Annotated in this window: 57 protein-coding genes and 1 pseudogene (2 of these 58 cut by a window edge); 34 read left to right on the top strand and 24 right to left on the bottom strand. The window is 65.1% G+C overall.

Going from position 1 to position 55662, the window contains the following annotated elements:
- Positions 1-1124, bottom strand: partial view of an amidase family protein gene (locus tag ACFO5X_RS03680; RefSeq protein WP_380715876.1) — the 5' portion only. It extends 310 nt beyond the left edge of the window; the window shows 1124 of its 1434 coding nt (coding positions 1-1124); it begins with the start codon at positions 1122-1124; the stop codon falls past the left edge of the window.
- 134 nt (positions 1125-1258) lie between these two features.
- On the opposite strand from ACFO5X_RS03680, the gene ACFO5X_RS03675 reads away from it, so the two are divergent.
- A complete protein-coding gene (locus ACFO5X_RS03675) occupies positions 1259-2068 on the top strand; it encodes a class I SAM-dependent methyltransferase (protein ID WP_380715875.1) in 810 nt (269 codons plus the stop codon).
- A gap of 66 nt (positions 2069-2134) precedes the next feature.
- Here ACFO5X_RS03675 and ACFO5X_RS03670 read toward each other — a convergent pair whose 3' ends face one another.
- The 5 genes from ACFO5X_RS03670 to ACFO5X_RS03650 form a co-directional block, all read right to left on the bottom strand.
- A complete protein-coding gene (locus tag ACFO5X_RS03670) occupies positions 2135-2695 on the bottom strand; it encodes a F0F1 ATP synthase subunit B (RefSeq protein WP_380715874.1) in 561 nt (186 codons plus the stop codon).
- A gap of 5 nt (positions 2696-2700) precedes the next feature.
- On the bottom strand, positions 2701-3237 hold the full coding sequence (locus ACFO5X_RS03665; protein ID WP_380715873.1) for a F0F1 ATP synthase subunit B': 537 nt from the start codon (positions 3235-3237) through the stop codon (positions 2701-2703).
- A gap of 80 nt (positions 3238-3317) precedes the next feature.
- Complete coding sequence (locus ACFO5X_RS03660; protein WP_189681053.1) at positions 3318-3557, bottom strand: F0F1 ATP synthase subunit C; 240 nt, start codon at positions 3555-3557, stop codon at positions 3318-3320.
- 49 nt (positions 3558-3606) lie between these two features.
- Entirely contained in the window at positions 3607-4365 is a 759-nt protein-coding gene (locus ACFO5X_RS03655; RefSeq protein WP_380715872.1) for a F0F1 ATP synthase subunit A, read from the bottom strand.
- A 4-nt stretch (positions 4366-4369) separates the two neighbouring features.
- On the bottom strand, positions 4370-4702 hold the full coding sequence (locus ACFO5X_RS03650) for an AtpZ/AtpI family protein (protein ID WP_380715871.1): 333 nt from the start codon (positions 4700-4702) through the stop codon (positions 4370-4372).
- Between the two features lie 229 nt (positions 4703-4931).
- Here ACFO5X_RS03650 and ACFO5X_RS03645 point away from each other — a divergent pair, with 229 nt between their 5' ends.
- Positions 4932-5267 (top strand): ArsR/SmtB family transcription factor, encoded by a 336-nt coding sequence (locus ACFO5X_RS03645; protein ID WP_380715870.1) that lies wholly within the window; start codon positions 4932-4934, stop codon positions 5265-5267.
- 87 nt (positions 5268-5354) lie between these two features.
- Here the strand turns inward: ACFO5X_RS03645 and ACFO5X_RS03640 are convergent, their stop codons facing one another.
- The gene (locus ACFO5X_RS03640) at positions 5355-6245 is read right to left on the bottom strand and encodes a DMT family transporter (RefSeq protein ID WP_380715869.1); all 891 of its coding nucleotides are present in this window, start codon (positions 6243-6245) and stop codon (positions 5355-5357) included.
- Positions 6236-7111: a LysR family transcriptional regulator gene (locus tag ACFO5X_RS03635; protein ID WP_380715868.1), complete on the bottom strand. Its 876-nt coding sequence runs from the start codon at positions 7109-7111 to the stop codon at positions 6236-6238. Before ACFO5X_RS03635 ends, ACFO5X_RS03640 begins: the two co-directional genes overlap by 10 nt.
- Positions 7112-7297: 186 nt before the next feature.
- On the opposite strand from ACFO5X_RS03635, the gene ACFO5X_RS03630 reads away from it, so the two are divergent.
- The 13 genes from ACFO5X_RS03630 (at position 7298) to trmD (ending at position 15219) form a co-directional block, all read left to right on the top strand.
- Positions 7298-7789 (top strand): hypothetical protein, encoded by a 492-nt coding sequence (locus ACFO5X_RS03630; protein ID WP_380715867.1) that lies wholly within the window; start codon positions 7298-7300, stop codon positions 7787-7789.
- Positions 7790-7840: 51 nt separating this feature from the next.
- A complete protein-coding gene (locus ACFO5X_RS03625; protein ID WP_380715866.1) occupies positions 7841-8353 on the top strand; it encodes a hypothetical protein in 513 nt (170 codons plus the stop codon).
- A 193-nt stretch (positions 8354-8546) separates the two neighbouring features.
- Positions 8547-10040: a signal recognition particle protein gene (gene ffh, locus ACFO5X_RS03620; RefSeq protein WP_380715865.1), complete on the top strand. Its 1494-nt coding sequence runs from the start codon at positions 8547-8549 to the stop codon at positions 10038-10040.
- A gap of 2 nt (positions 10041-10042) precedes the next feature.
- Positions 10043-10597 (top strand): GNAT family N-acetyltransferase, encoded by a 555-nt coding sequence (locus tag ACFO5X_RS03615; protein ID WP_380715863.1) that lies wholly within the window; start codon positions 10043-10045, stop codon positions 10595-10597.
- A complete protein-coding gene (locus tag ACFO5X_RS03610) occupies positions 10594-11124 on the top strand; it encodes a GNAT family N-acetyltransferase (RefSeq protein WP_380715862.1) in 531 nt (176 codons plus the stop codon). The genes ACFO5X_RS03615 and ACFO5X_RS03610 overlap by 4 nt, the downstream gene beginning before the upstream one ends.
- Complete coding sequence (locus ACFO5X_RS03605; protein WP_380715861.1) at positions 11121-11645, top strand: GNAT family N-acetyltransferase; 525 nt, start codon at positions 11121-11123, stop codon at positions 11643-11645. Before ACFO5X_RS03610 ends, ACFO5X_RS03605 begins: the two co-directional genes overlap by 4 nt.
- Positions 11642-12154 carry a GNAT family N-acetyltransferase gene (locus tag ACFO5X_RS03600; protein WP_380715860.1) on the top strand — a complete coding sequence of 171 codons (513 nt, stop codon included), beginning with the start codon at positions 11642-11644 and terminating at the stop codon, positions 12152-12154. Before ACFO5X_RS03605 ends, ACFO5X_RS03600 begins: the two co-directional genes overlap by 4 nt.
- On the top strand, positions 12154-12759 hold the full coding sequence (locus ACFO5X_RS03595) for a GNAT family N-acetyltransferase (protein WP_380715859.1): 606 nt from the start codon (positions 12154-12156) through the stop codon (positions 12757-12759). Before ACFO5X_RS03600 ends, ACFO5X_RS03595 begins: the two co-directional genes overlap by 1 nt.
- 93 nt (positions 12760-12852) lie before the next feature.
- Positions 12853-13152 carry a chorismate mutase gene (locus tag ACFO5X_RS03590; protein ID WP_380715858.1) on the top strand — a complete coding sequence of 100 codons (300 nt, stop codon included), beginning with the start codon at positions 12853-12855 and terminating at the stop codon, positions 13150-13152.
- Positions 13153-13202: 50 nt separating this feature from the next.
- Positions 13203-13556 (top strand): 30S ribosomal protein S16, encoded by a 354-nt coding sequence (gene rpsP / locus ACFO5X_RS03585; protein WP_380715856.1) that lies wholly within the window; start codon positions 13203-13205, stop codon positions 13554-13556.
- An 81-nt stretch (positions 13557-13637) separates the two neighbouring features.
- Complete coding sequence (gene rimM, locus ACFO5X_RS03580) at positions 13638-14150, top strand: ribosome maturation factor RimM (RefSeq protein WP_380715855.1); 513 nt, start codon at positions 13638-13640, stop codon at positions 14148-14150.
- A gap of 75 nt (positions 14151-14225) precedes the next feature.
- A complete protein-coding gene (locus ACFO5X_RS03575) occupies positions 14226-14387 on the top strand; it encodes a DUF1328 family protein (protein WP_380715854.1) in 162 nt (53 codons plus the stop codon).
- 37 nt (positions 14388-14424) lie between these two features.
- Positions 14425-15219: a tRNA (guanosine(37)-N1)-methyltransferase TrmD gene (gene trmD, locus ACFO5X_RS03570; protein WP_380715853.1), complete on the top strand. Its 795-nt coding sequence runs from the start codon at positions 14425-14427 to the stop codon at positions 15217-15219.
- Positions 15220-15241: 22 nt separating this feature from the next.
- Here trmD and ACFO5X_RS03565 read toward each other — a convergent pair whose 3' ends face one another.
- From ACFO5X_RS03565 to ACFO5X_RS03520, 10 genes are all read right to left on the bottom strand, one after another.
- The gene (locus ACFO5X_RS03565; protein ID WP_380715852.1) at positions 15242-16168 is read right to left on the bottom strand and encodes a 3-hydroxyacyl-CoA dehydrogenase NAD-binding domain-containing protein; all 927 of its coding nucleotides are present in this window, start codon (positions 16166-16168) and stop codon (positions 15242-15244) included.
- Complete coding sequence (locus ACFO5X_RS03560; RefSeq protein WP_380715851.1) at positions 16165-17736, bottom strand: class I adenylate-forming enzyme family protein; 1572 nt, start codon at positions 17734-17736, stop codon at positions 16165-16167. Before ACFO5X_RS03560 ends, ACFO5X_RS03565 begins: the two co-directional genes overlap by 4 nt.
- 115 nt (positions 17737-17851) lie before the next feature.
- Positions 17852-18472, bottom strand: coding sequence for a glutathione S-transferase family protein (locus tag ACFO5X_RS03555; RefSeq protein ID WP_380715849.1), 621 nt, complete (start codon positions 18470-18472; stop codon positions 17852-17854).
- A gap of 179 nt (positions 18473-18651) precedes the next feature.
- Complete coding sequence (locus tag ACFO5X_RS03550; RefSeq protein WP_380715848.1) at positions 18652-19797, bottom strand: iron-containing alcohol dehydrogenase; 1146 nt, start codon at positions 19795-19797, stop codon at positions 18652-18654.
- Positions 19794-21176 (bottom strand): aldehyde dehydrogenase family protein, encoded by a 1383-nt coding sequence (locus tag ACFO5X_RS03545; RefSeq protein ID WP_380715847.1) that lies wholly within the window; start codon positions 21174-21176, stop codon positions 19794-19796. The genes ACFO5X_RS03550 and ACFO5X_RS03545 overlap by 4 nt, the downstream gene beginning before the upstream one ends.
- Positions 21177-21285: 109 nt before the next feature.
- Positions 21286-22650, bottom strand: coding sequence for a glutamine synthetase family protein (locus tag ACFO5X_RS03540; RefSeq protein ID WP_380715846.1), 1365 nt, complete (start codon positions 22648-22650; stop codon positions 21286-21288).
- A 69-nt stretch (positions 22651-22719) separates the two neighbouring features.
- Positions 22720-23748: a TRAP transporter substrate-binding protein gene (locus tag ACFO5X_RS03535; RefSeq protein WP_380715845.1), complete on the bottom strand. Its 1029-nt coding sequence runs from the start codon at positions 23746-23748 to the stop codon at positions 22720-22722.
- Between the two features lie 51 nt (positions 23749-23799).
- On the bottom strand, positions 23800-25125 hold the full coding sequence (locus tag ACFO5X_RS03530; RefSeq protein WP_380715844.1) for a TRAP transporter large permease: 1326 nt from the start codon (positions 25123-25125) through the stop codon (positions 23800-23802).
- Entirely contained in the window at positions 25125-25736 is a 612-nt protein-coding gene (locus ACFO5X_RS03525; RefSeq protein WP_380715843.1) for a TRAP transporter small permease subunit, read from the bottom strand. The genes ACFO5X_RS03530 and ACFO5X_RS03525 overlap by 1 nt, the downstream gene beginning before the upstream one ends.
- Complete coding sequence (locus ACFO5X_RS03520) at positions 25736-26494, bottom strand: N-formylglutamate amidohydrolase (RefSeq protein WP_380715842.1); 759 nt, start codon at positions 26492-26494, stop codon at positions 25736-25738. The genes ACFO5X_RS03525 and ACFO5X_RS03520 overlap by 1 nt, the downstream gene beginning before the upstream one ends.
- Before the next feature lie 128 nt (positions 26495-26622).
- Between ACFO5X_RS03520 and ACFO5X_RS03515 the strand changes: the two genes are divergently transcribed.
- The 13 genes from ACFO5X_RS03515 (at position 26623) to ACFO5X_RS03455 (ending at position 36539) form a co-directional block, all read left to right on the top strand.
- On the top strand, positions 26623-27486 hold the full coding sequence (locus ACFO5X_RS03515; RefSeq protein WP_380715841.1) for a MurR/RpiR family transcriptional regulator: 864 nt from the start codon (positions 26623-26625) through the stop codon (positions 27484-27486).
- Positions 27487-27610: 124 nt separating this feature from the next.
- On the top strand, positions 27611-28093 hold the full coding sequence (locus ACFO5X_RS03510; RefSeq protein ID WP_380715840.1) for a Na+/H+ antiporter subunit E: 483 nt from the start codon (positions 27611-27613) through the stop codon (positions 28091-28093).
- Positions 28093-28386: an MrpF/PhaF family protein gene (locus tag ACFO5X_RS03505; RefSeq protein WP_380715838.1), complete on the top strand. Its 294-nt coding sequence runs from the start codon at positions 28093-28095 to the stop codon at positions 28384-28386. The genes ACFO5X_RS03510 and ACFO5X_RS03505 overlap by 1 nt, the downstream gene beginning before the upstream one ends.
- Positions 28386-28733: a monovalent cation/H(+) antiporter subunit G gene (gene mnhG / locus ACFO5X_RS03500; RefSeq protein WP_380715837.1), complete on the top strand. Its 348-nt coding sequence runs from the start codon at positions 28386-28388 to the stop codon at positions 28731-28733. The genes ACFO5X_RS03505 and mnhG overlap by 1 nt, the downstream gene beginning before the upstream one ends.
- Positions 28734-28743: 10 nt before the next feature.
- Entirely contained in the window at positions 28744-29295 is a 552-nt protein-coding gene (locus ACFO5X_RS03495; RefSeq protein ID WP_380715836.1) for a DUF4040 domain-containing protein, read from the top strand.
- On the top strand, positions 29292-29735 hold the full coding sequence (locus ACFO5X_RS03490) for a Na(+)/H(+) antiporter subunit B (RefSeq protein ID WP_380715834.1): 444 nt from the start codon (positions 29292-29294) through the stop codon (positions 29733-29735). Before ACFO5X_RS03495 ends, ACFO5X_RS03490 begins: the two co-directional genes overlap by 4 nt.
- Complete coding sequence (locus ACFO5X_RS03485; RefSeq protein WP_380715833.1) at positions 29735-30172, top strand: cation:proton antiporter subunit C; 438 nt, start codon at positions 29735-29737, stop codon at positions 30170-30172. Before ACFO5X_RS03490 ends, ACFO5X_RS03485 begins: the two co-directional genes overlap by 1 nt.
- Positions 30172-31692, top strand: a complete 1521-nt coding sequence (locus ACFO5X_RS03480; RefSeq protein WP_380715832.1) for a monovalent cation/H+ antiporter subunit D family protein — start codon at positions 30172-30174, stop codon at positions 31690-31692. Before ACFO5X_RS03485 ends, ACFO5X_RS03480 begins: the two co-directional genes overlap by 1 nt.
- Positions 31693-31701: 9 nt before the next feature.
- Positions 31702-33162 carry a proton-conducting transporter transmembrane domain-containing protein gene (locus tag ACFO5X_RS03475; RefSeq protein WP_380715831.1) on the top strand — a complete coding sequence of 487 codons (1461 nt, stop codon included), beginning with the start codon at positions 31702-31704 and terminating at the stop codon, positions 33160-33162.
- Positions 33163-33172: 10 nt separating this feature from the next.
- Positions 33173-33484, top strand: a complete 312-nt coding sequence (locus ACFO5X_RS03470) for a hypothetical protein (RefSeq protein WP_380715830.1) — start codon at positions 33173-33175, stop codon at positions 33482-33484.
- Positions 33477-35174: a Na(+)/H(+) antiporter subunit D gene (locus ACFO5X_RS03465; protein ID WP_380715829.1), complete on the top strand. Its 1698-nt coding sequence runs from the start codon at positions 33477-33479 to the stop codon at positions 35172-35174. Before ACFO5X_RS03470 ends, ACFO5X_RS03465 begins: the two co-directional genes overlap by 8 nt.
- An 85-nt stretch (positions 35175-35259) precedes the next feature.
- Positions 35260-35721, top strand: coding sequence for a rhodanese-like domain-containing protein (locus tag ACFO5X_RS03460; protein ID WP_380715828.1), 462 nt, complete (start codon positions 35260-35262; stop codon positions 35719-35721).
- Positions 35718-36539 carry a CE1 family esterase gene (locus ACFO5X_RS03455; RefSeq protein ID WP_380715827.1) on the top strand — a complete coding sequence of 274 codons (822 nt, stop codon included), beginning with the start codon at positions 35718-35720 and terminating at the stop codon, positions 36537-36539. Before ACFO5X_RS03460 ends, ACFO5X_RS03455 begins: the two co-directional genes overlap by 4 nt.
- Before the next feature lie 79 nt (positions 36540-36618).
- On the opposite strand, the gene mdoH is transcribed toward ACFO5X_RS03455, so the two are convergent.
- The 5 genes from mdoH to ACFO5X_RS03430 all read right to left on the bottom strand — a co-directional run bounded on the left by mdoH (position 36619) and on the right by ACFO5X_RS03430 (position 46063).
- On the bottom strand, positions 36619-38475 hold the full coding sequence (mdoH, locus tag ACFO5X_RS03450; RefSeq protein ID WP_380715826.1) for a glucans biosynthesis glucosyltransferase MdoH: 1857 nt from the start codon (positions 38473-38475) through the stop codon (positions 36619-36621).
- The gene (locus tag ACFO5X_RS03445) at positions 38472-39977 is read right to left on the bottom strand and encodes an OpgD/OpgG family glucan biosynthesis protein (RefSeq protein WP_380715825.1); all 1506 of its coding nucleotides are present in this window, start codon (positions 39975-39977) and stop codon (positions 38472-38474) included. Before ACFO5X_RS03445 ends, mdoH begins: the two co-directional genes overlap by 4 nt.
- Positions 39974-41224: an OpgC family protein gene (locus ACFO5X_RS03440; RefSeq protein ID WP_380715824.1), complete on the bottom strand. Its 1251-nt coding sequence runs from the start codon at positions 41222-41224 to the stop codon at positions 39974-39976. The genes ACFO5X_RS03445 and ACFO5X_RS03440 overlap by 4 nt, the downstream gene beginning before the upstream one ends.
- A 25-nt stretch (positions 41225-41249) precedes the next feature.
- Positions 41250-42620, bottom strand: a complete 1371-nt coding sequence (locus ACFO5X_RS03435; protein ID WP_380715822.1) for a tetratricopeptide repeat protein — start codon at positions 42618-42620, stop codon at positions 41250-41252.
- Between the two features lie 218 nt (positions 42621-42838).
- A complete protein-coding gene (locus tag ACFO5X_RS03430; protein ID WP_380715821.1) occupies positions 42839-46063 on the bottom strand; it encodes a carboxyl transferase domain-containing protein in 3225 nt (1074 codons plus the stop codon).
- Between the two features lie 145 nt (positions 46064-46208).
- Between ACFO5X_RS03430 and selD the strand changes: the two genes are divergently transcribed.
- Positions 46209-48371 carry a selenide, water dikinase SelD gene (gene selD / locus ACFO5X_RS03425; protein ID WP_380715820.1) on the top strand — a complete coding sequence of 721 codons (2163 nt, stop codon included), beginning with the start codon at positions 46209-46211 and terminating at the stop codon, positions 48369-48371.
- Between the two features lie 99 nt (positions 48372-48470).
- Here the strand turns inward: selD and ACFO5X_RS03420 are convergent, their stop codons facing one another.
- Positions 48471-49508: a LacI family DNA-binding transcriptional regulator gene (locus ACFO5X_RS03420; protein WP_380715819.1), complete on the bottom strand. Its 1038-nt coding sequence runs from the start codon at positions 49506-49508 to the stop codon at positions 48471-48473.
- Positions 49509-49678: 170 nt separating this feature from the next.
- On the opposite strand from ACFO5X_RS03420, the gene sauS reads away from it, so the two are divergent.
- From sauS to ACFO5X_RS03395, 5 genes and pseudogenes are all read left to right on the top strand, one after another.
- Entirely contained in the window at positions 49679-51082 is a 1404-nt protein-coding gene (gene sauS, locus ACFO5X_RS03415; protein ID WP_380715818.1) for an acylating sulfoacetaldehyde dehydrogenase, read from the top strand.
- Positions 51079-52623 (top strand): AMP-binding protein, encoded by a 1545-nt coding sequence (locus tag ACFO5X_RS03410; RefSeq protein WP_380715817.1) that lies wholly within the window; start codon positions 51079-51081, stop codon positions 52621-52623. The genes sauS and ACFO5X_RS03410 overlap by 4 nt, the downstream gene beginning before the upstream one ends.
- Positions 52624-52704: 81 nt before the next feature.
- Positions 52705-53658, top strand: a complete 954-nt coding sequence (locus ACFO5X_RS03405; RefSeq protein WP_380715816.1) for a Bug family tripartite tricarboxylate transporter substrate binding protein — start codon at positions 52705-52707, stop codon at positions 53656-53658.
- Complete coding sequence (locus ACFO5X_RS03400) at positions 53655-54254, top strand: tripartite tricarboxylate transporter TctB family protein (protein ID WP_380715815.1); 600 nt, start codon at positions 53655-53657, stop codon at positions 54252-54254. The genes ACFO5X_RS03405 and ACFO5X_RS03400 overlap by 4 nt, the downstream gene beginning before the upstream one ends.
- A gap of 13 nt (positions 54255-54267) precedes the next feature.
- Positions 54268-55662, top strand: a pseudogene (locus ACFO5X_RS03395) (tripartite tricarboxylate transporter permease); it runs 105 nt beyond the window's last position.

Here is a 55662-nt window from a genome sequence, read left to right as displayed (position 1 = left end):
GTGAACAGCGACCACTGCCGCGCGTAATAGGTCCGCTTGGCCATCATCTTCAGCAGCTCGGTCCCCTCGAAGACCGGGAACTGGCGGAAATATTCCTCGAAGATCGCCTGCACCGTCTCGGACCCATGCGCCGCGATATCCGGCCCCAGCAGCGCCGAGGTCTCGCCCAGCAGCGCCCGATACCCGTCCAGCGCGCATTCCTTCAGCAGCGGCGGTTCGATCTCTTCCACCTGATAGCCCGCGTCGTTCAGCGCATCCCGCGCGGTGTCCAGCGCCGCGCTCACCTCGGGGTGCAGATCGAACCCATAGGTCGCCTTGGTGAAGGCCACCGGAATCGGCCCCACCAGCGGCGCGCCGCGCCAGGGCAGGGGCACGTGGAACGGGTCGCGCGGATCAGGCGCGATCATCGTCGGCATCCCCGCGTGAAGGTCCGCCGCCTCGCGCACGATCAGCCCCTGCACCGACATCGCCTGCGACAGCATCCCGCGTTCGGCCTTCTGGCTCGGGTTCCAGGCCGGCACCCGGCCCAGGCCCGGCTTCACCGTCACCGCCCCGTTGGCCGCCGCCGGAAACCGCAGCGACCCGCCTATGTCATTGCCATGCGCCAGCGCGCCGATCCCGGCCATCACCGCCGCACCGGCCCCGCCCGAAGACCCCCCGGCCGAGATATGCGCGCCCCACGGGTTGTGGGTGCGCCCGAAGATCGGGTTGTCGGTATCCGCCCGGAACGAGAATTCCGGCGTATTGGTCCGCCCGATCACCACCGCGCCCGCCTTCTGCAGGTTCTCCACCAGCGGCGCATCCGCCGGGGCGAGGTAATCCTTCAGCGCCAGCACCCCGTTCGAGGTGGCGTGCCCGGCCTGATCGACGTTGATCTTGATCGTCACCGGCACCCCGAACAGCGGCCCCGGCGCGGCGCCTTCGGCCCGCGCCTTGTCCAGCGCCCGGGCGCGCTCCATCGCCTCGGCCGACAGATCCTCGACCACGGCATTCAGGGCGGGATTGACGGCGTTCATCCGCGCGATGGCGGCGCCGATGGCGGCCTCGGCGGTGATCTCGCCCGACGCGGCGCGCTGGGCGGTTTCGGCGGCGCCAAGGCGCCAGAGGGTATCTTGCTGTGTCATATATTCATTCTCCTGCGCGCAACCTTGGCGCGCGGCGCACCCCTTGCCAAGAGGCGAAGAGACGCGGGCCGATACAGGCGCCATGTTTCGTGCTAGACTGGACTCAGGCCTGGCGCTTCTGGGGAGGGCAGACCATGCTTGCGACCGACAAGGTGTTCGCCGGGTCGATCCCGGAAATCTACGACAACGTTCTGGTGCCGCTGATCTTCGAGGTCTACGCCGCCGACATGGCGGGGCGCGTCACCGAAAAACCGGTCCACGACGTGCTCGAAACCGCCGCCGGCAGCGGCGTCGTCACCCGCGCGCTGGCGCCCCTGCTGGCAGCGGACGCGCGCTATGTCGTCACCGACCTCAACCCGCCCATGCTCGAGCGCGCCCGTGCCCGCCAGGGCGACGACCCGCGCCTCACCTGGCAGCCCGCCGACGCGCTCGACCTGCCGTTCCCGGACGCCAGCTTCGACGCCATCTGCTGCCAGTTCGGCGTCATGTTCTTCCCCGACCGGATCAAGGGCTATGCCGAGGCGCGCCGTGTCCTGCGCCCCGGCGGCCGCTTCATCTTCAACGTCTGGGACGACATCGGACAGAACGCCTTCGCCGATGTCGTGACCCGCGTCGCCGCCACCCTGCTGCCCGCCGCGCCGCCCCGCTTCCTCGCCCGCACCCCCCACGGGCATGGCAACCCCCGGCTGATCCGCACCGAACTGGCTCAGGCCGGCTATGCCCATGTGTCGGTCGAACAGATCACGGCCACCAGCACCGCCGCCGATCCGGCCATCCCGGCGATGGCCTATTGCCGGGGCACGCCGATGTACGGTGAACTCGCCCCCCATGGCGAGGCGATGGTGCAGCGCGTCGTCGACGCCGCCACCGAGGAAATCCGCGCCCTCTACGGCGATGGTCCGGTTTCGGCGCCCATCTCGGGCTTTGTCGTCACCGCCTGGTGACCCCCCGAAAACGACAAGACCCGGCCAATTGGCCGGGCCTTGCCCTGTCCCTCGGGTCCTTGCCGCTTAGTGCAGCTTTGTCTCGACCTGAGCAATCGACTCCTCCACCAGCTTGGCGCGGGCGGCGGCGGTCAGTTGTTTCGACATCACGTCCTTTGCAGCGGCCACCGCGATGGTGATCGCCCGGTCGCGCACGTCCTTGATGGCCGCGGACTGGGCCGAGGCGATCTGATCCTGCGCGGCAGCCAGCCGGCGCGCGATCGACTTCTCCAGATCGGCCTTCGCCTGATCGGCGGCCAGCGCCGCCTCTTCCTTGGCGGTGGCGACGATCCGGTCGGCCTGGGCCTGAACTTCCTTCTGCTTGCGCTCGAACGAGGCCAGCACGGTCTGTGCCTCCTCGCGCAGCGCCCGCGCCTCGTTCAGCTCCTCGCGGATGCCCTCGGCCCGCTTGTCCAGCATCTTGGCGATGGTGCCCGGCACCTTGAAATAGACCAGGATGCCAAGAAACAGGATGAAGGCGATGGTCACAACGAAGTTGGTGTTGTGCAGCGAGATAAAGGGCCCGGTGGCCGCCAGCGCCGGTGTGGCAGCGGTCGCGGCGATCAGGGCGGCAAGTGCTCTGCGCATGCGGGTCATCCCTTGATCCGGGCCGAAACGGCGGTGTCGATCTTGGCGGCGTCGTCCTTGCCCCCCAGCGCTGCGACCAGCGCGGCGGCGGTGTCCTTGGCGACCTCTTCCACCGCGGCGGCGGCACCGGCGCGGATCTCGGCGATGGCCTTCTCCGACTCGGCGGTCTTGGCCGCGATGTCTTCATCCGCCTGCGCGATGGCCTTGGCGACCTCGGCCTGAATCTCGGCCTTGGCGGCGGCGCCGATGCGGTTCGCCTCGGTGCGGGCATCGGCCAGCGCCTTGTTATAGGCCTCTTCGGCGGCGACCGCCTTGGCCTTCAGGTCCTCGGCGGCGGCGATATCGTTCGTGATGGTCCCGGCGCGCTCGGCCAGGATGCCGCCGATACGTGGCAGCGCCACGCGCGACAGCACGAAATAGATCACAACCAGCGTCACCGCGAGCCAGAAGATCTGGTTCGGGAAATGCTCGATGTTCAGCTGCGGCATGCCAGGCGCCGAAGTGGCGGCGGCTTGGCCCGCGTCATGCGTCGGTGTTGCCATGTCGGTACTCCCTGGGAACTGCCGTTACGACGGACGGGCGCAGGCGCGCGCCGTCCGCCGGTAAGGAAGAGCCCGTCGGATCAGACGGCGAACATCAGCAGCAGGGCGACGAGGAACGCGAAGATGCCCAGGGCTTCGGCGAATGCGATGCCGATGAACAGGGTCGCGGTCTGGCCGGCGGCGGCCGACGGATTGCGCAGGGCGCCTGCCAGGAAGTTGCCGGCGACGTGGCCCACACCGATGGCGGCTGCGCCCGAACCGATGGCGGCCAGACCGGCGCCGATGAATTTGCCCAGAGCTGCTGCTGCGACGAGTTCCATGTGATCTCTCCTTACGATGGAATGGGGTATGTTGATTGAAAGACGGGCGTCAGTGACCCGGATGCAGCGCATCCTTGAGGTAGACGCAGGTCAGGATGGTGAAGACATAGGCCTGGATGAAGGCCACGAGCAGTTCCAGACCGTAGATCGCGGTGACGCCAAGGATGGCGATGGGCGCGATGGCGGCGACCTGGGCGAAGCCGGCAAAGACCTTCAGCACCGCGTGACCGGCCATCATGTTGCCGGCAAGACGGATCGAATGGCTCACCGGCCGCACGAAGTAGGAAATCAGTTCGATGATCGCGAGGATCGGCCGCAGCGCCAGCGGCGCGCTCGACACCCAGAACAGGCCCAGGAAGTGGGTGCCGTTCTTCACGAAACCAAGGATCGTCACGCAGATGAACACGCCAAAGCCCAGGATGGCGGTGACGGCGATATGCGAGGTGGTGGTGAAGGATCCGGGGATCAGGCCCAGGAAGTTGGCGCAGACGATGAACATGAACAGCGTCATGATGTACGGGAAATACTTGATCCCGTCCTTGCCGGTCACATCCTCGACCATCTTGTAGACGAAGCCATAGGCCATCTCGGCGATCGACTGGCCGCGGCCGGGGACGATGGCACGCTTCGAGGTGGACAGCACCAGCAGCAGGATCACCGCGACGATGGCCAGCGCCATCCACAGCGTCACGTTGGTCGGCGTGTACCAGGCCACCGGCCCGTCGCCGAACAGCGGCTTGACGATGAACTGGTCCATCGGGTGGAAGGTCAGGGTGCTGCCCTCGGCTGCGTGCTCTTCTGTCGCCATCGCGTCAGTTTCCCTTGTCGTCCTCTGCGGCCGCATCGGCCTGCGTGGTCTTCCGGATCTCCTCGGCACTTCTGAGCATCACCTTGACGCCCGCCGCGAGACCCAACAACGTGAACAGCACGAGAAAGATCGGCAACGTGCCGAACAGGCGATCCAGCCCGTATCCCATGCCAAAGCCGATCCCAAGACCGGCCACCAGCTCGATCACCATCCGCCAGGCAAGCTGCGCCTGCGAGTAGTGCTCTTCCTTGTGGGATTTCGGCGTGACGGCCTCTCTGGCCGCTGCGATCTTCGCCTCAAGCTGCGCCAGACGCTGCTTCTGGTCGTCGTCGCTCACACCGTTAACCCCGTGCAACAGTTGGCATGGTGCTAGTGCGGGACGGGCAGGGAGTCAATTGCCCGATTTGACGGGGTGGAATGGAATTAAGTAATTGAATATAATGTAAATTCTGAAAGGCGGTCCGCGTCGCTCCAGCCCGGCCGCGCCCGCAAGGCCCGGATTCCGCCCGAAACGCATATTCAACCTTCCGGTTGACGATTTCCCCCCGCTGCGGCAAGCCATTGCCATGTCCCACCCGCTCGACATCGTCTTTGCCGCGCTCGCCGACCCGACCCGGCGCGCGATCCTGTCGATGCTGCTCGAGGACGACATGGCCGTGACCGACGTGGCCGAACCCTTCGACATGTCGCTGGCCGCGATCTCCAAACACCTCACCGTCCTCGCCCGCGCCGGGCTGATCAGCCAGGATCAGCGCGGCCGCGTGAAATGGTGCAAGCTCGAACCCGACGCCCTGCGCGCCGCCAGCGTCTGGATGCAGGGCTTCGGCCAGTTCGAACCGGTCAACCTCGACGCCTTCGAACGGTTCCTGGCGGCGGAGCTGGACACCGGCGCCGGCGACTGAACGCGCAGGAGGCAGGGGGCTCTGCCCCCGCCGCCCTTCGGGCGGCCCCCCGAGGTATTTGGAAACCAGAGAAGCCAGGCGCGCGGTCTACCCGTCATCCCGCAACAGCAGCAACAGCGCCACCACCGTCAGGGCGATCCCGCCCAGCACCAGCCCCTGCGGCGGGGTGCCGCCAAGGGCGACCTCCCAGGCGATCACCCAGCTGGGGGTGAGATAGGTATAGGCCATCACCTTGGCGCTCGGCAGGTTCAGCGAGGCATATTGCAGCAGCACGAAGGTCATCGCCGAGGCGAAGATCGCGATATAGCCCAGCGTGATCCAGACGATCATCGGCAGCGCGGCCCAATTGGTGGCGCGGATGTCGGACCAGCCGTAGAGTGTCAGCAGCAGCCCGCCCGCCACCAGCATCCCGAAGGTGAAGACCACCGCCGGCTCGCCCCGGTTCAACTTTCGCACCATCGGCGTATAGACCGCATGGGCGACGCAGCCCCAGAAATAGACGATCTCGCCGCCGCCGACGTGAAAGGCGCGCAGCGCCGCCCAGTCGGCCCGGAAGATCACCCAGAGCGCGCCCGCCCCGCCGATCGCCAGCGCCAGCGCCATCCGCGACGTGGTCACCTGCCGCAGCAGCAGCCAGCCGAAGACCGCGGCCATCGGCGGCACCAGGGTAAAGACCGCCGCCGCACTCACCGGGTCGGCGGTCTTCAGCCCCTCGAACATCAGCACGAAATAGGTCGCGAACAGCCCGCCCAGCAGCAGATAGCGCCAGGGTGCCCGCGCCGCGCTGCGCGGCAGGCCCGTGGTGGCCAGCGCCGCGATCCCGATCACCACCGCCGCGATCCCGAAGCGCGCCGCGTTCAGCGCCGCCGGCGCGATCTCGTTCGCCGCCCGGGTGCCCAGCGAGAAGGATCCGGCGACCAGCGCCGAAAAGGCCAGCATCGCCAGATGGCCCCGCAGGGCCGAGCCTTTCAGGGCCATGCGCGCGCCCGGTCCTTGAGGAAGGTCAGGAAGTTCTGCACCTTCGAGGTGCGGTGCAGGTCGACATGGGTCACCAGCCACAGCGGCGCGGTCCATTCCTCGCGCGAGGGCAGCACCCGCACCAGCCCCGGCAGCCGCATCGCCTCGCATTCGGTCAGAAACCCGAGACCCGCCCCCGCCAGCACCGCCTCGCGCACGCTGTTGTCCGAGGTGGCGCGGAAGGTCACCTGATCGGCCGGCACCTTGTCGCGCAGCCAGCGGTAGAACGGCGCCCGGCTCTCGCGGTCGTCCGGCCCGACAAAGCGGTGCCCGGCGAATTCGCTCTCGTCCTTCGGCACGCCATGTTCCGCCACATAGGCCTCGCTGGCGAACAGCGACACCTTCTGGCGCACGAAGGGCTGCACCACGTTGTCCGGCTGGTCCGGCGGCGACCCGGCGCGGATCGCCACATGCGCCTCGCCATATTCCAGCCGGAACAGCCGCCCGCTGGTCAGGAAGCGCACCTTCAGCTCGGGGTGCAGCCGCTGGAACTCGGTCAGCACCGGCACCAGCACCGGCGCCATCGCGGTCAGCGAGGTCACCACCAGCTCGCCGCCCACCTCCTGGCCCTGGCCGCGCAGCCGCGCCACCAGCTGGCTGAACTGGTCGTCCGTCGCCTGCGCCACCTGCAGCAGATCGTTGCCCGCCTCGGTCGGCGTATAGCCCCGCGCGTGGCGCTGGAACAGCTTCACCCCGATCCGCGCCTCCAGCGCGTCGATATGGCGGATCACCGTCGCATGATGCACGCCCAGCTCTTCGGCCGCGCCGCTCACCGTGCCTTTCCGCGCCACCTGATAGGCGGTGCGGACCTCGTCCCAATTGTCCAATTGCCGGGTCCTTCCGTCGAGCGTCAGCTCACACAAGTCGCCGCATTACAGCACTTGTGTGCACCCGTGCAAAGGCCCTTTCCGCCCGCGCGCGGAACTGTGGCGGGCGGCGCCCGTTGTGGTCATGCCGATGTCATTTTGATCCGCTAGGTGGGCGGCAACCGGCAGATCCCGGAGGGACATCGCATGAAGATCATCCGCCAGACCCCCGACCGCCTGATCATCGGCCAGACGCCCTGGCGGCTCGGCGCGGCGCTCTGCGCGCTGGTGCTGGTCTCGCTTGCACTCGGCGCGATGCTGCGCTGGATGGGACGCTCCGAGGGCACGCTGATCGCGGTGATCGGCGGCGGCGGCGGGCTGATCGCGCTGGCGATCTGCGCCGAACGCCTGCGGATGGAACTCGACGCCCGCGCCAATGCCTTCATCCTGCACCGCCGGCGCGGCCTGCGCCGGTCCGAGATGCGCCACGCGCTCTCCGACCTCTCCTGCGCCGTGCTGGAAGAAGACAGGGGCGACCCGGCCCGCCCGCGCTATTCCACCACCGTAGTCTTCAGCCGCGGCATCGGCGCCGGCCGCTACCCGCTGACCGACCGCGCCCGCCCCGAGATCGCCGCCGAGGTGATCGAGACAGTCAACCTCTGGCTGCATCAGGCCCGCCGCCTGCCGCCCGGCAACTGACACCCGCGCGAAAGCTTTGACAACCGGCGCTGCCGTGGCCTTTGATGCGCCATGTCCATGAAGGTCACCCGCAACACGCCCCAGCAGCTGGTCGTCGAGGATACGCCCTGGCTCCTCGGCCTGTTTCTCGCCGCCTTCATCCTGCTCTTCGTCGGCGTCGGGTTCGCCATCACCCTTTCGGGCGAGATCTTTGGCCTGATCTTCGTCCTGGCCGGCGGCGGCATCGGCGGCCTCTGCCTCGCCGTCATGGTGGAGCGCGTGCAGGTCATCCTCGACCGCGCGGCCGATACGCTGGTGATCCGCCGCCGCTCGGTCTTCGGCTATGCCGAGGTGCGCCACGCCCTCGCCGATCTCGACCGGGCGATACTCGAGGAAACCACCGGTTCCAAGGGCGGCCGCCTCTACCGCCCCGCCCTGGTGCTCGACCGCGGGATGAGCGCGGGCACCCACCCGGTCGTCACCACCTATACCAACACCCGCGGCCCCCGCCGCCTGACCGAGGCGATCAACGCCTGGCTGGCCGAACACCGGCCGGCGCGCGAGGTTCAGGACGACCGGGCCTGAACCGTCTGGCCGCCCGGCGCCGGCTTGACTCTCTGGCCGCACGGGCCTAAATCGACCGCATCCCGGAAGTCCACAGCTTCCGGTCCCCCGGCCATCGGGGGATCGACCTCCACCAGCGCGATGCGCCCGTGGGGGCGTTTGTGCATTCACCGCCTCTCGGGGCATCGGTCAAAAAGGGCGAAGGAGCCGGCGCATGTTTGAAAATCTCTCAGAACGCCTCTCCGGTGTTTTCGACCGGCTGACCCGGCAGGGCGCCCTGTCGGAAGAGGACGTGAAAACCGCCCTGCGCGAGGTCCGCGTGGCCCTGCTCGAGGCCGACGTCTCGCTGCCCGTGGCCCGCGATTTCGTCAAGGCGGTGCAGGACAAGGCGACCGGCCAGTCGGTCACCAAGTCGGTCACGCCCGGCCAGCAGGTCGTCAAGATCGTGCATGACGCGCTGGTCGACGTGCTCAGGGGCGAAGGCGACCCCGGCGCGCTCAAGATCGACAACCCGCCCGCGCCGATCCTGATGGTCGGCCTGCAGGGCGGCGGCAAGACCACCACCACCGCCAAGCTCGCCAAGCGCCTGAAAGAGCGCGAGGGCAAGCGCGTGCTGATGGCCTCGCTCGACGTCAACCGCCCGGCGGCGATGGAACAGCTGGCGATCCTCGGCGTCCAGATCGGCGTCGACACGCTCCCCATCGTCAAGGGCGAGAATCCGGTCCAGATCGCCAAACGCGCCAAGACCCAGGCCAGCCTCGGCGGCTATGACGTCTACATGCTCGACACCGCCGGCCGCCTCTCCATCGACGAAGAGCTGATGGAACAGGTCAAGGCCGTCCGCGACGTCGCCAACCCGCGCGAGACGCTGCTTGTGGTCGACGGCCTCACCGGTCAGGACGCGGTGCACACGGCCGAGAACTTCGACGCCCGCATCGGCATCACCGGCGTGGTCCTCACCCGGATGGACGGCGACGGCCGCGGCGGCGCCGCGCTCTCGATGCGCGCCGTCACCGGCAAGCCGATCCGCTTCGTCGGCCTCGGCGAAAAGATGGACGCGCTCGAAACCTTCGAGCCGGACCGCATCGCCGGCCGCATCCTCGGCATGGGCGATATCGTCGCCCTGGTCGAAAAGGCGCAGGAAACCATCGAGGCCGAACAGGCCGAGAAGATGATGAAGCGCATGATCAAGGGTCAGTTCTCGATGAACGACCTGCGCATGCAGCTGGAACAGATGCTCAAGATGGGCGGCATGCAGTCCATGATGGGCATGATGCCTGGCATGGGCAAGATGGCCAAACAGGTCGAGGACGCGGGTCTCGACGACACCGTCCTCAAGCGCCAGATCGCCCTGATCCAGTCGATGACCAAGAAGGAACGCGCCAACCCCGCGCTGCTCCAGGCCAGCCGCAAGAAGCGCATCGCCGCCGGCGCGGGTCTCGATGTCTCCGAGCTGAACAAGCTGCTCAAGATGCACCGCCAGATGGGCGACATGATGAAGAAGCTCGGCAAGATGGGCAAAGGCGGGATGCTGAAACAGGCGATGAAGGGCATGTTCGGCAAGGGCGGGATGCCCGACCCCGCCAGCATGGACCCCGCCGCGCTTGAATCCGCCGCCCGCAAGCTCGGCGGCCGTCTCCCCGGCCTCGGCGGCGGCGGCGGCATGCAGCTGCCCCCGGGCCTCTCGGGCTTTGGCAAGAAGAAGTAACCTTGGCCACCGCTCCGTCCACATACGAGACACCCGCAGCAGGCGCGACTCTGGAGATTCCAACCCTCCACACCGCGCGCCTGACCTTGCGCGCCCCGCGTCTGGCGGATTTCGAACATTGGGCCGCCTTCTTCGCCTCCGACCGCTCGGTCCACGAACGGGGCCGCAAGTCGCGCGAGGACGCCTACGCCACCTGGGCCGCCGACGTCGCGCTCTGGCAGCTGCGCGGCTACGGCCCCTTCGGCGTGGATGACCGCGAAACGGGCGCATATCTTGGCGAGGTCGGCATCTACCAGTCCGAAGGCTTCCCCGGCCCCGAACTCGGCTGGTTCACCACCCCCGCGGCCGAAGGCATGGGCATCGCGCACGAGGCCGCGCAGGCAGTCATCGCCTGGCTCAAGGCCACGCAGGACTGGCCCTTCGTCACCTCGATCATCGACCCGGCCAACGACCGCTCCATCGCGCTGGGCCTGCGCCTCGGCGGCACCATCGACGCCACGCTGCCCGGCATCGACCCCGGCGACGTGGTGATCCGCCACGACCTGGTGCGCGCATGATCCCCACGCTGCACACCGAACGGCTGATCCTGCGCGCCCTCCGGCCCGCGGATTTCGACGCCTTCGCCGCCTTCTACGCCGGCCCCCGCTCGCATCTCGTCGGCGGCCCGCTGACCCGCGAACTCGCCTGGCGGATGCTGGCGATGGAGGCCGGGCACTGGCACCTCAAGGGCTTCGGCCGCTGGATCGTCGAGCACCGCGCCACCGGCACCCCGGTCGGCCTCGTCGGCCTGTTCGAACCCGAAGGCTGGCCCGAACCCGAACTCGGCTGGGATCTCTTCGACGGCCACGAAGGCCACGGCTACGCCACCGAGGCCGCCGAGGCCGCCCGCGCGCACGCCTACGACAGCCTTGGCTGGTCCACCGTCGTCAGCCTGATCAAACCCGCCAACGCCAGCTCCGCCCGCGTCGCCGCCCGCCTCGGCTGCACCCGCGACGGCGACTTCACCCACGAACGCCACGGCCCGATGCAGATCTGGCGCCACCCCGCGCCCGACGCCGATGGCGGGATCGAGGCCTACGCATGACCGCCACGCTGTCCATCCCGGTGATCGAGACCGAACGCCTGATCCTGCGCGGGCCCCGCGAAAGCGATTTCGAGGCTTTCGCGACCTTCTCCGCGTCGGACCGCGCGGCCTTCGTCGGCGGCCCCTACACGCGCCAGCGCAGCTGGGTCAGCTTCCTCGCCCAATACGGCCACTGGGCGCTGCGCGGCTATGGCATGTGGATGCTGGAAGACCGCGCCACCGGCGGCATCGCCGGGCGCGTCGGCATCATCCGGAACGACGGCTGGGACGAACCCGAACTCGGCTGGCACATCTACGACGGTTTCGAAGGCAAGGGCCTCGCCTACGAGGCCGCCCATGCCGCCCGCGCCCATGCCGCCAACCACCTCGGTCTCGACCGGGTGATCTCCTACATCGTGCCCGACAACACCCGCTCCGCCGCGCTGGCCCAACGCCTCGGCGCAACGATCGAACGCGACGGCGAAGTGTCGGGCCACCCCTGCCACGTCTGGCGCCATCCCTCTGCGAAGGGGGCGGCATGATCCCGACGCTCACCACCGAACGCCTGACGCTGCGCGGCCCCCGCGCATCGGACTTCGACACCGTCGCCGCTTTCTTCGCCGATGGCGGCCGCTCCGACTTCTTCGGCGGCCCGCTGACGCGCGGCAACGCCTGGCGCTGGTTCGCCATGTCGATGGGCCACTGGCAGATCCGGGGCTTCGGCTTCTGGATGGTCGACCTCACCGCCACGGGCCGGCTTTGCGGCATGACCGGCCTCTGGCAGCCCGAAGGCTGGCCCGAACCGGAACTCGGCTGGGTCGTCTTCGAAGGATTCGAAGGGCAGGGCATCGCGCAGGAGGCTGCGCTGGCCGCGCGCGCCCATGCCTATGGCCCGCTCGGCTGGACCACGCTCACCTCGAACATCATGCCCGGCAACACCCGTTCCATCGCGCTGGCCGAACGGATGGGCGCCTGGTTCGAACGCACCATCGACAACCCGCTGGTGGGCGAGGAACTGGTCTACCGCCACCCCGCGCCGGAGGCCGTCTGATGGGCCACCGCGACATTCCCGTGATCGAGACCCGCCGCCTGATCCTGCGCGGTCCCCGTCCCGAGGACTATCCCGACTTCAAGGCGACCTTCGCCTCGTACCGCTCGCGCTTCATGGGCGGGCCGCTGAACGCCTACGAGGCCTGGATGCTCTACGCCGCCGAGATCGGCCATTGGGAGATTCGCGGCTTCGGCATGTGGATGATCCATGACCGCGCGACCGAGGCGACCGTCGGCATGGCCGGCGGCTGGCAGCCGGCGAAATGGCCCGAGCGCGAGATCGCCTGGATCATCTGGCCCGACAAGGCCGGCAAGGGCTATGCGCTCGAAGCCACCCATGCGGTGCGCGCCTATCTCTACCGGAAGGCGGGCTGGACCACGGCGGTCAGCTACATCGACCCCAAGAACCTCGACTCGATCCGCCTGGCCGAACGGCTGGGCGCGGTGAAGGACCACGAGGCCGCCACCATCGACGGCTCGGACGCGGTCTATCGCCACCCGTCGCCGGCCCGGCTCGACAACAGCCAGATCGCCCACGGGATCGAGATGGAGATCGCCCATTACGCCGATCCGATGTTCAAACCGAAAGGCTGGGCCATTGACTGATGTCGCCCCGATCTTGCTGCGCTGCGGCGGTGCACGGGTTGTGCACGGGTTGTGCACGGCTATCACCCCCCGGATTCCAGCGTGGAGAAACGCATGACCCAGGACACCACCCAACGCGCGGCCGCGCTGCTGAAAGAGCATCGCGAAAGCATCGACCGGCTTGACGCCATCCTCGTCTATACCCTCGGCGAGCGGTTCAAGCACACCCAGGCCGTGGGCAAGCTCAAGGCCGAACACGACCTTCCCCCGTCCGATCCGGCGCGCGAAGCGACCCAGATCGCACGGCTCGAAGACCTGGCCGTCAAGGCCGACCTCGACCCGGAATTTGCCAAGGCGTTCCTCGCCTTCATCATCCGGGAAGTGATCCACCACCACGAGAAGTTCAAGACTTAACATGGGTTTATACCCATCCTGACCCAAGCCATTCAAAGGAGAAAACACAAATGGCCATGAAGATCAGACTCGCCCGCGGCGGCTCCAAGAAACGCCCGTCCTACCGCATCGTCGCCGCCGATTCGCGCATGCCCCGCGACGGCCGCTTCATCGAGAAGCTGGGCACCTACGACCCGATGCTGCCCAAGGACAACGAGAACCGCGTCAAGATGGACGTGGAGCGCGTGCAGCACTGGCTGAACCTCGGCGCCCAGCCGACCGACCGGATCGCCCGCATGCTCGAAGCCGCCGGCCTGCGCCCGAAGACCGAACGCAACAACCCCAAAGCCGGCGAACCCGGCAAGAAAGCCAAGGCCCGCGCCGAGGAAAAGGCCGCGAAGGCCGCCGCGACCGCCGAGGAATAAGTCATTGCAAAAGCGCCCCTTTTCCTTCTGGATCAGGGGCGCTTCATCCATCCGGGCCACCCATTTGCTAGAGGTCTCGCCATGCCTGATCTGATCTGTGTCGGTGCCATCGCCGGCGGTTTCGGCGTCCAGGGCGAGGTCCGACTCAAGAGCTTCTGCACCACCCCCGAGGACATCGCCGCCTATGCCCCCCTCACCACCGAGGACGGCACGCGCAGCTTCACGGTGACCCTCACCCGTCCCATTCCCACCGGATTCGCCGCCCGTCTCGGCGGCATTCTCACCAAGGAACAGGCCGACGCCCTCAAGGGCCTGCGCCTCTACGCCCCGCGCGACCGGCTCCCCTCGCTGCCCGACGACGAATTCTACCACGCCGACCTGATCGGCCTTCAGGTCTTCGACACCGGCGGCGCGCCGCTGGGCGAAGTCATCGCCGTGCAGAACCACGGCGCCGGCGACCTGCTGGAAATCCGCCGCGGCAAGGGCCAGGAATCCGTCCTGCTGCCGTTCACGCAAGCCATTGTTCCTACAGTGGATATTGCCGCCGGCCGCATCATCGCCGACCCGCCCGAAGGGCTGCTGTCCACAACCTGAGTGGAACCGGCTCCCGCCCTGCGGCGTTGCCCTTGCAACGGATCCAATTCGGACCGCCGCAAGGAGAAAAACCACATGCTTTCCTGGATTCTGATCCTCCTCGTCATCGCAGCCATCGCTGCCCTGCTTGGTTTCAGCTCTATTTCCGGTGCCGCCCTGACCGGTGCCCGCATTCTCATTCTCATCGTTCTGGTCCTGTTCCTGCTCGCGCTTTTCGGCGTCTTTGCCATCGTCTGACGCTGGATTTCGCCGCGTATTCCGTTAGACAGGCGGCATGACTTCGCCTGACAGATCCCACGGCCGCAAGGCGATCCGCCTGTCGGTGAAACCGCGCGAATTGCTGACCCCGGTGCCCGATCTCGCGGGCGCTTGGGAGGCGCGGGTCATCACCCTGTTTCCCAACGCTTTTCCGGGAGTTCTGGGCGAAAGCCTGACCGGAAAGGCGTTGCAGGACGGCCGTTGGCGGCTGGAAACTTTCGACCTGCGCGAATTCGGGATCGGCAAACATCGCAACGTCGACGACACCCCCGCAGGTGGCGGCGCAGGCATGGTCCTGCGCCCCGACGTGGTTGGCCCCGCCATCGAATCCGCGATGACCGGCGCGACGCGCAACTGGCCGCTGCTCTGCCTCAGCCCCCGCGGCGCGCCAATGACGCAGGCTCTGATGCAGCGTCTCGCCCGCGCCGACGGCGTCACCCTGATCTGCGGCCGTTTCGAGGGCTTCGACGAAAGGGTGCTGGAGCATTACGGCGTCGAGGAAATTTCGCTGGGTGACTTCGTCATGACCGGCGGTGAGATCGCCGCGCAGGCCCTGATTGACGCTACCGTCCGCCTGCTGCCCGGTGTCCTCGGCAATGCCGCTTCGACCGAGGAAGAAAGCTTTTCTGCCGGTCTGCTGGAGCATCCCCAATACACCCGTCCCGCCGAATGGCAGGGCAGGGCGATCCCGGATGTCCTGATGTCCGGCCACCATGGCGAGATCGAACGCTGGCGCCGCGAACAGTCGGAAAAACTGACCCGCGACCGCCGCCCCGACCTCTGGGCGCGGTATAAGGGCGGAGGCGACTAAGGTCTTAAGCGACTGAGAAACTTCAGAATCCGTGCTGCCGTTTCAAACCGGCCAGTGCAACCAGCGCGGCATCGCGACGTTCTGACAGCGCCTCTGTGCTCTCATCGCCGATCTCCGCGTCCACTCCGGCCACCAGCTGGGCCTTCAACCCCTCGGTCAGCGGCGACTGCCCCAGTTCCGCCCACCGCGCCTCCTGCGTCGGCCCGAGATGGTCGAGGTAATGGCGATATCCGCCCGCGCCGCCGCCCAGGTGATAGATAAGATGCGGCCCCATCAGCGCCCACCGCATTCCCGGCCCGGCAGCTATCGCCTTGTCGATGTCGCCCACATCGGCGATCCCCTCGGCCACCATATGCACCGCCTCTCGATAAAGTGCGGCGGTCAGGCGGTTGGCCAGATGGCCCGGCACCTCTTTCTTCACCCTGATCGGCACCCGCTCCATCGCCAGATAGAAGGCCTCGGCATGATCCACTGTGTCCGGCGCGGTCAGCCGCCCCGCGACCAGTTCGACCATCGGCACCAGATGCGGCGGGTTCATCGGATGGGCGACCAGTATCCGCTCGGGGTGGACCGCCTTGGCCTGGATGTCGCTTGCCATCAGGGACGAGGTCGATGAGGCAATCACCACATCTGTTCCGATGACTGCCTCAAGCGCCGCGACGATGTCCTGCTTGATCGCGATCCGGTCCGGCCCGTTCTCCTGCACGAAATCGACATCCGCCAAGACGTTGATATCGTTGGAAACCTCCGGCTGACGCGGGGCCTCCGCCTGTGTCAAACCCAACGCGCGCAGATGCGGCCAGGCGGCGGCGACAAAGGCGGTTACTTCCGCCTCGGCCCCCTCGCGCGGTTCGACCACCGTCACCTTCAGTCCGCGCGCCAGGAACAGGCTGGCCCAGCTCATGCCGATCAGCCCGCCCCCCAGCACGCCGACATGGGTGACGGTCATGGCGTCGCGTCGGCCCAGTAGGGCGCCCGCAGCTCGCGTTTCAGGATCTTGCCGATCGAGCTGCGCGGCAGAACGTCCCTTAGTTCCACGCCCGACAGCCGCTGGCTCTTGCCCAGTTTGGAATTGGCCTGGGCACAGATTTCCTCGGCCGTTCTGGCCGCTCCCTCGCGCCGCACGACCAGCCCAAGCGGAGTCTCGCCCCATTGTTCGGACGGCACGCCGATCACGGCGGCATCGGTCACGTCGGGATCTGCCAGCAGCGCGCGTTCCAGATCGTCGGCATAGATGTTCAGCCCGCCCGAGATGATCATGTCCTTCTTGCGGTCAGACAGGATCAGGAAACCATCCTCGTCAAACCGTCCCATGTCGCCGGACCGGAAGAACACCTTGCCGTCCGCATCACGCCAGATGTAGTCGGCGGTCAGATCGTCCCGCCCGAAATAGCCGGCCATCATGGTTGGCGACCGGCCGCAGATCTCGCCCACCGCGCCGGGCGCGACGGGCTCGCCCGCGTCGTCGATCAGCACGATCTCGCAATTGGGCGCAGGCCTTCCCACGGTATGCAGCTTTTCGGGAAACTCATGCGCCGGCAGAACTGTGACGCCGCCGCCTTCGGTCAGCCCGTAGTATTCGATCAGCTTGCCGGGAAACCGCGCCAGCACGTCCAGTTTCACATCCGCCCGCAGCGGCGCCGAGGTCGAGAATTTGACCCGCATCGAGGACAGATCGAAGCTGTCGAAATCCGGCACGTCCATGATGCGCTTGTATTGCACGGGCACCAGCATGGTGTGGGTGATCTTCTCGCGCTCCACCAGTTTGAGATAGCCGCGCGCATCGAATTTCTCCATCAGAACAACGGTGCCGCCGCCGACCAGCGTGGGCAGGAAGGACACGATCGTGGTGTTGGAATAAAGCGGCGTCGACAGCAGCGTGCGCGCATCGGGAGCGTCATAGCCGTTGGCGTGCACCCGGTCCATCTGCGCCGCCCGCATCCAGTGGTTGTGCAGGATACCCTTGGGGGTGCCCGTTGTGCCAGAGGAGTAGATCAGGTTGACCGGATCGGTGAGTTTGACCGGGATCATCGGATCGGTGTCGGACTCGCCGGCCAGCATGTCCTCGTAGCCTTCGAATCCGGGGGCCGCGAAATCCAGCGCGATCTTGCGCGCGTCAAGCCGGTCGAGGAAGGGGGCGGCAAGATCACGATAGGCCCCGGCCAGCGCAAAGACCTTGGCGCCGCTGTCCGTCAGCATCCGCTCCAGCGCCTCGGCCGAGGCCATTGTCGCCAGCGGCACGATGCACGCCCCGGCGCGCAGGGTGCCGATGAAGAGTTCGGCATAGGCGACCGAGTTCGGACCCAGCAGCGCCACGCGGTCGCCTGTCTGCACGCCCCGCGCGATCAACGCATTGGCGACGCGGTTGACGCGCTTGTCGAAGGCCGCCCAGGTCAGCCGTGTGCCGCCGCAGACCAGCGCCTCCTTGTCGGGCGCGGCCCTGGCACTGCGGCGCACCATATCGACCACGGTTTCGGTGGGTGCCACCTCGGGCATCGGGGGGATAATTTCGATCATTTCCGCCTGTCGGACCATATTTCCACGTTTGCGGAGATTAGGCGCCTGTGCCCGGAACGCAAGGTCAAGTCATGGCCGGGCCGGCGGATTGTCGTGGTGCGCCGGCCAATGTGGGTCAGGCCAAGTGATAGGCTCCGCCCCGTTCCAGCGCCCGCTGCCAGGCGGGACGCGCGTGCATCGCTTCGACAAAGGCGGCCAGCTTGGGCAAAAGCGCACCGCGCCCCTGCTTGATGGCGATCTCGGCTGGGAAGCTCATCATCACGTCGACCGCCGAGAGATCGTCCAGCACGAAATGGCCCGAGGGGCGCAACATCTGTTCCATGAATTCGAAATGGCTGGCCAGCTGCTGTTCGATGCGCGGATGCAGCGGCGCGGCGGCGCTGCCGAGGCGGCCGGTGTAGAGGCCGAGCAGGATCGGCACCATCGCCGAGCCTTCGGCGAAATGCATCAATTCGGTGTGGGTGATGGAATCATCGCTGCCGCTGCGGGGCAGCAGGTGGCGGCCGTGCTTCTGGCACAGCACCTCGACGATGGCCCCGCTCTCGGCGATGCGGCGCCCGTCCAATTCGATCACCGGCGACTTGCCCAGCGGATGCACCGCGGCCAGTTCGGGCGGGGCCAGGTTGGTGACGGCGTCGCGTTCGTAGCGGCGCAGGTCATAGGTCAGTTCGAGTTCTTCCAGCAGCCACAGGATGCGCTGCGACCGCGAATTGTTCAGGTGGTGGACCAGTATCATGCGCCTCTCCCCTAGGTCGTCGGAAGATTGGGGAAAGCCGGCGGCGTTGGCAAGGCCGTTGGCGGGATCGGATCGCTGGCGCGATCCGACCGGGCGGGGGCTCTGCCCCCGCACCCCCGGGATATTTTCGGCAAGAGGAAGCGGCAGGGCGCGGTTTGCCGGCGCCCTGCGGGGTATGCCTAGATCACGGCCTCGAACAGGGCACGGGTGTTCTCGGTGGTCATCGGCACCGGGTTGCCGCCGACGCTCGGATCCTCAAGCGCCATCGCGGTCAGCTCGTCGATGCGGTTGTTGCCGACGCCCATCTCGCTCAACTTCGCCGGGATGGCGAGGGTCGCGCGCAGCTCCCACACGCGGTCGCAGAAGCCGGTGTAGCCGCCCTTGATCCCGAGATAGGCCGCGGCGCGGTCGAGCCGCTCTTCGATGGCGGGGCGGTTGAAGTCGAGCACAGCGTTCATCACGACTGCATTCGTGGTGCCATGGTGGGTGTTGTAGACGGCGCCGACGGGATGGCTCAGCGCGTGGATCGCGCCGAGGCCCTTCTGGAAGGCCACCGCGCCCATCGCCGCCGCGCTCATCATGTTGGCGCGCGCCTTGAGGTCAGTGCCGTCGGCATAGGCGCGCGGCAGGTATTCATTGACCAGCCGCAGCCCCTCGAGGGCGATGCCCTGGCTCATCGGATGGTAGAAGGGCGAGCAATAGGCTTCGAGGCAATGGGCGAAGGCGTCCATGCCGGTGCCGGCGGTGATCATCTTGGGCATCCCCACGGTCAGCTCGGGGTCGCAGATCACGACGCTGGGCAGCACCTTGGGGTGGAAGATGATCTTCTTCACATGGGTTTCGGAGTTGGTGATGACGCTGGCTCGGCCGACTTCGGAGCCGGTTCCGGCGGTCGTCGGCACCGCAACGATGGGGGCGATTCCAGCCGGGTCGGCGCGGGTGTACCAGTCGCCGATATCCTCGAAATCCCAGACGGGGCGGGTCTGGCCGGACATGAAGGCGACCATCTTGCCGAGGTCGAGACCCGAGCCGCCGCCGAAGGCGACCACGCCGTCATGGCCGCCGGCCCTGTAGACCTTCAGGCCGGCCTCGAGGTTCTTCTCGTTCGGGTTCGGATCGACGTCGGAGAACATCGCGCGGCCCAGCCCGGCCGAGTCGAGGATGTCGAGGGTCGCCTGCGTGATCGGCAGGTTGGCGAGGCCCTTGTCGGTCACGAGAAGCGGCCGCTTGATGCCCGCCTGGGCGCAGGCGGCAGGCAGTTCCTGTATGCGGCCGGCGCCGAATTTGATCGCGGTGGGGTAGGACCAGTTGCCGGTCAAGGTCATTTCGTCACCTTCTTGAGATGGTAGGATTTCGGACGGGTCAGGTTGTGGAAGCCGATCTCGGACAGCGAGCCGCCCTTGCCGGTGTTCTTGCAGCCGGTCCAGCAGAGCGCCGGGTCGAGGTAGTCGGCGCGGTTCATGAAGACGGTGCCGGTCTCGATCCGCCCGCCAAGCGCCTCGGCGCGCGCCGTGTCCTGCGTCCAGAGCGAGGCGGTCAGGCCATAGTCGCTGTCGTTCATCAGGTGCAGCGCGTGTTCGTCGTCAGACACGGGCATGATGCCGACCACGGGGCCGAAGCTCTCCTCCCGCATCACGCGCATGTCGTGGTTGACGCCGGTCAGGATCTGCGGCGTCAGGTAGGTTCCGCCGTCGTCCTCGGCGAAAGTCTCGATATGGGCGGTGGCGCCCTCGGCCACAGCCTCGGCGATCTGCTCACGCACCAGATCGGCAAAGCGGCGGTGCGCCATGGGCCCCAGCGTGGTGTCCGGGTCCAGCGGGTTGCCGAGCTTGTAGGCCTTGACGATGGCCACGGCCTTTTCAACGAAAGCGTCGAACAGGCTTTCGTGGACGTAGATGCGTTCGATCCCGCAACAGCACTGGCCCGAGTTGAACATCGCGCCGTCGATCAGGGTCTCGGCGGCTGCGTCGAGGTCGGCATCCTCCATGACGTAGCCCGGATCCTTGCCGCCGAGTTCCAGCCCGAGGCCGGTGAAGGTGCCCGCCGCCGCACGTTCGATGGCCTGACCGGCGCCGACCGACCCGGTGAAATTGACGAAGCCGAAGCTCTTGGCAGCGATCAGTTTCGCCGTGGTATCGTGGTCGAGGAAGACATTCTGGAACACATCCGCGGGCACTCCAGCCTCGTGGAAGGCGCGGGCCATGCGCTCGCCCACCAGAAGGGTCTGGGTCGCGTGTTTCAGCAGCACCGCGTTTCCGGCCATCAGGGCCGGGGCGACGCCGTTGATGGCGGTCATGTAGGGGTAGTTCCAGGGCGCGATGATCAACACCAGCCCGTGGGGTTCGCGCTTGATGAGGCGGCGGAAGGTGGCGCTGTCCTCGATTTCGATGGGGGCGAGGGCCTCGGCGGCGATGGAGGCCATGTAGGAGGCCCGTTCGTTCATGCCGCGGAATTCGCCACCATAGTGGACCGGGCGGCCCATCTGATGGGCGAGTTCGGGCACGACCTCGTCCTGCATGGCGGTCAGGCGGGCGCAGCCGGCCTCGACCAGGGCGACACGTTCGGCCAGGGGGCGGGCGGCCCATTCGGCCTGTGCGACGCGGGCGCGCGCGACGGCGGCTTCGGCTTCGGCAAGACTCAGCACGGGACGTTCGGCATAGACCGAGCCGTCGATGGGCGAGATGCATTTCAATGTTGTGGTCATGGTCTTTCCTGAATCGGCCCGCCGAGACGTTCAGCGGGCGCTTGCAAAAGACGGGAGCTCGACTCTGCGGTGCCCGGAGGGAAAGCCTTCCGGACCCCGCGGCAGGTTGTCATGCCTTTTCGAACCCGCGTGCGATTTCCCAGTCGGTGACTGTATTGGCGAAGGCTTCGACCTCGACCTCGGCGGCGCGAACGTAATGATCGACAACACCGTCTCCCATCGCCTCGCGCAGCATGGTCGAGCCGCGCAGCGCCTCGGTTGCGGCTTCCAGCGTACGGGGGATATCGGGCAGTTTGCCGTCGGTATAGACCTCGCCCGTGACCGGCACGCCAAGTTCCAGATTGTCCTCCATCCCCTTCAGTCCAGCTGCCAGCAGGGCCGCCTGCGCCAGATAGGGGTTCATGTCCGAGCCGGGAATGCGGCATTCCATCCGCACCGCCTTGGTGCCTTCGCCGCACAGCCTGAAGCCCGCGGTGCGGTTGTCGACCGACCAGGCGATGCGGGTCGGGGCGAAGGTGCCGCGCATGAAGCGTTTGTAGCTGTTCACATAGGGCGCCATGAAGGCCGTCACGTCATTGGCATAGGCGATCATGCCGGCGCAGAAGGATTTCATCTCGGTCGACATGCTGTGCTTGTCGGATTTGTCGAAGAACAGCGGCGCGCCGTCTTTCCACAGCGAAAGGTGAATATGCGCCGCGCTGCCGACGCGGCTGCGGTGCCACTTCGGCAGGAAGGTCGCCGAGGCGCCGTGCTGCCAGGCGATTTCCTTGATGGCCTGCTTGGCGATCGAATGGTTGTCGGCGCAATCGAGCGCCTCTGCATAGCGGATGTTCAGCTCTTCCTGTCCGGCTTCGGCTTCCCCCTTGGAGTTCTCGACCGGCACGCCGGCGGCAACCAGATGGTTGCGGATCGGGCGCATGATGCTTTCGTCCTTGGTCGAGCCCAGGATGTTGTAGTCGAGGTTATAGGGCACGAAGGGCTTGAGGTTGCGATAGCCTTCCTCGCGCAGCTGGTCGTAGCTGCCCTTGAACAGGAAGAACTCAAGCTCGGTCGCCATCATCGCCGTCAGTCCCAGCTTTTCGGCGCGGGCGATCTGGCGTTTCAGGATGGCGCGGGGGGAATGGGGGATATCCTCGTGCGAGTGGTGATCGACGACGTCGCACAACACCATCGCGGTGCCTTCGAGCCAGGGCACCAGGCGCAGGGTCGCCAGATCCGGTCGGAGAGCATAATCGCCATAGCCGGCGGCCCAGGAGGTCGAGGCATATCCGTCGGGCGTGTCCATCTCTAGATCGGTCGCCAGCAGGTAGTTGCAGCAATGCGTCTCTTCCCAGGCGCTCTCCACGAAGTGAGAGGCGGTGAAGCGCTTGCCCATCAGGCGGCCCTGCATGTCCACCATGCAGGCCAGAACGGTATCAATGCGGCCCGCCGCCACTTCGGCCTTGAGGGTGTCGAAGGTCATGTTGCCGGGCATCGTCGTCTCCTTGGATCAGTCGAGCCCCGAAGATGCTTCGGGGCCCGGTTACAGTCATTGGAACCGCGGTCAGGTATAGCGGTAGGGTCGACCGGCCTTGTTCATGTCGGAATTGTACTTCCGGAAGATCTCGACGATCTTGGCCTTGGTCTCGCTTTCGGCGGCGATCTCGTCCCAGAACTTGACGGCCGCGTCTTCCACCGTCTGCCATTCGGCGTCGGGGATCGTGGTCAGCTTCAGCTTGTCGCCATTCACTCGCAGGCTGGCTTCGCCGCCCCAATACCACCACTGGCGGTAGTAGTGCGACTGTTCCATGCAGACCTTCAGCAACTCCTTGAGGTCTTCTGGCAGCTCGTCCCAGCGGCCTTGGTTGGCGAAGAAATGGCCGATCCAGGCGCCGGAAATGTTGTTGGTGAGGAAGTAGTTGGTCACGTCCGCCCAGCCGACGGTATAGTCCTCGGTGATGCCGGACCAGGCGATGCCGTCCAGCTCGCCGGTCTGCACCGCGACTTCGATGTCTTCCCACGGCAGCGTCACCGGAACCACGCCGAACTGGCTGAGGAAGCGGCCGGCGGTCGGGAAGGTGAAGACCCGCTTGCCTTCCAGATCCTTCAGCGAGTTGATCGGATCCTTGGTGGCAAAGTGGCAGGGGTCCCAGGAGCCGGCCGAGATGTGCTGCACACCGACCTTGGCGTATTCTTCCTTCCAGATCTTGTCGAGACCGTACTGGTTGAACAGCACCGGCACGTCGAGCGAATAGCGCGAGCCGAAGGGGAAGTAGCCGCCGAACACGGTGACTTCGGTGGGAGAAGCCATCGAGTCGTCATCGGACTGCACCGCGTCGATGGTGCCGCGCTGCATCGCCTGGAACAGCTCGCCCGTGGGCACCAGCTGGTCGGCGAAGAACAGCTCGATCTGCATCCGGTCGCCGGCGATCTTGTTGAAGGTGTCGATGGCCGGCTTCACCACATGTTCGGCCAGCGCCGGCCCGGCATAGGTCTGCATCCGCCACTTGATGGTCGATTGGGCAATGGCCGGCGTGGCCAGCGCGGCGGGGGCGACGGCCGCCCCGGCGATGAACTTGCGTCTTGTGGTCATTGTCTCTCTCCTTGTGGTTATGGGTGCCCCGTCATCGGGGTTCTTGGTGATTCACTTGTTGTAGACCAGATCGGGCAGCCAGAGCGCGATCTCGGGGAAGATCATGACAACGACCAGCGCCACCACCATCACGGCGACGAAGGGCGTGATCGAGGCATAGATGTCGCGCAGGCCGATCTCGGGCGGGGCCATGGCGCGCATCAGGAACAGGTTATAGCCGAACGGCGGGGTCATGTAGGCGATCTGGGTCGTGATGGTGTAGAGGATGCCATACCAGATCAGGTCGAACCCCAGCGCCTGCACCAGCGGGACGTAGAGCGGCGCGACAATCACCAGCATGGCGGTATCGTCCAGGAACGTCCCCATCACGATGAAGCTCAGCTGCATCAGAATGAGGATCATCCAGGGGCTGAGATGCATCTTTTCGGTGAACAGATTCTCGATCGCCTTGACCGCGCCCAGCCCGTCGAAGACGGCGCCGAAGGCGAGGGCGGCCAGGATGATCCACATGAACATGCAGGAGATCCCGAGGGTCGAGCGGACCGAGACCTCGAACACCTCGCGGGTCATGCGGCCCTTGAGCACCGCCGCGAGAAAGGCCGCCAGCGCGCCGATAGCCGAGCTTTCGACCAGTGAGGTCCAGCCGTTGACGAAGGGGATCATCATCGCGGCGAAGATCACAAGCGGCAGGACGCCGGCGCGCAGCAGGGCCAGCTTTTCCGACAGGGGGATGTTGCGCTCTTCCGGCGGCAGAACCGGCCCGAGCTCCGGGTTCAGTCTGCAGCGCGCCCAGATGTAGATGATGAACATCGCCGCCATCATCAGGCCCGGAACGACGCCGGCAAGCCACAGCTGGCCGACCGGCTGGCGCGCGATCATCGCGTAAAGTACCAGCACGACGGAGGGCGGCACGAGGATTCCCAGAGACGAGCCGGCCTGGATCACCCCCGTGACCATCCGTTTGTCGTATCCGCGTTTGAGCAGTTCCGGCAGGGCGATGGTTGCCCCGATGGCCATCCCGGCGACCGACAGGCCGTTCATCGCGGAAATCAGTACCATCAGGCCGATGGTGCCGATGGCCAGCCCGCCGTGCACGCCGCCCATCCAGACGTGGAACATCTTGTAGAGGTCGTCAGCGATCTTGGATTCGCTCAGCACGTAGCCCATGAAGATGAACATCGGCAGGGTCAGCAACGGATACCACTTCATCAGCTTCATCGCCGCAGAGAAGCCCAGATCATATCCGCCGCGGTCGCCCCAGAGCAGCAGCGCCGCGATGACCGCGACAAAGCCGATGGCACCGAACACTCGCTGCCCGGTCATGAGCATCAGCATCATGGTCGAGAACATCAGGATGGCGATCAGTTCATAGGACATCAGATCGCCTCACGCGGAATGTCGGCACCCCGGATGCGCAGGATGTCCTTGGCAAGCTCCGATAGCGACTGAAGCAGCATGAGGAAGATGCCGAGAACCATGATGCACTTAATCGGCCAGAGGTAGGGCCGCCAGGCGGTCGGGCTGCGCTCGGGTCGGCCCAGCACCTCATTGGCGCCGTCGATGCCGCCGGTAACGAAGCCCTTGATCAGGTTGCCGAAGAAGGCAAAGGGTTCGGTCCCGAAGTGGCCCAGCGAATAGGCGGTAGACCCGATGCCGCCCCACAGGAGGATGCCGAGGTAGAACATCAGGAACAGGACCGTCACGGCGTCGAACCAGGCCTTCCGGCTTTCCGACCAGTCGCCATAGAGCAGGTCCATCCGCACGTTCGATCCCATCTGGATCGAATAGGGCCCCCCCAGGATGTAATAGGCGACCATCGCGAATTGCGCCATCTCCAGCGTCCAGAGCGAGGGCAGGAAAAAGGTCTTGGAAATCGAGGACCAGAGCAGGATGCCCATCATCACGAAGATGCCATACATCATGATGCGGCCGACGCGGCGGTTGAACCGGTCGGTCAGCCTGACAAAGACGCGCAGGCCCCGCTCCATCACGCGGCGCCCTTCGCGGCGCCGATCTCCGCCAGTGCGACAATCAGGGCGCGAGACAAGAGCGCGGCGATATCGGCGGCTTTGTCGGGGTCGGCCAGCAGATCGTTGCGGACTTCCAGCATGACATTGGCCAGTCCCCGCGTCATCGCATGTTGTTTCAGCGAGTGGGTCACGCCGTCTGCCGGTCCGTAGGGCTGGTTGCGCTCCACCTGGTAGGAGGAGCCGGACAGTTCGTTCAGCAGCGCATCGGCCAGACGGCTGTCGGTGTCATGCAGCACGCCGATCTCGACGGCACGCGGCTTGCCGTAATAGATCGGGGTAAAGGAATGGACTGTGATCAGGGCCGCGGGACGCGCCGCCTCGATGGCGCGGTCGACCGCCGCGCAGAAGGGGCGGTAGATCCGGGCGACGCGGTCTTCGCGCGCTGCGGCCGACAGGGCGCGGTTGCCTGGAATGTCGTGGATTTCGCTTTTCTCGGGCATGGCGCCGGCCGCTTCGGGCGGGCGGTTGCAATCGTAGAGCAGGCGGGACACGCCGCCGAAGACGAGCGGGGCGTGAAGCGCGCCGGCCATATCGCGGGCAAGTGTCAGCGCGCCAGGATCCCAGGCGACATGGCTCAGTCTCGCTTCGGGGGGGAGGCCAAGGCTTTTGAATTCTTCCGGAATTTCGGCCGAGGCATGTTCGCACAGGACCAAAGCCTGCGCCGGGCCGGAAAGCCCTTCGGTGATGGCGGCACGGAAAGCGGAATCTTGTGTCATTGGTCCCCCGGACCGCCTCAGGTTTCTTCAGCGCCCCGCCGCTGTCAACCGGGATTCTGAAAGTTTCTCTTCTTTGTGGGCGCGGCTGAAAGTATGATTACAAAATCGGCACCGGGAAGGAGAGGCGCATGGCGGAAACCGCGCAGCAACGCATCAGGGCGGTGGCCGGTCAGCTGACCCGCGCCGAACGGCAGCTGGCTGATGCCATTCTCGAGAACTACCCGATGTCGGGCCTGGGCTCGATCACGCGGCTGGGCGAAAAGGCCGGGGTATCTTCGCCGACCGTGGCGCGGATGGTTCAAAAGCTGGGGTTTTCCGGTTTCGCCGAGTTTCAGGCGGCCTTGCGCGATGAACTGGAAGCGCAGATTTCCAACCCCATCGCGAAACACGAAAGCTGGTCGCAGGCGGCGCCGCAGGGGCACATCCTGAACCGGTTTACCGACGCGGTGATCGCGAACATCCGCCATACACTCGCCAATGCCGACCCGGCGGAATTCGATGCAGTGATCGCCCTTCTGTCCGACACGCGGCGAAGGGTCTTTATCGCCGGCGGCCGGATCACCCATGCGCTGGCGGAATACATGCACCTGCATCTGCAGGTGATCCGGCCCGATGTGCGTCTGGTCCGCACCACCGCCAACGCCTGGCCGCACGATCTGCTCGACCTGGAGGACGGCGATCTTGTCGTTCTTTACGACGTCCGCCGCTACGAGAACACGACGCTGAAACTGGCAGAGATCGCCGCAGCGCGCGGGGCGAAATGCGTTTTGTTCACCGATCAGTGGCAGTCGCCGATTTCGCGGTATGCCGAGGTGTCGTTCAATTGCCGGATCGAAGCGCCGTCGGCGTGGGATTCGATGACCGCCATGCTGCTTCTGTCGGAAACGCTGATTGCGGCCGTGCAGGAAATGGAATGGGAGCGCACGCGCGAGCGCATGAAGTCGCTGGAAGAGATGTTCGATGCCACGCGGATCTTCCGCAAGTTCGTCTGAAGGCAGCGCTTTTCGGTCGCACCCATATTCACAAGAGCGGCCGGAAACCCTACATTGGGGCACGAACAGGACACGCCGCAGCCAGACATGGCTCAAGCGACGGCAAGACGACGGGGGATGACGGGTGCGCACCATAGGGACGGCGATCGTTCTGGCTGCCATGTGGCTGCTGATGTCGGGCCTGTACAAGCCTCTGATCCTGGGATTCGGTGCCGCTTCGGTCATTTTGGTGATGTATGTGGTGCGGCGGATGGACGCGATCGACGGCGACCGCGTTCAACTTGGCCTCAATCCGATCCGTTCGGTCGGCTATATCATCTGGCTGCTCAAGGAGATCGCCAAGGCCAACTGGCTGGTGACCCGCGTGGTGCTGAGCCCGGCGATGCCGATCCGCCAGCATCTCTTCGTGGTGCCGCTCACGCAGTCTACCGATCTGGGGCAGACGATCTTTGCCAATTCGATCACGCTGACCCCCGGAACAATCACGGTCGAGACCGAGCCGGGGCATTTTCTGGTGCATGCGCTTGCCTTTTCCGAGGGCGACACCGAAGCGCTCGCCGATATGGACCGGCGCGTGACCGCCATCGAAGCACCGGTGATGTCCTGATGTTCGCGCTCGCCACCATCGCCCTTTTCGTCGCCATGGTTCTGGTGCTGATCCGTCTGTTCAACGGACCAACACTTTACGACCGCGTTCTGGCCGTGAATGCCTTCGGTACCTATACGGTGCTGTTCATCGGGGTTCTGGGGTTTCTCAACGGACGGCCCGATTTCCTGGACATCAGCATGCTGTACGCGCTGATCAACTTCGTCGGCACCATCGCGATCCTCAAGTTCTTCCGGTATCGGGCGATTGGCGACACGCCCCGCCCCAGCGACCAGGCGGAGGGAGAGGCCTGATGGACATGCTGGTCGAAGTCCTGAGCTGGATCTTCATCGTTTCCGGGTCCTTCTTCACCGTTGTGGGCGCCGTGGGCGTACTGCGCTTTCCTGATTTCTGGGCCCGGCTTCATGCCGTCTCTGTGTCGGACAGCGGCGGCGTGATCCTGCTGCTTCTGGGCATGGCCATGCAGGCGGGCTGGACGCTGATCACGGTCAAGCTGATCATCATCGGCATCTTTCTGTTCATCACGGGACCGACCGCGACCCATGCCGCCGCCAGCGCGGCGCTTGTCTCTGGTCTGAGGCCGAAAGAGCATCCCGGGCTGACCGGTGCGCAGACGCCGCCCCCTGAAAAACAGACCTGACGGGGGGATTATGGAAATTCTGATCGATATCGTCCTGTTCACCATGATGGTCGCAACCGCGCTGGCCGTGGTGCGCCTGCGCAGTCTGTTCGCGGTGGTCATGCTGGCCGGCGTGTTCAGCCTGCTGTCGGCTCTGCTGCTGGTGACGCTCGATGCGGTCGATGTGGCCTTTACCGAGGCGGCTGTGGGCGCGGGCATCTCGACCGTTCTGATGCTGAGCACGCTGGCGCTGACCTCGCGGTCGGAGCTGCCCAAGTCGAATGCCGGGTTGACTCCGCTTCTGGTGGTGGTGGTGACTGGGGCGGCGCTGGTCTATGGCACTCTGGACATGCCGAATTTCGGCGATGCCAATGCGCCGGCGAATGTCCATGTCGCGCCGGAGTACATTTCGCGCAGCCCGGAGGACATCGGGGTGCCCAACATCGTGACAGCCATCCTGGCGAGCTATCGCGGATACGATACGCTGGGCGAGACAGGTGTGGTCTTTGCGGCGGGACTGGGCGTGTTGCTGCTGATCAGCGGCCTGCGTCGTCGGCGGCGCGAGGAGGGTGAGGACGAATGATCAGACATCACCTCATCCTGCGCGTCGTCACAAAGCTGCTGATCGGGCCGATCATGCTGTTCGCGCTTTACGTGCAGTTTCACGGCGATTATTCGCCCGGCGGCGGTTTTCAGGCCGGCGTGATCATGGCTGTGGCCTTCATCATCTACGGCGTGGTGTTCGGTCTGGCGACCGTGCAGAAGGTGTTGCCGCCCTGGCTGGTTCACAAGCTGATGGCGCTGGGCGTGATGATCTACGCCGGCACCGGGATCGCAAGCCTGTTCCTTGGTTACAGTTTTCTCGACTACGGCGCCTTTACACCGGCGCATCCTTCGCATGGGCAGCACTGGGGTATTCTGGTCGTCGAACTCGGCGTGGGTGTCACCGTCACGGGGGTGATGGTTGCGATCTACTATGCCTTTGCAGCCCGAACCCCGACGATCAGCGACGAGGACTGGTGATGACGCGCGCAATGGATTGGGCCTTCATCCTTGGCCATGTCAACTACTGGCTGTTCATCGTCCTGATGATGACCGGACTCTACATCGTGGTGGCCAAAGGCAACCTTGTGAAGAAGATCGTCGGACTGAACATCTTCCAGACCGCCGTGTTCATGCTTTACATCTCGGTCGGCAAGGTGTCGGGCGGCACCGCACCGATCTTTCCGACCGACATGAATATCGACCCGGCAACCGTCTACTCCAACCCGTTGCCGCATGTGCTGATCCTCACGGCTATCGTCGTCGGCATCGCGACCACGTCGCTGGGCCTGGCCCTGATCGTGCGCATCCGCGAGCAATACGGCACCATCGAGGAGGACGGAATCTTCCAGATTGAAAAGGACATGGCCTCGGAAGAATACCGCCTGCACAGCGAACTGATGAGCGAGCGGCACTGATGGCCACGGAAGCCCTGCAACACACGGCGATGACGCTGCAAGATCACCTGCCGATCCTGCAGATTCTGGTGCCGTTCTTCGCCGCGCCGCTGACGGTATTCCTGGGCAGCCGGCGGCTGGCCTGGCCGATGGCCTTCGCGGCGAGCGTGGTGTCGCTGGTCATTGCCTGGATGCTCCTGATGCAGGTGATCGACGGATCGGTCATCAGCTATCATCTGGGCGGCTGGGCGCCTCCGATCGGCATCGAATACAGGGTCGACGCCGCCAATGCCTTCGTGCTTTTCCTGGTTTCGGCCATCGCGGTGGTCGTTCTGCCCTTTGCCAGGACCAGCATCGGCGACGAGGTGCCTGCGCGCGATCACACCCTGTTCTACGCAGCCTATCTGCTGTGTTTCTCGGGTCTGATGGGCGTGACGATTACCGGCGACGCCTTCAACGTATTCGTCTTCCTCGAGATTTCCTCGCTCTCGACCTATGTTCTGATCGCCACGGGCGCGGGGCGCGACAAGCGGGCGCTGACGGCGGCCTATGACTATCTGATCATGGGAACCATCGGTGCGACCTTCTTCGTGATCGGCATCGGTTTCCTCTATATGTCGACCGGCACACTGAACATGGCCGATCTGGCGCAGCGGATCGCGACCCAGCCGGGCAACCGGACCATCGAGGCGGGGTTCGCCTTCATCCTGGTGGGGGTGGGTCTGAAGCTGGCATTCTATCCGCTGCACCTGTGGCTGCCCAACGCCTATACTTATGCGCCTTCGGCGGTCTCGGCTTTTCTCGCGGCGACATCGACCAAGGTCGCGCTCTACGTCCTGATGCGCTTTGTCTTCACGGTGTTCAGTCCGGGCTTCCAGTTCGAGGTTCTGACCCTGCAATTCGTGGTCATGCCCTTTGCGCTGCTGGCGATGTTCGCAGCCAGTTTCGTCGCCGTGTTCCAGAGCGATTTCAAGCGGATGCTGGCCTATTCGAGCATTGCGCAGATCGGCTACATGCTGCTGGGCATCACCTTCCTGACAGAGACGGGCGCGACTGCGGCCATCGTGCATCTGTTCAACCACGGGATTACCAAGGCGGCCCTCTTCATGACCGTCGGGGCCTTCGTGCTGCGCAACAAAGATACCTTCTATAACGACATCTGCGGCATGGGGCGCCGGATGCCATGGACCTCGGCCGCCGCGGTGATCGGCGGGCTAAGCCTGATCGGGGTGCCCGGGACCGCAGGTTTTGTCAGCAAATGGGTTCTGGTTCAGGCGGCTTTGGAAAAGGGCTGGTGGCCTATTGCCCTGCTGATTGTGGCGTCGAGCCTGATTGCGGTCGTCTATGTCTGGCGGGTGGTCGAAGTGCTGTATCTGCAACCTCCGCGCAAGGACAGCACCGCGACCGAGGCGCCGCTTTCCATGCTGATACCGATCTGGATTGCTGCGCTGGCCTGCATCTGGTTCGGAATTGACACCGATACAACTCTGACGGCCGCGCGGATCGCGGCGGCCGGGTTGTTCGGCGCGGTCGGTCAATAGGAGGGCGGCATGGACACGAACACCGCCATCCTGATGAGCATGATCATCCCCGCGCTCGCCGCGGTCGGCAACCTGGTACTCCGGCGTCAGGACAACCTGCGCGATGGGATGACGCTGATCGCGGCCTTGGCCACCTTCGGCTGCGTTCTGACGATCCTGATGAACGAGGGCAATGGAACCACGGCACCGATGGTGCTGTGGAGCGTGATGCCCGGGCTCGATCTGGCCTTCAATGTCGAACCGCTGGGCCTGATGTTCGCGATCATCGCGAGCGGGCTGTGGATCGTCACCCACCTCTACGGCGTCGGTTATATGCGCGGGAACAACGAGAAGCATCACGCCCGCTTCTTCGCCTGTTTCGCGGTCGCCATCGCGAGCGTCATGGGGATCGCATTCGCGTCGAACATGTTCACGCTGTTCCTGTTCTACGAGGTTCTGACGCTCAGCACCTATCCCCTGGTGGCCCACAAGGAGAACAAGGAGGCCATCCGCGGTGCACGCACCTATCTTGGCATCCTGATCGGTACCTCGATCGGCTTTCAGCTGGTCGCGATCATCTGGACCTATTCGCTGACCGGAACTCTGGATTTCACCAAAGGCGGCATTCTCGAAGGCCATGTTTCGGGCGCGATGGTCGCCATCCTTCTGGCGCTTTATGCCTTCGGGATCGGCAAGGCGGCGCTGATGCCGTTCCACCGCTGGCTGCCCGCAGCAATGGTCGCGCCGACACCGGTTTCGGCGCTGCTGCATGCGGTGGCGGTGGTCAAGGCCGGTGTGTTCACCATGCTCAAGGTGGGCGTCTACATCTTCGGGATCGACTTCCTTGCGGAAACAGGCGCTTCGGAATGGCTGATCTGGCTGGCGGCTTTCTCGGTGCTCTGTGCGTCGGTTGTGGCCATGACCAAGGACAACCTCAAGGCGCGGCTCGCCTATTCCACCGTTTCGCAGCTGAGCTACATCACCCTCGGCATGGCGCTGGCCACCTCGATGGGCGCGCTGGGCGGGGGGATGCACATCGCGATGCATGCAATGGGGAAGATCACGCTCTTCATGTGTGCGGGTTCGATCTACGTCGCGACCCACAAGACCAACATCAGCCAGATGACCGGGCTGGGCCGTGCGATGCCCGTCACCTTCATCGCCTTCCTGATCGGGTCACTGTCGATCATCGGTCTGCCGCCGCTGGGCGGAAGCTGGAGCAAGTGGCTGCTGATCGTGGCCTCTGCCGACACGGGGCACATGGTGGTGATCGTGGTGCTGATGATCTCGTCATTGCTGAACATCGCCTACCTGCTGCCGGTCTTCGCGCGCGGTTTCTACCTGAAAGGCGAGGGTCAGCCGGAGACCTGGGCGGAACCGCGGCCGCTTGTCTGGCTTCCCCCGGCGCTGACGGCCTTCGGCTGTGTCGTGCTGTTCTTCTACGCCGGTGCGATCCAGGATTTCCTGGCGCCTATCGTTGCCGCAAACTGAGGGGATCGAGATGGATCACAAGCCCACCGACACCCATCACGCAGACGGGCAATCGCCCCGGTCCGACGCCTTCCTCTATGGCCTTGGTGCGGTTTGCGTATTGCTGTTTCTGGGCGACTTTCTCTATCACAAGCACGGATATTTCGAAATCGAGGAGCTTCCCGGTTTCTATGCGATCATCGGTTTTCTCTCCTGTGGCGTCCTGGCGGTTCTATCGGGGGTGCTGCTCAACCTGCTGACGCGGCCCGAAGATTATTACGCGCCCAGGGACATCGACGCCGAGGAATACCCCGAAGCCGGGACGGAGCGCGCCGATGCTTGACGTGTTTCCGCCCTTCCTCGTCTATTTCCTCGGCGCTGCCCTGCTGCCGCTCGTGCCGAAGGGCCACCTACGCTCGGCCCTGTCGCTGCTGGTGCCGGCCATCGGTGGCTGGCTGATCTGGACGATGCCGACAGGCGTGCACGACGTGGTGCAGCTGATGGGGGTCGACCTGACCCTGATCCGCCACGACAAGCTGGCGGCCGTCTTTGCGCTGATCTTCTCGCTCGCTGCCTTCACATCCCTGCTATACGCGTGTCATGTGCGGGACACCGTGCAGACAATCGCCACGTTGCTATATGCCGGGTCTGCCATCGGGGCGGTGTTCGCGGGCGATCTCATCACGCTGTTCCTGTTCTGGGAGGGCACCGCCATCGCCTCGGTCTTCCTGATATGGGCGCGGCAGACCGAGGGCGCCTATCACAGCGGGATGCGGTATCTGATCTTTCAGGTCACCTCGGGCGTTATCCTGCTGGCCGGGGCGGCGCTGTTCTGGCGCGAAACGGGCACAATGGCGTTCGAGCGCATGACGCTCGGCTCGCCCGCAACCTGGCTGATCTTCCTCGCCTTCGGTATCAAATGCGCCTTCCCTCTGCTGCACACCTGGCTGACCGACGCCTATCCTTCGGCCACGGTTACCGGCAGCGTGGTGCTGTCGATCTTTACCACCAAGCTTGCGATCTACGCCCTGGCGCGGGGGTTCGCGGGAACCGAGACCCTGATCTACATCGGCGCGGTGATGGCGCTGTTCCCGATCTTCTACGGTATGGTCGAAAACGACCTGCGCCGGGTGCTGTCCTACAGCCTGATCGGTCAGCTCGGGTTTCTTGTGGTCGGCGTCGGCATCGGTACAGATTTGGCGCTGAACGGCGTGGCGGCTCATGCCGTGGCGAGCGTTCTCTACAAGAGCCTGCTGTTCATGTCCGTGGGCGCGGTTTTGTATCGCACCGGGACGGCCAAGGCGACGGAACTGGGCGGTCTGTACCGGACAATGCCACTGACGGCGCTCATGTGCCTTGTCGGCGCGGCGACGATCTCGGCGGTGCCGCTGTTCGCAAGCTTTGCCACCAAGTCGATGATCCTCTCGGCGGCCGGATACAAGGGATACGAAGGCGCCTGGCTGGTTCTGATCATCGCGGCGGCGGCAACGGTGGTCTATACGGGCGTAAAGGTGCCTTACTGCGCCTTCTTCGGCGCTGACAGCGGGAAGCGCCCGAAAGAGGCTCCTTGGAACATGTTGGGAGGCATGGCCATCACGGCAGGCTTCTGCATCGCGATCGGCATCTGGCCGCAGACCTTCTTCGCGTTCCTGCCTTATGACGTCGACTACGCGGTATATACCACGTCGCATGTCGTCACGCAGCTTCAACTGGTCGCCTTCTCGATGCTGGCCTTTTTCCTGCTCCTGCGCGTCGGCCTATATCCGCTGGCGACAGGGTCCGTGACGCTGGATGCCGACTGGATTTATCGCCGTCTCCTGCCTGGCGTCATTGGCGCCATTGCCAATGTGGTTTCGGCCCTCTGGACACGCGGTGCGGACATTCAGCAGCGCTGGGTGCACGCTCTGATCCTCCGGCTTTACAAGACGCATGGGCCGGAAGGGCGCGTTGCGCGGGTGGTGCCGACGGGGTCGATGGTTCAGTGGGTTGCCATCCTGCTTGGTGTCATGCTGATCGTGACCTTCGTTTCGTGACGGCGGTGACGCGATCTTGAAAACAGTGCGGGCGACTCGTGACGGGGAAGCTGATAGCAAGGCGGTATCCCGGACCGCAGCCCGCATGAGACCCATCAGCCCCACACGACGTCTCTTCGGCCTTGCGATCCTTGCCGGGGCTGCCGGTCTTGGAACCTGGCGCTATCTGCACCCCGTTTTTGACGGCACCCAACTGAGCGTTGCGGAGGCTTATGCGGCCGCGGTTGCAGGTGACGTGGTGCTCGTCGATATACGCCGTCCCGAGGAATGGCGTGACACCGGGATCGGTCAGGGCGCGCATCCGTTGGACATGCGGCGGGAGGACTTCGAGACTGAACTGGCCCGCTTGCTGGACGGTGATCACGGGCGCGCCGTCGCGCTGATCTGCGCGCGCGGTGTTCGGTCGGCCCGCGTGGCACGGCGTCTGTCGGCGGCGGGGTTCACCGGGGTGATCGACGTTCCGGAGGGTATGCTGGGTTCGTCCGCGGGACCGGGATGGCTTGCCGCAGGGCTGCCGACCGACAAGTATGAGGGTCCTGTGCCGTGAAACACGTTATCGCCCTTTTGTGCTCCCTGGCTGCTGGTGCGGCCCATGCCGGCTGTGGCGACATGGCGGAGGCCTGCCAACTGCCGGATGGCGAGTATCATGCGGTCCTGCCAGAAGCAGGCGGGCAGGGCGCGCCGGTGGTGCTGTGGCTGCACGGCGCCGGGAGCAACGGGGGAAATGCAATCCGCAACACGGACCTGATCGATGCGCTGACAGCGCGGGGCTATGCGGTGCTGACTCCGACCGCCAGCCGTCCGTTCAGGGACGGCGGGTTCAGCTGGAACTTCTTTCCGGGTTGGACCGGGCGGGACGAGACCGATTTCCTGAAACGCGCGGTTGCGGACGCCGCTGGCCGGTTTGGCACCGATCCCCAGCGCGTCCTGCTGGCCGGGTTCTCGGCAGGCGCCTTCATGGTCAGTTATCTTGCCTGTTCCGCGCCGCAGACGTTCACGGCCTACGCTCCGGTGTCAGGCGGGTTCTGGCGGCCTATGCCCGAGCGGTGCAACGGGCCCGTGCGGTTGTTCCAGACGCATGGGTGGGAAGACACGACCGTGCCGCTGGAAGGGCGTGTTCTGCGCAGCGGCAGCTTCGAGCAGGGGGACGTCTTCGCAGGCATGGAGCTTTGGCGGGGCGCGAACCGCTGTACTGGACATGCCCCCACGTCCTACGCCGAAACCGATTCCTTCTGGCGCCGCCGGTGGGAAGACTGTGCCACCGGCAGCGCGCTGGAATTCGCGCTTTGGCAGGGCGGGCATTCAGTGCCCGAAGGCTGGGCGGACATGGTGCTCGACTGGTTCGAAGCCCTTGCGGTGAAATAGCGGCGGTCAACGCGTATGACGCACCCCAAAAATCTGGGATCGCTCCGCGCCGGAAAAGAATGGTCCTTCCGTCTGGTCGCTATTCCGCCGCTGCCTGAGCGGGTCCGCCTTCAAGAATGGACCGCAGTTCACTGCGGTAGTGGTGCGCTGCACGAGTGATCGGAGGGGCGGCGAAATTGACGCGCGTGCCCATCCAGCGCGCCCGGCCGAGCGATACGCCGCTGAGCATGGACAGCGGGATGGCCAGGATCAGGCTGATCGCGATCGGCAGCAGCCAGAGCGAGACCAGTCCCGCGATCATGCCGGTGACCAGGGCGGCGCCGCTGACGGTTTCGAGCATGTGGCACACAGCGACGGTGCGGAAGCTGTAGCGCCCGCCGTCCCGCGTTTGAGGCGACCAGCCGCGTTGCAGACCGAGCGCGGTGCGGAAAACGGCGATCATCTGCTGAACCATCAGGATCGGCGCGTAAAGCACGGAGAGGATCAGTTCAGCGATGAACGACAGGGTGAAATTCATCGGTCCGCCAAATTCGGCGAAACGCGCGCCGGTCAGGGGCAGGGCTGCGACCCCCATGAGCTTCGGGGCCAGCAGCATGGCATACATCAGCACCACGACCAGCACATTGCGGCTGTCTGTCATTTCAGGCCAGGTCGGCATCAGCGGATTGCTCTCGCTGAAATAGGTCAGAACGCTCGCATCCTCGCCGACGCCGATCAAAGCCCACATCACCAGCAGAGCAAACCAGAGCGGCGACATGAGATAACCGACCGCGCCATGCAGCATGTGGAAGCGCGACATCGAGCGGAAGCCCTTCGAGCCGAGCAGGCCAAGATGCTGAAGGTTGCCCTGGCACCAGCGCCGGTCTCGCAGCACATGGTCGATCAGGGTCTGCGGGGTTTCCTCGTAGCTCCCCCGGATGCGGGGCAGGAAGCGGACGCCCCAGCCGGCGCGGCGCAGAAGGCCCGCCTCGACGAAATCGTGGGACATGATCAGCCGGTCGCCCTTGAGGTGGGGCAGGCCTGCGCTCGCCGCAAAGGCGGCGGTCCGAATGATGGCGTTGTGGCCCCAGTAGTTGCCTTCCTGACCGCACCAGCGCGCCATGCCTTCGGCAAAGGCCGCGCCATAGACGCCGTTGGCGAATTGCTGCATCCGGGCAAAGACCGACTGGGCGCCGATCAGCTGCGGAAAGCTCTGGATCAGACCGGCGCCCGGATCCGAGGCCAGGGCATTGGTCAGGCTCAGGATCGCGCGGCCGGTCATCAGGCTGTCGGCGTCGAGAACCAGCATGGCGTCATGGGCGCCGCCCCAGCGGGCCACCCAGTCGGCGATATTGCCGACCTTGCGGTCGGTGTTCATCACCCGGCGGCGGTAATAGAGTTCCAGACCCGGCGACAGCGAGCGGCGCAGCGCTTCGACCGTGCGCTGTTCCTGCTCGGCCAGGGCTTCGTCGCGGGTGTCGGACAGGATGAACATCGCATAGCGGTGCGCCCCGCCATAGGCCCGCAGCTCTTCGAGCATCGACTGCGCATTCCCGAGCACGTACCAGGGAACTTCGTTATAGACCGGCATCAGCAGCGCAACTTTCAGCGGCCGGATCGGCGCTTTTGTGATGCGCGGCCCCTGCCGCGTCAGGGACCACAGGCCCAGGGCAACCGTGCTGACGGTGAAACTGATCCAGAAAAAGTTAAAAGAGATCAGAACGATGAGAAGACCTTCGGCAAGATTGATCCCCTGATCCGAGAACCAGCCGTGCATCACCACAGCCAGGGCCGCGGTCGCGGCCATGGCCGGGCTGAAGGCGAGCACCCGCCACAGCGATTGGCCACGCTCGTTCTTGAGGCCAGGGGCCGCGATATCGCGATAGGCGGCACCAAAGTTCTGCACCGGCATGGGGCAGGGTGTCTCGGGCGGCATCACGAACAGGTCGTTTCTCATTTGGTCCACCGGTAAAGCCAGACTTCGCTGGCAGGGGCATTGTCCTTGCGCAGTTCCGCGCGCAGTTCGGCGATGTCCGCGTCACCTGGATCGAAGGTGAACGCCAGGCGCAGACCGCCGGTTTCGGGATTTTCCTGCAGGATGACGTCGCTAATTGTCGCACCCGGCGAGTTGACGAGAGGCTCGACCGTGTCTGGGCCGCCAGCGAAGAATTCGCTCTGCTCGAAATCTATCGTCACAAGCCGGCCGCCGCCTTCGCGCGCACCCATGCGCGTATTTACCACTCTCGGCAGGCCGGTGGCCACCGGAGCGGCAGCGCACCACGTCAGGGAATAGGCTATGTCCAGCCGTTGGCCCGCCGGAATCGGATCGAGCGGCCGCCAGTATGCGACGATATTGTCGTAGATTTCCTTGTCGGCGGGGATTTCGACCAGTGTGACCGATCCGGCTCCCCAGTCGCCCTTGGGCACGACCCACGCACCGGGCCGGCGGTGATAGTGCGCTTCGAGATCGGCAAAGTCCGACAGCTTGCGCGCCCGCTGCATCAGTCCGAACCCGCGCGGCATCCGGTCGACGAAGGAAGAGATCTGCAGTGTGCGGGGATTGGCCAGAGGGCGCCAGATCACCTCGTCGGCGCCGTTCCAGATCATGAGACCGTCGCTGTCATGAACGGCCGGTCGGAAATCATCGAACCGGTTGCGGTTGGTCTCGTCGAAAAGGAACATGCTGGTCAGCGGGCCAAGGCCGACGTGGTCAAGCTCGGTCCGCGCGAACAGGGTGGCCTGCACGTCCATCACACAGTCAGGGCCGGGGGTGATGTCGAAGCGATAGGCTCCGGTCACGCTGGGGCTGTCGAGCAGGGCGTGAACGACGATGTTGCGCTGTCCCGGTTCGGGCGTTTCCAGCCAGAATCGGATGAAATCAGGGAACTCCTCGCCTTTCGGGTCGCCGGTGTTCAGCGCAAGGCCACGCGCGGAGAGGCCGTAAGCGTGCCCGTAGCCGATGGCGCGGAAATAGCTGGCGCCTTGGAATACGCAGAACTCGGACTTGCGGCCCGGTTCGGTCTGCTCGGTGCGAAGGCGAAGGCCGGCAAATCCAAGCGTGTCCGAGATCGGAAGGGGCGGCACAAGTGCCGGGTCATGGTCGAAATCGTCATAGACGAAGGGGACCGGCTGGGCCATTCCGCCGGTCACGGTGTCGACCCGAATCGCGCGGGGGAAATAAAGCCCGGGCGCAAAGAAATCGACGACATACGGCACGTCGGTGCCGGCCCAAAGCGCATGATCAAGTTTGAAGCGGATCGCCCGGTACTGATCGTATGTGAGGTCCAGCCATTCCTGCGGGACCTTCGGCCGTTCCTGGTAATTGGCCTCCGCGAGGGCACGGGCCATCTCGATCACCAACTGGCGACCGAAGACTGTTCCGGCGGAAACCAGAGGTGCGCTGGTGACCAGCCCCAGGGCCGACGAACCAACGAGAAACGCACGCCGCGACAGCATCATCTTGCCTTGCTCCGCCAGGGTTGAGACTTGAACCAAGCGGCGATGTAGGCAACTGCCGTGACAAGTGCAAACCCCCATAGATTAACAAGAATATGATCTGCGGTTTTCCGCCCCGCCAAGTCGAGGACAAAGCCTAGAATTTGAGCAATCGCCATCGAAAACACGAAAACGGCGAGCGATTGCTGACCGACCTTGGTGACGATCTCGACAAGGCACCGCCAGATGATTCCCGCGCTGCCGTTGGCGATTCTCCGCAGCCGCGCGCCACCTGGTCCGGCGGCGGCCCAGGCGACATAGGCAAGCGCTAGAAAGTGCAGGTAACGCAGAATTCCGAAGTCGGTCTTGTCGCGCGGACTGAACAGATCCAGCGCATCCTGCTGGGTCATCCAGTCCCAGGTGCCGCGTATCCAGTCGCCGAGCGAGGGCGATGCCGCCTCGACCCAAGTAAAAACCTTCCACGAACTGAACGGTGCCGAAAGAACCAGGAAAGCGACGCAAACCCAGAGCAGGGCTCGGCTGACCGGCGGCGGCGCAAACCATCCACGCATGAAGGCGAAACCGGTGAAGAACAGAAGCTGCCAGCCGAGTGGGTTGAAGAACCACTCGCGGTTCGACCAGGGCTCGGCCGGAAAGTGCATCGTGCCGACATTGGCCGCAAGCCAGAGCGAAATGCTGAAGGCGACGGCTGCCCAGAGGCTGATGGAGACCAGAGCCATCATCAGCGGCATCATCGCAAGCACCACCAGATACATCGGCAAGATGTCGAAATAATTCGGAATATAGGTGAGTGTGAACAGGCCGACGATCTGCTGTTCGGGATCGTCGAAGAAGGGCTTAAGGTTCAGCGCCGCCACATAGGATTTGTCGCCGGCCCACCACAGGTCGATCGCGGCCATCGCTGCGGCGGTGAGGAAGAACAGACCGATATGTGCCCAATAGACCTGCCAGCAGCGGAACAGGACCCGGGCGGTGCCTGTCAGCCACCCCTTCCGCGCGAAAACGCCGCCGAAGGCAATGGCCGAGGCCATGCCGGAACAGAAGACGAATATCTCGGTTGCATCCGAGAATCCAAAGCGGGCGGGGATCCAGTTGGCCCAGGTGTTGTCCGGGATGTGGGCGACCAGGATGATGAACATCGCCAGCCCGCGGAACACGTCGAGTCGCGGGTCGCGTGTTGAGACAGCCGCGGTGGCGGCTTTTGCGGTTTTTGGTTCCGCAAAATCCATGCCGGGCGAAATTGATGCCATGCCTTCTGTCCGTCCTGTCTTCACGTCACTCAGCCGGCATGCTGCGCGCATCCGGCATCCCGCGCGCCGCGGCAATGAGCGCGCGACGACACGAGGCAAAGCCGTCGTCCGACCCGGCCCGTAGGTTCTTACGTTCGTTGAGGAATCGCTCGGCGTGGTCGAAATATCCGGCGCGAAGCGCGGCGTCGATAGTCAGCCTGCGGAAGACGTCGCGCTGTGCATGGCTGCCCCCCGCTTTTTGCATGGCTGCATCGGCGCGGGCGAGGTGGTGGAAGGCCTCGCCATTGCGGCCCTCGCCAAAAGCGACCAGGCCCGCGGCAGCGTCTGATCCGGGGCGCGCCATCCGCAACCCCGCCTCGTCCAGGCCGGCATCTGCGTCACGGTTGATCCGGGCGAGCAGGGCCTCGGCGCTGTCGGTCCGGCCAGCACCGGTGAGGGCCATCAGATAATGGAGGTCGGCGAAGATCAGGCAACCATCCTGGGTGCGCCGCGCGCTGAGATCAGCAAGTTCCTCCCACCTTTCTCCCACTTCGATTCCTTCGAGTTCCAGGCGCATCAGCAGCGAGGCGGCGTTCGAGATGTCGCGGTAGTCGTCGGTATGATCGCTGCGGATACGTGTATCGTACAGGGCCAGCACGTCGTCGGTCTGGCCCAGATCAAGGTGCAGCAGCGCCTTGTGCCACCAGACGTGATACCCGAAGTTGTTGCAGTGGCGCCAGGCCGGTTCCTGCCGCGTCAGCCACTCGATGCCCTGCCTTGACCGGCCGGTCATGTCGTAGACATGCGCCACCGCGTGCAGACCCCACGCATCGTTCGGCGCCATCCAGAGTGCCTGTCGCCCGGTCGTTTCGGCACGAACGTATTCCCCGGTTTCTTCCAATGCGAAGGCGTGGCAACCCAGCAGATAGCCGCGCGCCGGGTGGTCTGCGCTGTAGGCGGGAAGAAGGCGTTCGACCGAGCCGCGCATCCCACCAGCGTCGCCGAGCAGGAAACGGATCGCCTGCGAGAGCTTCATCGCCAGAGCATCAGTGGGCGCCGCGTCAAGCACCGCCTCCAGTTCGGCGACGGCGGCGCTCGGGGCGCCGGCAAGCCATTTTTCGAGCGCAGCGATGTAGTGCGTCTCGCGTGGTGTCACGGATTGCTCCCGCGCCCCCGCCAACGCTGCGACGAGTGCTTCCTGTGCGGTGGCGTAAAGTTCCCGCCGGCCCAGCAGCAGGCAGAACAGGCCGCGCGCGGCTTGGCCGAGGGCGAACTGCGGCTCGGCCTGCAGCAGGGTCGCGAGGTGGTCGGCGGTGGCGGACGCATGGGCGAGGAAGCCGAGTTGAACGGCGTTCCAGTCGTCCAGCGCCTCTGGGGTTGTGACCTTGGTGGGCTGGCCGAATAGGTCGTCTCTCATCCGTGTCTCCGATCCCTTGTGCCGCCCGCCGAGGTGCCGGGCTGGAGGGAGTTTACCTTCGGAAACCGGATGAGGCATGCCGCTCGCGCATTGGTGAGAGCCCGTGTGCGGAGCCTCGCCACTGATAGGCGGAAACACGCGGTTGATGGGTGGATGAACGGCGATTTGTTACAGTGCTGGCGTCGGTACCAGGTTTCTTCCGAAACATTTGCCCAGGGTCAGCCGGAGCGGGCGCGGGTCGCATCCAGGCCCTTGACGATCCAGCTGCGCGTTTCGGCGGGGTCGATCACCGCGTCAATCTCGTTGAGCGAGGCTATGTTGAGCGCGCTTCCGGTCTCGTAGGATTCGTCGACAAGCCGGTGGAACAGCGCCTTTCTCGCAGCCGGATCCGGAGTTGCCTCGAGTTCCTTGCGGAAGCCGAGTGTCACCGCGCCTTCGAGCCCCATGGGACCGAATTCTCCGGTCGGCCAGGATATCGTGAAGTCGGGCGTCACGAAGCTGCCGCCGGCCATCGCCTGGGCGCCGATCCCGTATCCCTTGCGCAGGCAGACGAAGAACAGCGGCTGTCCGAGGGTAGAGCCGGCCGCCAGAAAGTCGCAGGCCGCGGCGACGCCGCCCTGTTCCTCGCTGGCCGGGCCGACCATGAAGCCGGGGGTGTCGCACAGCGACAGCACCGGCAGGCGCAGCCGGGCGCACAGCCGCAGAAATCGCGCGGCCTTGGACGAGGCCGGCGCATCCAGAGCACCGCCAAGGTGGTGCGGATTGTTGGCGATTAGGCCCATAGACCGCCCTTCCATCCGGATGAAGCCGCTCACCATGCCCGGTGCGTGGTCGCGCCCGAGTTCCAGAAAGCTGTCGTCGTCTGCCAGGCCCGTGATGACCGTGCGGATGTCATAGGCGCGCAGACGGTTCTCGGGAATCGCGTGACGCAGGGCGCGCTGATCCCGGGCCTGCCACTTAGGGAGGTCGCCCTGGGTATAGGACAGTGCCCGGCGGGCGGCTTCGACGGCGGCCGGTTCGTCATCGGCCAGGATATCCACCAGCCCGATCCGCGCCTGCATTGGGGCGGGGCCGATGTCGGTGGGTTGGAAGGTGCCGAGGCCTCCGGCCTCGATCATCGCCGGGCCGCCGAGACCGATCCAGCTGTCGCGCGTGGCGATTCGGATGTCCCCGGCCCCGAACAGCGCTGCGTTGCCGGCAAAACAATATCCGGCGTTCACGGTGATGCGCGGCGCGGTCATCCGCGCGAAGGCATGGAAGGTCGTGACGCCCAGCCCCGCGCGCAGGACATCGGCGAAATCGACGTCGCCGGGTCTGCCGCCGCCGCCTTCGGTCAGGAAGACGACCGGAAGGCGGTTCTTTTCGGCGACCTCGAACAGTCGGTCTGTCTTGTGATGGCCGAGGAATCCCTGGGTTCCGGCCATGACCGTTCCGTCATAGGCCAGGATCGCAGTCTGCGCGCGCGCGGGACCGACCAGGTCCGCGTTGATCTCTCCGAGGCCGGTCACGATGCCGTCGGCCGGGCTGTTGCGCTGGAGGTCGTCCAGGCTGCGGCGGCGGCGCTGGGCAGCGATCACAAGCTGCCCGTATTCGTGAAAGCGTCCGCCTCGGCACAGGTCGTCCACGTTCTCGCGCGCCGTGCGCTGGCCGCGGGCGCGGCGACGTTCGACCGCGGCAGGACGGCTGGCGTCGAGGGTCAGCGCGATCCGCTCTTGCAGGGCTGCGAGGTCGGCGCGGATCGTTTCCGGGTCCGGTGCGTCAACCACGCTTTCGTCCAGCGAACCTTCGACCGGTGCAAAGGCCAGAAGCGGCGAATCTTCCGCAACGACGGAGCCAGGTTCCGCTAAAATCGCCGTCACACGGCCTGCGACCGGCGCTGTCACGCCGTGCTGCATCTTCATCGCTTCGAGCACGGCCAGTTCCTGACCGGCTGCGAAGGCATCACCTTCGGCGACAGAGATCGCTTGCAGCATTCCCATCATGGGCGCGCGCAGCGCCGTGCTGCCTTGCGGCAGAGGGATTTCAGGCCGAACCTCGGTGACGTCTTCTACGGGACCAGAGTGTCGCTGCAGCATGTTCTCGGGCAAGGACCCGACCAGCCCTTCGTCAATGGCGGTGACATGCACAAGCCAATCCTTCAGGGCGTCTTGCGTGAGGAGGGCACGCAGGAAAGGGGTGTTGGTTGCCACTCCGCGGATGTCGCATTCAGACAGGGCACGTTCTGCACGGCGCAACAGCCGGTTCAGGTCGCCACCTCGGTCATGGACGATCACCTTGGCCAGCAACGAGTCGTAATTCGGACCGATCTCCTGCCCGGCGAAGGCGGCTGTATCGACGCGGACGCCCGGCCCCGTCGGAGGCTGAAACGCCATCAGCCGTCCGCCGGAGGGCACGGAGCTGCCATCGGAATGCTGTGTTTCGGCGTTGATGCGGAGCTGTATTGCCATGCCCTGCGGTCGAACCGGGGGGCCGTCTAGGCCGAGTTCCGCAAGCGAGGCCCCTTCCGCCAGACGCAGTTGCAGGGCGACAAGGTCGTGGCCCGTGATCTCTTCGGTGATCGTGTGTTCGACCTGAATGCGCGGATTGGCCTCGATGAACACAAACCCGTCGGTCGCGACCAGAAATTCGATGGTGCCGATCCCGCGATAATGCGCTGCGCGGCCAAGGGTGCGGGCAGCTTCAAGCAGCTGCCGCCGCAGGGACGGATCGAGATGCGGGGCAGGAGCGATTTCAACGATCTTTTGGTGACGCCGCTGCAAGGTGCAATCGCGTTCCCACAGATGGGTGATGTCCTGACCGTCGCCGACGATCTGCACCTCGATATGGCGCACGGGATGCAGAAACCGCTCGGCATAAAGCCGGCCATCGCCGAATGCAGCCTGTGCCTCGGCCTCGGCGCGTGCGAAGGCCGTCTCGATCTCGCTCGCAGATCGCACGAGGCGCATCCCGCGCCCGCCGCCGCCGGCCAATGCCTTCAGAAGGACCGGGCCGCCTCCGAGGTCGTCGAATGCCGCACGCGCGGCCTCGGGCGAGGCGAGCGGTTCCGACCCGCCGGCCACCGGAACGCCGCACTTCCTGGCAAGCGCCCGCGCCATGGTCTTGTCGCCGAGTGCCGCCAGAGTTTCAGGGTCGGGTCCGACGAAGATCAGCCCGGCGTCGGCGCAGGCGCGGGCAAATCCGGCGCTTTCGCTGAGGAAGCCATAACCCGGGTGCACCGCATCGCATCCGGCTTCGCCGGCTGCCGCAATCAGTGCCCCGGCATCGAGATAGGCCGCGGCACCTGTCGCCTTCAGGGCAATCGCCTCGTCGGCATGACGGACATGCAGGGCGTGCGCTTCGTCCCTGGCGAAAACGGCAACGGTCCGGATGCCTGCAGCGGCGGCGGATCGGAGAATACGGACAGCGATTTCGCCCCGGTTTGCGAGCAACAGTTTCCGGATCATCTGTGGACCATCGCTCCGTTCCAAGTGCGTTCCCCTGAGGTCGTTCGACGTTAACCGCACTTGGTCTGCTCTCACCAGCCGGTTTTCCGGCTGGCGTGGCACTCTGTGCCTTGCACGACGGTGAGAGATATATAGAGATTCGCATATGATTGGTGCCCCTTTGCCCCTGACCCGCGATATCGTCCTGATTGGTGGCGGTCACACCCATGCGCTGGTATTGCGCATGTGGGGCATGTCGCCGCTTGCAGGGGCGCGGCTGACGCTGATCGACCCCAGCCCGAAGGCGACCTATTCCGGCATGCTGCCAGGCTTCGTCGCCGGCCATTATGGCCGCGACGATCTGGACATCGATCTGGTCAGGCTCGCGCGCTTTGCCGGCGCGCGTCTCATACTGGGGGCGGTCGACGGCATCGATCTGGTTGCCCGAGAGGTGCATGTGCCGGGCCGCCCACCGATCGGTTTCGATATCGCATCGCTCGACATCGGCATTACCTCGGCAATGCCGGATCTGCCCGGCTTCGCCGAACATGGCATTCCGGCTAAGCCGCTTGGCCGCTTCGCGGCGCGCTGGGAGGCATTCCGCGACGAGGACGGGCCGGCCCGCGCTGTCGTGATCGGCGCAGGGGTCGCAGGCGCCGAACTGGCGATGGCGATGGCCTATTCCCTGCGCGGCAGAGATCGAAACGGTGGTGTAACCCTGTTGGATCATGACCGTGCATTGGCCGGCACGGGGGCGGGGGCGCGGGCCCGTCTGTTGGCCGAACTGTCCCGTCAGGGCGTCACATTGCTTGAAAATGCCAAGATTTCTCTTGTCGGGGCCGAGGGGGTCCAGCTTGCAGACGGCCGGACCATTGAGGCCGATCTGGTTACGGGTGCCGCCGGGGCGCGTCCGGCCGACTGGCTATCGCAGAGCGGCCTTGACCTGGACCACGGCTTTGTCACCGTGGATTCCCGACTGCGTTCCAGCGATCCGGAGGTCTTTGCCGTCGGCGATTGCGCCCACATGGTGCGCAATCCGCGCCCGAAGGCGGGTGTGTATGCCGTCCGCCAGGCTCCGGTGCTGCTGCACAACCTGCGGGCAGCCGTGACCGGCGGCCAGATGCGGGCCTATCAACCGCAGAAGGACTATCTGAAACTCATCTCGCTCGGCCAGAAGTCTGCCCTGGCCGAGCGTCTGGGTCTGACGCTCGCCGGGACTTGGATGTGGCGATGGAAGGATCATATCGACACGAAATTCATGCGGCGCTTTCGCGAGTTGCCGGTTATGGCTGCTCCTGTCCTGCCAACCGAGCGCACCCTGGGCATGGCGGATGCACTGGGAGACAAGCCGATGTGTGGCGGCTGCGGTGCGAAGGTCGGCCGTGCCACGTTGCGGGGCGCCCTCGGGCCGGAGCCCGCACCGGCCCGCGAGGATATCACGCCGCTGCCCGGGGATGACGCGGCCTTGCTGACGACGGGCGGTGTTCGTCAGGTGATGACATCGGACCATCTGCGCACTTTCTGGGGTGACTGGGCGGTGATGACGCGCGTCGCCGCGATCCACGCGCTGGGCGACATCTGGGCGATGGGCGCGACACCACAAGTGGCAACGGCGACGCTGATTCTGCCGCGCCAGTCCAACCGTCTTCAGGCACGAATGCTGGCCGAGATCATGACGACCGCCCGCGAGGTGATGGGCCAAGCCGGGGCGGCCATCGTCGGCGGTCATACTTCGCTGGGGGATGAATTGACCGTGGGATTTACCCTGACCGGTATTTGCCGCGACCGGGTGGTTACCCTCGGAGGAGCTCGAGCCGGCGATGTCGTACTGCTGACCAAGCCGATCGGCAGCGGGGTACTGATGGCGGCCGAGATGCAGGGGCAGGCAGACGGCGACTGGATCGCGGCCGCGCTTGAGCAGATGGCGCAGCCGCAGGGCGCGGCCTCGCGGATTCTTGTCGACCATGCGACAGCGATGACCGATGTCACCGGGTTTGGTCTGGCCGGACATCTGATGAACATCTGCGAGGCCTCGGGCGCCAGCGCCCGGCTCGATCTTGACGCCGTGCCCCTGATGGAGGGGGCGCTTGACCTTGCCACCGCGGGATTGCGCTCGAGCCTTTTCGCCGACAACAGGGCCAGCCTGCCGGAGATGGAACACACTCCGCGCGCCGACCTGCTGTTCGATCCGCAGACCGCCGGAGGGCTGCTGGCCAGCGTCCCGGAGGCAGAGGCCGATACTCTACTCGGGGCGCTCTCGGCGGCGGGCTACCCTGCCGTCCGTATCGGTGTGATGCGGGAAGGCCCCCCGCGGGTCGTCCTGACCTGATCTCGCCATCGGATGGGGCCGCAAGCCGGCGACATACGGTTGTCGACAGGTCCGTCCAGAGCCTGATTGCCATCCGTGCTCGACTGAAGTGGCCATTCCTCAATCGACGCGGGGTTGGGCGGTTGTCGCGCGCATCATGAGTTCGACGTCGAGGCGCTCGCGCAGGATGAAGTCAGGGTCTGCGTCGGTGATGGCCCTGACCAGGCGGCGCCCTGCGACCGATCCGATTCCGCGCGCCGGAATTCGGACGGTTGTGAGGGCGGGCTCCATGTCGGCCGACCCTGCAAAATCGCCGATGCCGACGACCGACAATTCTTGCGGCACGGAAATTCCCAGCCGAAGCGCGGCATAGACAGCGCCCTGCGCAATGATGTCGTTTCCGCACAGCAAAGCGGTTGGCTGCTCGGACCCCGGCAGCGTCAGGATGTCGGTGCAGATCCTCTTGGATTGCGAGACACTGTATGGGGTCTCGCCACACCATGCGTCGCGAACGGTGACCCCTGCCTCGGAGAGCGTTTGCCGCACCGCGTTCAGACGGTCGCGCGCGCGGTCATTGCCTGCGGTCGGCGGGAAGACCAGCCCGACCCGGCGATGCCCGAGGATCACGATATGCCGGGCCGCGAGCTGACCGGCTTCAAAATTGTCCGCGCCGATGCAGGAGATGGGAGAGGTGGCGGAGTAGTTCCAGATCGTCAGCGAGGGAACCTGCTGTTTCTTCAGAATGCCAATGCTGTCCTGGCTGTGATTGAGCCCAACCAGCGCTACACCATCCACCCTGTGTTCCAGCATTTTCCGGATGACCAGATATTCGGAGCCGAGATCATATCCATGAGTGGCGAGGAGAAGGGTGAAACCATGGGTACTGATCTCGTCGTTGAAGGCCTGGACCACCTCGGCGAAGATCGCATAGTTCATCGTGGGAACAATAAGACCGATGGTTCCGCTGCGTTTTCCGTGCATCGCCTGAGCGGCGCGGTTGCGAATGTAACCCGACTTTCGGATGGCCGTGTCGACTCGCTTGCGGGTGGCCGGGCTGACCAGATCGGGGTGGTTGATCGTACGCGACACGGTGGCCGGGGAAACACCCGCCAGCCTGGACACGTAAACGATATCGACTTTATCAGTTTGTTTTTTCATGTCTTATCGCGCCGACTGAAGCTGTTTATGAAAACGTTTGCAATACTATTTTCATTCCATACTCTCTGGTTGTTTCGATCTGAGACTGTGTGGGAGGACACTTGGCACAAGGTGCTGCCAGGCCCGGATCACGCACCGCAAGCGGCGTTGGGGAGGCAGAGGACTTGAACATGCCAGAGGAACACGCGTTGGTGGACGGGATCGTCGCCGAGGCGCGCGACGCTCAGTCCGAATACGAGCGCAACGGAAGCCAGGCGCGCTATGACCGCGCCGCGCAGGCAGCGGCCTGGGCGATTATGGAACCGGCGCGAAACCGGGCGCTGTCAGAGCTTGCCGTCAAGACGACGGGTCTTGGCAATGTCGACGACAAGATGATCAAAAATCACCGCAAGACGCTTGGCCTGATGCGGGACATCCGGGAGGCAAAGACGTTTGGCGTGGTATCGGATGATCCCGAGACCGGGATCACGACCGTTGTGCGGCCCATCGGCCTGATCGGTGCGGTGGTGCCCTCGACCAACCCTGCCGCGACCCCGGCCAACAACATCATCAACGCGCTGAAGGGCGGCAACGCCATCATTCTGTCGCCCTCGCCAAAGGGTGTGGCGTGCTGCGAACTGCTGCTCGACTACATCAATGCCGAATTCGACAAGATCGGCGAAAACCGCAAGCTGGTGCAGATGCTGCCCGGGGCCGGCGGCAAGGCCAAGACGCAGCGCCTTCTGGAAATGGCTGACCTTGCGGTGGTGACGGGCAGCCAGGACAACGTCCGCCGTGCCTATTCGAGCGGGACCCCGGCGGTTGGTGTCGGCGCCGGGAACGTCACAGTCATTGTCGACGAGACGGCGGATCTGCCAAGCGCCGCAGCGAAGATCGCCGCCTCGAAGACTTTCGACAACGCAACCTCCTGTTCGTCCGAGAACGCAGTCGTGGTGGTGGACGAGGTTTATCAGCAGTTCGTGGCCGCCCTGGGGGAGGTTGGCGGTGCCGTCCTGCCCGCCTCCGAGGCCGATGGTGTCATTGCGCATCTGTGGCACGGGGGGCATCTGAACCGCGAGATCATCGCGAAGGATGCCGAGGTGATGATCGACAAGCTGGGGCTTGCCGGCAAGGTGCCAGCGGCGACGCGCTTTGTTGCGGTGGAGACGCAGGGGATCGGGCCGGATCATCCTCTTTCCGGCGAAAAGCTGAGCCGGGTGCTCGCGCTTTACCGTGCCCGTGACTACGAAGACGCGGTCGAGATCACCCGCCGGATCATGGCCTACCAGGGCGCCGGCCATTCCTTCGGCATCCATACCGCCGACGATTCCCGCCCGCGCACGCTGGCCATGCACATGCCGACCTGCCGGATCATCGTCAATCAGGCGCATTGCTTTGCAACCGGCGGTTCATTCGACAACGGGCTGCCTTTCTCGCTGTCGATGGGCTGCGGTTCGTGGGGCGGTAACTCCATTGACGAGAACCTGAACTGGACGCATTTCGTGCAGCACGCGCGGGTGGTTCGCCCGATTGCCCCGCGCGAGCCCGCCGTCGAAGAAATCTTCGGCGCGTATTGGGCCGAGGCCGGCAGGTGAGATTCGATCCGGAGAACCCCCCAGAGGGCACGGTCCGCGACTGGGTGGACGATCGCGCCGAGACGGCGGGCGCGACGATCAGCCACCTGTTTCCCGGCACGGCCTCTCCGCTGACCTGGGGCGAACTGCGCGACGAGGCACGCGATATTGCCGGTCGGCTGACGGGCCTCGGCATCCCCAAGGGCAACAGCGTTGCAGTAATGCTGCCGAACAGCAGGGCCGGGATCCTCTGCCTGTTTGGTGTGCTTTACGGCGGGTTCCGGACGACGGTCATCAATCTCGCGGCCGGAGCCGAGGCCATCGGGTATGCGCTGTCGCATTCGGAGGCCAGCCATGTCTTCGTCGGTGCCGAGCAGGCCGCGCTTTTCGAGGATGCTGCCTCAGCCCATCCGGTCGCGGCAAAAGTCATCCCCGTCGGACCGACAATCGATTGGCCCGCCGACGCGGCCCTGGCCCCGCTCTGCGCGCTGACTGCTGAAGATGACGCGCTGCTGATGTATACGTCGGGCACGACGGGCCGTCCCAAGGGCGTGGTGCACAGCCACGCAAGCCTGCTCGCCGGTGGCTGGACCACGACGCTGGCGCACGAACTGACTCCGTCCGACCGCGCCCTTTGCGTGCTGCCGATCTGTCATATCAACGGACTGTGTGTCACGGTCATGGGTCCGCTGGTCTCGGGCGGTTCGGTCGCCGTTTGCCCGCGCTTTTCCGCCCGCAACTTCTGGTCGCAATGCGCCGAGGCAGAGGTGACCTGGTTCTCGATCGTGCCAACCATCGTCTCGCATCTGCTGCACGGCGAGGAGACGCCCGATGCCAAGACCCGCGCGCGCATCCGCTTCGGGCGGTCGGCGTCGTCGGCGCTCGCCCCGGATATCCACCGGGCCTTCGAAGACAGGTTCGGAATTTCACTGGTCGAGACGATGGGCCTAACGGAAACGGCTGCGCAGATCCTGTCCAACCCACTGGATATGGCGGCGCGCAAGATCGGGTCGCCCGGCAAGGCCTATGGCGATGAAGTCGCGATCCTGTCGCGCGATCTGGTGCAGCTTGCGCCGGGAACCGAGGGCGAAATCGCGGTGCGCGGGCCGAATGTCATGCGGGGCTACCTCAAGAACGAGCAGGCAACGCGCGAGGCTCTTACAGGCGACGGCTGGCTGCGCACCGGCGATCTCGGACGGATGGATGCGGACGGATATGTCTTCGTCACCGGGCGGCTGAAGGAGCTGATCATCAAGGGTGGCGAGAATATCGCGCCGCGCGAGGTCGACGAGGCGCTGTATGCCCATCCCGATGTGGTGGAGGCCGCCGCCTTTGCCCGCCCCTGCAGGGAGTATGGCGAGCGGGTTGAGGCCGCAGTGGCGCTGCGCAAGGGGTCGCCCGCGTCCGAGGCCGAATTGATCGCGATCTGCCAGCAGAGACTGGGCAAATTCAAGAGTCCTGATGTCGTGCACTTCCTGGCGGAGCTGCCGAAGGGTCCGTCCGGCAAGATCCAACGGCGTCTGCTGGTCGAGATGACCGGAGGTACCGAAAGGATCGCATGAAACCTGTTTGAAACGCGCCGCAGGGGAGGGCAGCGCGTTTCGAGCCACCAACACAGAACGAAAACCATGGGAGGAAATCAGATGAAAATGTTCAAGAAGGCGAATGTGGCGCTGGGCGCGGCGATCCTGGCGGGTATCTGTGCCGCGGGAGTTGTTTCTGCGGATGAATATCCAAGCCGTCCGATCGAACTGATCGTCACATTCGGCCCCGGCGGCGGTGCAGATGTGATGGGCCGCCAGATGGCAAAGCTGCTGGAACAGCCGCTGGGCGTTCCGATCCCGGTATCGAATGTCGGCGGTGCGTCAGGGAACGCGGGTCTCACCCAACTGCGCACGAATGCTGCGGACGGCTATACGATGGGTACGCTTATCTCGTTGACGGTCGCTTCTTGGGCCTCGGGGTTGGGCGATAACAAACCTGCCGACTTCCGCGTCATAGCGGTGGTTCAAAGCTCTCCGTCGTTCCTGTTCGTGCCCACCAGCGGTCCGCACAAGACGGCCGAAGAACTGCTGGCCTATGTCAAGGATCATCCGGGCGAGATCACAGTCGCGACCTCGGGTTATGGCACGCAGGACGACGTGACGCTGAAGCTGCTCGACAAGGCAGGCTACAAGATGGAGAACGTGCCCTTCCAGGCGCCGGCGGAACGCTATGCCTCGCCCATCGGCGGGCACACTCAGGCAATCTATGAAGAGCCAGGCGACGTTGCGCAGTTCATCCAGGCCGGGCAGCTGACCCCGCTGATGGTTTTCTCAAGCGAGCGCCATCCGGAGTTTCCCGATGTGCCGACCTCCAAAGAACTTGGGGTCGACATCTCGGGGCTCGACAACTTCCGAAGCATCGCTGTTGCTGCCGGTACAGCGGATGATATCGTCGCCAAGCTGGAAACCGCGGTGACCGGCGCGGTTTCTTCCGACGAATGGAAGGCCTTCTGCGAGAAGACCTATTCCTGCATCACACCGGTGACCGGGGAAGCCGCGCAATCAATGATTTCCGATTTCCGTGACCTGATCGCGGCTCAACTCGGGTCATGAAGACCGAGGTCGCGCGCCAGTCGGCCAAAGAGGCGCCGGGCCGCAACCGAACGGGAGCGGGCCAGACTGCGGGTGTCGTCCGGCTTCTTCCGGCACTCTTGCCGGCGGTGCTGGCCGTGCTGGCGCTTGTCCTGCAGAATTTCGTCTTCTGGCGCGGCAAGCCCGCCGTCACGACCGGGCTGGGGCCCGACGCCTGGCCTGATCTCATACTGAACGCTCTCGCACTGTTCTCCGCCATCTGGCTCGGCCTCGAACTCTGGGTTCTTGGCCGGGCCGGCCGCCGGTCGGCGCTTCGCGCGCCCGATGACGACGAGATTTACCGGTTCGGCAAGGCCGTCATCGGGATCATCCTGATCGTACTGTACGGCATCCTGCTTCCGCTCACCGGTTTCGCACTGACCACGGCGGCCTTTATCGCGATCTGGTGCGTCTATGGCGGGGTGCGCAAGCCGCTGGTGGTGCTGCCGGTGTCATTGATCGGTACCTGGGTTTTGCTTTGGGTCTTCATGGGCATCTCGCTGATGCCGCTGAGCCGCGGGAGGGGTATTTTCGACCAGTTCAGCATCTGGCTTCTCAAGGCGCTCGGGATTTACTGACGGAAATGAACGCATGAACTCTTTGGAACTTCTCGCCGGTGGATTTCATGCCGCTTTCCAATTTACCGCATTCGCGACCATCGTGATCGGTCTTCTGGTCGGCGTGGTGGCGGGCGCGCTGCCGGGCATATCCTTTGTCAACGCGATGGCTATGGCGCTGCCCTTCACCTATGTGATGGAGCCCACGCAATCGATGCTCTTTCTTGGCGGGATTTATGTGGGCGGCGTCTTTGGCGGGTCGATCTCGGCCATCATCATCAACGTGCCCGGCACACCGGCGTCCTTGCCGGCGACATGGGACGGCTACCCGATGACGCGCCGCGGCGAGGTGAAGCGCGCGCTGATGATCGCGGTGACCGCCTCGGCCACAGGCGGGCTGGTGAGTGCCTTTGTGTTGGCCTTCCTCTAGGCGCCCTTCGCGAGTTTCGCGCTCAAGTTTTCCCAGCCCGAGTTCTTTGCGGCGACGGTCCTCGGATTGGTCAGCGTCATCGCGATTGCCAAGGACCAGCCGATCATCACAATCGTGTCGCTGCTGGCGGGGATCGCCGTCGGCACCGTGGGTGTCGATCCGCTGTACGGGCAGGCGCGCTTCAGCTTTGGCATCCCGCAGATGGAAAGCGGTATTCGCTTTGTCGTGGTGATGATCGGCCTGTTTGCCATCGGCGAGGTGGTCGACCTGATCGCCACCAACCGGGATCTGCGCCCCAAGCATTCCGGCGGGCAGGGGGCAAAGCCTAGGCTATCGGACATTTACAAGGTCAAGGGCGCCATCCTGCGCGGCACCGGTCTGGGTTGCATGATCGGGATGATCCCCGGCGCCGGCGCGACGCCCGGTGCGGTCATCGCTTATGGCGTCGAAAAGCAGGTCTCCAAGCGAAAGGCTGAGTTCGGGACCGGTGTCGAAGAGGGCTTGGCCGCGCCGGAGGCCGCCAAGAACGCGACAACCGGCGCTGCGATGGTGCCACTGCTCACGCTCGGCATTCCCGGCAGTGCCGCCACGGCGATCATGCTGGCTGCGATGATGCTGCACGGGGTCAATCCTGGCCCGCTCTTGTTCATCATGGACCCGTCGATGGTATACACCATCTTCGCAGCGATGATCATTGCCAATGTTCTTATGATCGGGGCCGGGATCGGGGTGGCTCAGATCTTCTCGACGCTGATGCGGACGCCGCCGGCGATCCTCGCCGCCTTCATCATCGTGCTCAGCGTCATCGGCGCCTTCGGCGTCAGGAACAATATCTTCGACGTCTATGTCTGTCTGGCCTTCGGCGTTCTTGGCTGGGGGATGAAGCGGATCGGCTTTCCATCGGCGCCGATGGTCCTTGGGGTTATCCTCGGCCCGCTGGCCGAGCGATATTTCCTGACGTCGATGGCGAATTCGCACCAGGACTGGACCGTTTTCTTC

This window comes from Seohaeicola nanhaiensis, from assembly GCF_042654245.1.
In the GTDB taxonomy this organism is placed as follows: domain Bacteria; phylum Pseudomonadota; class Alphaproteobacteria; order Rhodobacterales; family Rhodobacteraceae; genus Seohaeicola_A; species Seohaeicola_A nanhaiensis.
This window is presented reverse-complemented; position numbering and strand designations above follow the sequence as displayed.

Bases quoted from the DNA above. Each gene is read 5' to 3' on its own strand.
- ACFO5X_RS03465 (WP_380715829.1), top strand. From the start codon at position 33,477: ATGCTTGACGTGTTTCCGCCCTTCCTCGTCTATTTCCTCGGCGCTGCC.
- trmD (WP_380715853.1), top strand. From the start codon at position 14,425: ATGACTTCGCCTGACAGATCCCACGGCCGCAAGGCGATCCGCCTGTCG.
- ACFO5X_RS03435 (WP_380715822.1), bottom strand. From the start codon at position 42,620: ATGAGAGACGACCTATTCGGCCAGCCCACCAAGGTCACAACCCCAGAG.
- ACFO5X_RS03460 (WP_380715828.1), top strand. From the start codon at position 35,260: ATGAGACCCATCAGCCCCACACGACGTCTCTTCGGCCTTGCGATCCTT.
- ACFO5X_RS03625 (WP_380715866.1), top strand. From the start codon at position 7,841: ATGTCCATGAAGGTCACCCGCAACACGCCCCAGCAGCTGGTCGTCGAG.
- ACFO5X_RS03440 (WP_380715824.1), bottom strand. From the start codon at position 41,224: ATGGCATCAATTTCGCCCGGCATGGATTTTGCGGAACCAAAAACCGCA.
- ACFO5X_RS03590 (WP_380715858.1), top strand. From the start codon at position 12,853: ATGACCCAGGACACCACCCAACGCGCGGCCGCGCTGCTGAAAGAGCAT.
- ACFO5X_RS03640 (WP_380715869.1), bottom strand. From the start codon at position 6,245: ATGGCCCTGAAAGGCTCGGCCCTGCGGGGCCATCTGGCGATGCTGGCC.
- ACFO5X_RS03600 (WP_380715860.1), top strand. From the start codon at position 11,642: ATGATCCCGACGCTCACCACCGAACGCCTGACGCTGCGCGGCCCCCGC.
- ACFO5X_RS03405 (WP_380715816.1), top strand. From the start codon at position 52,705: ATGAAAATGTTCAAGAAGGCGAATGTGGCGCTGGGCGCGGCGATCCTG.
- ACFO5X_RS03605 (WP_380715861.1), top strand. From the start codon at position 11,121: ATGACCGCCACGCTGTCCATCCCGGTGATCGAGACCGAACGCCTGATC.
- ACFO5X_RS03655 (WP_380715872.1), bottom strand. From the start codon at position 4,365: ATGGCGACAGAAGAGCACGCAGCCGAGGGCAGCACCCTGACCTTCCAC.
- ACFO5X_RS03530 (WP_380715844.1), bottom strand. From the start codon at position 25,125: ATGTCCTATGAACTGATCGCCATCCTGATGTTCTCGACCATGATGCTG.
- rpsP (WP_380715856.1), top strand. From the start codon at position 13,203: ATGGCCATGAAGATCAGACTCGCCCGCGGCGGCTCCAAGAAACGCCCG.
- sauS (WP_380715818.1), top strand. From the start codon at position 49,679: ATGCCAGAGGAACACGCGTTGGTGGACGGGATCGTCGCCGAGGCGCGC.
- ACFO5X_RS03505 (WP_380715838.1), top strand. From the start codon at position 28,093: ATGTTCGCGCTCGCCACCATCGCCCTTTTCGTCGCCATGGTTCTGGTG.
- ACFO5X_RS03550 (WP_380715848.1), bottom strand. From the start codon at position 19,797: ATGACCTTGACCGGCAACTGGTCCTACCCCACCGCGATCAAATTCGGC.
- ACFO5X_RS03400 (WP_380715815.1), top strand. From the start codon at position 53,655: ATGAAGACCGAGGTCGCGCGCCAGTCGGCCAAAGAGGCGCCGGGCCGC.
- ACFO5X_RS03545 (WP_380715847.1), bottom strand. From the start codon at position 21,176: ATGACCACAACATTGAAATGCATCTCGCCCATCGACGGCTCGGTCTAT.
- ACFO5X_RS03520 (WP_380715842.1), bottom strand. From the start codon at position 26,494: ATGACACAAGATTCCGCTTTCCGTGCCGCCATCACCGAAGGGCTTTCC.
- ACFO5X_RS03525 (WP_380715843.1), bottom strand. From the start codon at position 25,736: ATGGAGCGGGGCCTGCGCGTCTTTGTCAGGCTGACCGACCGGTTCAAC.
- ACFO5X_RS03555 (WP_380715849.1), bottom strand. From the start codon at position 18,472: ATGATACTGGTCCACCACCTGAACAATTCGCGGTCGCAGCGCATCCTG.
- ACFO5X_RS03485 (WP_380715833.1), top strand. From the start codon at position 29,735: ATGACGCGCGCAATGGATTGGGCCTTCATCCTTGGCCATGTCAACTAC.
- ACFO5X_RS03670 (WP_380715874.1), bottom strand. From the start codon at position 2,695: ATGCGCAGAGCACTTGCCGCCCTGATCGCCGCGACCGCTGCCACACCG.
- ACFO5X_RS03495 (WP_380715836.1), top strand. From the start codon at position 28,744: ATGGAAATTCTGATCGATATCGTCCTGTTCACCATGATGGTCGCAACC.
- ACFO5X_RS03630 (WP_380715867.1), top strand. From the start codon at position 7,298: ATGAAGATCATCCGCCAGACCCCCGACCGCCTGATCATCGGCCAGACG.
- ACFO5X_RS03565 (WP_380715852.1), bottom strand. From the start codon at position 16,168: ATGACCGTCACCCATGTCGGCGTGCTGGGGGGCGGGCTGATCGGCATG.
- ACFO5X_RS03540 (WP_380715846.1), bottom strand. From the start codon at position 22,650: ATGCCCGGCAACATGACCTTCGACACCCTCAAGGCCGAAGTGGCGGCG.
- ACFO5X_RS03665 (WP_380715873.1), bottom strand. From the start codon at position 3,237: ATGGCAACACCGACGCATGACGCGGGCCAAGCCGCCGCCACTTCGGCG.
- ACFO5X_RS03675 (WP_380715875.1), top strand. From the start codon at position 1,259: ATGCTTGCGACCGACAAGGTGTTCGCCGGGTCGATCCCGGAAATCTAC.
- ACFO5X_RS03645 (WP_380715870.1), top strand. From the start codon at position 4,932: ATGTCCCACCCGCTCGACATCGTCTTTGCCGCGCTCGCCGACCCGACC.
- ACFO5X_RS03515 (WP_380715841.1), top strand. From the start codon at position 26,623: ATGGCGGAAACCGCGCAGCAACGCATCAGGGCGGTGGCCGGTCAGCTG.
- ACFO5X_RS03445 (WP_380715825.1), bottom strand. From the start codon at position 39,977: ATGATGCTGTCGCGGCGTGCGTTTCTCGTTGGTTCGTCGGCCCTGGGG.
- ACFO5X_RS03560 (WP_380715851.1), bottom strand. From the start codon at position 17,736: ATGATCGAAATTATCCCCCCGATGCCCGAGGTGGCACCCACCGAAACC.
- rimM (WP_380715855.1), top strand. From the start codon at position 13,638: ATGCCTGATCTGATCTGTGTCGGTGCCATCGCCGGCGGTTTCGGCGTC.
- ACFO5X_RS03420 (WP_380715819.1), bottom strand. From the start codon at position 49,508: ATGAAAAAACAAACTGATAAAGTCGATATCGTTTACGTGTCCAGGCTG.
- selD (WP_380715820.1), top strand. From the start codon at position 46,209: ATGATTGGTGCCCCTTTGCCCCTGACCCGCGATATCGTCCTGATTGGT.
- ffh (WP_380715865.1), top strand. From the start codon at position 8,547: ATGTTTGAAAATCTCTCAGAACGCCTCTCCGGTGTTTTCGACCGGCTG.
- ACFO5X_RS03480 (WP_380715832.1), top strand. From the start codon at position 30,172: ATGGCCACGGAAGCCCTGCAACACACGGCGATGACGCTGCAAGATCAC.
- ACFO5X_RS03430 (WP_380715821.1), bottom strand. From the start codon at position 46,063: ATGATCCGGAAACTGTTGCTCGCAAACCGGGGCGAAATCGCTGTCCGT.
- ACFO5X_RS03575 (WP_380715854.1), top strand. From the start codon at position 14,226: ATGCTTTCCTGGATTCTGATCCTCCTCGTCATCGCAGCCATCGCTGCC.
- ACFO5X_RS03610 (WP_380715862.1), top strand. From the start codon at position 10,594: ATGATCCCCACGCTGCACACCGAACGGCTGATCCTGCGCGCCCTCCGG.
- mnhG (WP_380715837.1), top strand. From the start codon at position 28,386: ATGGACATGCTGGTCGAAGTCCTGAGCTGGATCTTCATCGTTTCCGGG.
- ACFO5X_RS03475 (WP_380715831.1), top strand. From the start codon at position 31,702: ATGGACACGAACACCGCCATCCTGATGAGCATGATCATCCCCGCGCTC.
- mdoH (WP_380715826.1), bottom strand. From the start codon at position 38,475: ATGAGAAACGACCTGTTCGTGATGCCGCCCGAGACACCCTGCCCCATG.
- ACFO5X_RS03595 (WP_380715859.1), top strand. From the start codon at position 12,154: ATGGGCCACCGCGACATTCCCGTGATCGAGACCCGCCGCCTGATCCTG.
- ACFO5X_RS03490 (WP_380715834.1), top strand. From the start codon at position 29,292: ATGATCAGACATCACCTCATCCTGCGCGTCGTCACAAAGCTGCTGATC.
- ACFO5X_RS03535 (WP_380715845.1), bottom strand. From the start codon at position 23,748: ATGACCACAAGACGCAAGTTCATCGCCGGGGCGGCCGTCGCCCCCGCC.
- ACFO5X_RS03660 (WP_189681053.1), bottom strand. From the start codon at position 3,557: ATGGAACTCGTCGCAGCAGCAGCTCTGGGCAAATTCATCGGCGCCGGT.
- ACFO5X_RS03470 (WP_380715830.1), top strand. From the start codon at position 33,173: ATGGATCACAAGCCCACCGACACCCATCACGCAGACGGGCAATCGCCC.